At 69.0% G+C, this 44,407-nt stretch carries 49 protein-coding genes and 1 rRNA gene; 21 read left to right on the forward strand and 29 right to left on the reverse strand.

Going from position 1 to position 44,407, the window contains the following annotated elements:
* A 5S ribosomal RNA gene (gene rrf, locus ACFVM3_RS28550) occupies nt 1-91 on the forward strand; the annotation flags it as partial.
* 365 nt (nt 92-456) lie between these two features.
* Here the strand turns inward: rrf and ACFVM3_RS28555 are convergent.
* From ACFVM3_RS28555 to ACFVM3_RS28585, 7 genes are all read right to left on the reverse strand, one after another.
* Complete coding sequence (locus ACFVM3_RS28555; protein WP_378443067.1) at nt 457-1,194, reverse strand: NAD-dependent deacetylase; 738 nt, start codon at nt 1,192-1,194, stop codon at nt 457-459.
* 15 nt (nt 1,195-1,209) lie between these two features.
* A complete protein-coding gene (locus ACFVM3_RS28560) occupies nt 1,210-2,400 on the reverse strand; it encodes an Ig-like domain-containing protein (RefSeq protein ID WP_378443068.1) in 1,191 nt (396 codons plus the stop codon).
* A 105-nt stretch (nt 2,401-2,505) separates the two neighbouring features.
* Nucleotides 2,506-3,372 (reverse strand): patatin-like phospholipase family protein, encoded by an 867-nt coding sequence (locus tag ACFVM3_RS28565; RefSeq protein ID WP_378443069.1) that lies wholly within the window; start codon nt 3,370-3,372, stop codon nt 2,506-2,508.
* 10 nt (nt 3,373-3,382) lie between these two features.
* A complete protein-coding gene (locus ACFVM3_RS28570; RefSeq protein WP_378443070.1) occupies nt 3,383-4,045 on the reverse strand; it encodes a DedA family protein in 663 nt (220 codons plus the stop codon).
* Between the two features lie 61 nt (nt 4,046-4,106).
* Nucleotides 4,107-5,108, reverse strand: a complete 1,002-nt coding sequence (lipA, locus tag ACFVM3_RS28575; RefSeq protein ID WP_126737778.1) for a lipoyl synthase — start codon at nt 5,106-5,108, stop codon at nt 4,107-4,109.
* Nucleotides 5,109-5,145: 37 nt separating this feature from the next.
* On the reverse strand, nt 5,146-6,102 hold the full coding sequence (locus tag ACFVM3_RS28580) for an oxidoreductase (RefSeq protein ID WP_378443071.1): 957 nt from the start codon (nt 6,100-6,102) through the stop codon (nt 5,146-5,148).
* A gap of 42 nt (nt 6,103-6,144) precedes the next feature.
* Nucleotides 6,145-6,675, reverse strand: coding sequence for a hypothetical protein (locus ACFVM3_RS28585; RefSeq protein ID WP_257485308.1), 531 nt, complete (start codon nt 6,673-6,675; stop codon nt 6,145-6,147).
* A 132-nt stretch (nt 6,676-6,807) separates the two neighbouring features.
* Between ACFVM3_RS28585 and ACFVM3_RS28590 the strand changes: the two genes are divergently transcribed.
* On the forward strand, nt 6,808-7,425 hold the full coding sequence (locus ACFVM3_RS28590) for a TetR/AcrR family transcriptional regulator (protein WP_034324103.1): 618 nt from the start codon (nt 6,808-6,810) through the stop codon (nt 7,423-7,425).
* 25 nt (nt 7,426-7,450) lie between these two features.
* Complete coding sequence (locus ACFVM3_RS28595; protein ID WP_378443072.1) at nt 7,451-8,386, forward strand: LLM class F420-dependent oxidoreductase; 936 nt, start codon at nt 7,451-7,453, stop codon at nt 8,384-8,386.
* Nucleotides 8,387-8,437: 51 nt separating this feature from the next.
* Here ACFVM3_RS28595 and lipB read toward each other — a convergent pair whose 3' ends face one another.
* The 7 genes from lipB to lpdA form a co-directional block, all read right to left on the reverse strand.
* Complete coding sequence (lipB, locus tag ACFVM3_RS28600; protein ID WP_219150053.1) at nt 8,438-9,181, reverse strand: lipoyl(octanoyl) transferase LipB; 744 nt, start codon at nt 9,179-9,181, stop codon at nt 8,438-8,440.
* Between the two features lie 10 nt (nt 9,182-9,191).
* A complete protein-coding gene (locus ACFVM3_RS28605) occupies nt 9,192-9,806 on the reverse strand; it encodes a phosphatase PAP2 family protein (RefSeq protein ID WP_378443073.1) in 615 nt (204 codons plus the stop codon).
* On the reverse strand, nt 9,803-10,687 hold the full coding sequence (locus ACFVM3_RS28610) for a TIGR01777 family oxidoreductase (protein WP_378443074.1): 885 nt from the start codon (nt 10,685-10,687) through the stop codon (nt 9,803-9,805). Before ACFVM3_RS28610 ends, ACFVM3_RS28605 begins: the two co-directional genes overlap by 4 nt.
* 14 nt (nt 10,688-10,701) lie before the next feature.
* Complete coding sequence (locus tag ACFVM3_RS28615) at nt 10,702-11,199, reverse strand: ArsR/SmtB family transcription factor (RefSeq protein ID WP_378443075.1); 498 nt, start codon at nt 11,197-11,199, stop codon at nt 10,702-10,704.
* A gap of 22 nt (nt 11,200-11,221) precedes the next feature.
* Entirely contained in the window at nt 11,222-12,292 is a 1,071-nt protein-coding gene (locus tag ACFVM3_RS28620; protein WP_378443076.1) for a serine hydrolase, read from the reverse strand.
* Nucleotides 12,293-12,487: 195 nt separating this feature from the next.
* Nucleotides 12,488-14,257 carry a 2-oxoglutarate dehydrogenase, E2 component, dihydrolipoamide succinyltransferase gene (gene sucB, locus ACFVM3_RS28625; RefSeq protein WP_378443077.1) on the reverse strand — a complete coding sequence of 590 codons (1,770 nt, stop codon included), beginning with the start codon at nt 14,255-14,257 and terminating at the stop codon, nt 12,488-12,490.
* A gap of 56 nt (nt 14,258-14,313) precedes the next feature.
* Nucleotides 14,314-15,687 (reverse strand): dihydrolipoyl dehydrogenase, encoded by a 1,374-nt coding sequence (lpdA, locus tag ACFVM3_RS28630; RefSeq protein WP_378443078.1) that lies wholly within the window; start codon nt 15,685-15,687, stop codon nt 14,314-14,316.
* A gap of 214 nt (nt 15,688-15,901) precedes the next feature.
* Between lpdA and ACFVM3_RS28635 the strand changes: the two genes are divergently transcribed.
* The gene (locus tag ACFVM3_RS28635) at nt 15,902-16,246 is read left to right on the forward strand and encodes an oxidoreductase (RefSeq protein WP_378443079.1); all 345 of its coding nucleotides are present in this window, start codon (nt 15,902-15,904) and stop codon (nt 16,244-16,246) included.
* 7 nt (nt 16,247-16,253) lie between these two features.
* Here ACFVM3_RS28635 and ACFVM3_RS28640 read toward each other — a convergent pair whose 3' ends face one another.
* On the reverse strand, nt 16,254-17,237 hold the full coding sequence (locus tag ACFVM3_RS28640) for an SMI1/KNR4 family protein (RefSeq protein WP_378443080.1): 984 nt from the start codon (nt 17,235-17,237) through the stop codon (nt 16,254-16,256).
* Nucleotides 17,238-17,314: 77 nt separating this feature from the next.
* Nucleotides 17,315-18,817 carry a leucyl aminopeptidase gene (locus ACFVM3_RS28645; RefSeq protein ID WP_378443081.1) on the reverse strand — a complete coding sequence of 501 codons (1,503 nt, stop codon included), beginning with the start codon at nt 18,815-18,817 and terminating at the stop codon, nt 17,315-17,317.
* A gap of 111 nt (nt 18,818-18,928) precedes the next feature.
* Here ACFVM3_RS28645 and ACFVM3_RS28650 point away from each other — a divergent pair, with 111 nt between their 5' ends.
* Nucleotides 18,929-19,804: a hypothetical protein gene (locus tag ACFVM3_RS28650; RefSeq protein WP_378443082.1), complete on the forward strand. Its 876-nt coding sequence runs from the start codon at nt 18,929-18,931 to the stop codon at nt 19,802-19,804.
* Entirely contained in the window at nt 19,797-20,423 is a 627-nt protein-coding gene (locus ACFVM3_RS28655; RefSeq protein ID WP_378443083.1) for a DUF402 domain-containing protein, read from the forward strand. The genes ACFVM3_RS28650 and ACFVM3_RS28655 overlap by 8 nt, the downstream gene beginning before the upstream one ends.
* Here the strand turns inward: ACFVM3_RS28655 and ACFVM3_RS28660 are convergent.
* Complete coding sequence (locus tag ACFVM3_RS28660) at nt 20,420-20,737, reverse strand: hypothetical protein (protein WP_378443084.1); 318 nt, start codon at nt 20,735-20,737, stop codon at nt 20,420-20,422. The genes ACFVM3_RS28655 and ACFVM3_RS28660 overlap by 4 nt on opposite strands.
* Before the next feature lie 117 nt (nt 20,738-20,854).
* Here ACFVM3_RS28660 and ACFVM3_RS28665 point away from each other — a divergent pair, with 117 nt between their 5' ends.
* Nucleotides 20,855-21,958: a branched-chain amino acid aminotransferase gene (locus ACFVM3_RS28665; RefSeq protein ID WP_378443085.1), complete on the forward strand. Its 1,104-nt coding sequence runs from the start codon at nt 20,855-20,857 to the stop codon at nt 21,956-21,958.
* 172 nt (nt 21,959-22,130) lie between these two features.
* Here ACFVM3_RS28665 and cobT read toward each other — a convergent pair whose 3' ends face one another.
* Nucleotides 22,131-23,207: a nicotinate-nucleotide--dimethylbenzimidazole phosphoribosyltransferase gene (gene cobT / locus ACFVM3_RS28670; protein WP_378443086.1), complete on the reverse strand. Its 1,077-nt coding sequence runs from the start codon at nt 23,205-23,207 to the stop codon at nt 22,131-22,133.
* A 93-nt stretch (nt 23,208-23,300) separates the two neighbouring features.
* Here cobT and ACFVM3_RS28675 point away from each other — a divergent pair, with 93 nt between their 5' ends.
* The gene (locus ACFVM3_RS28675) at nt 23,301-23,969 is read left to right on the forward strand and encodes a 2-C-methyl-D-erythritol 4-phosphate cytidylyltransferase (RefSeq protein WP_378443106.1); all 669 of its coding nucleotides are present in this window, start codon (nt 23,301-23,303) and stop codon (nt 23,967-23,969) included.
* On the opposite strand, the gene ACFVM3_RS28680 is transcribed toward ACFVM3_RS28675, so the two are convergent.
* The gene (locus tag ACFVM3_RS28680; RefSeq protein ID WP_378443087.1) at nt 23,966-24,370 is read right to left on the reverse strand and encodes a hypothetical protein; all 405 of its coding nucleotides are present in this window, start codon (nt 24,368-24,370) and stop codon (nt 23,966-23,968) included. The genes ACFVM3_RS28675 and ACFVM3_RS28680 overlap by 4 nt on opposite strands.
* A 170-nt stretch (nt 24,371-24,540) precedes the next feature.
* On the opposite strand from ACFVM3_RS28680, the gene ACFVM3_RS28685 reads away from it, so the two are divergent.
* The 3 genes from ACFVM3_RS28685 to ACFVM3_RS28695 are packed head-to-tail and all read left to right on the forward strand — an operon-like array spanning nt 24,541 to nt 26,358.
* Complete coding sequence (locus ACFVM3_RS28685) at nt 24,541-25,290, forward strand: GntR family transcriptional regulator (protein ID WP_378443088.1); 750 nt, start codon at nt 24,541-24,543, stop codon at nt 25,288-25,290.
* On the forward strand, nt 25,287-26,138 hold the full coding sequence (locus ACFVM3_RS28690; protein WP_378443089.1) for a phosphoribosylaminoimidazolesuccinocarboxamide synthase: 852 nt from the start codon (nt 25,287-25,289) through the stop codon (nt 26,136-26,138). The genes ACFVM3_RS28685 and ACFVM3_RS28690 overlap by 4 nt, the downstream gene beginning before the upstream one ends.
* Nucleotides 26,131-26,358 (forward strand): hypothetical protein, encoded by a 228-nt coding sequence (locus ACFVM3_RS28695; protein WP_378443090.1) that lies wholly within the window; start codon nt 26,131-26,133, stop codon nt 26,356-26,358. Before ACFVM3_RS28690 ends, ACFVM3_RS28695 begins: the two co-directional genes overlap by 8 nt.
* Before the next feature lie 61 nt (nt 26,359-26,419).
* Here the strand turns inward: ACFVM3_RS28695 and ACFVM3_RS28700 are convergent, their stop codons facing one another.
* Entirely contained in the window at nt 26,420-27,409 is a 990-nt protein-coding gene (locus tag ACFVM3_RS28700) for an aldo/keto reductase family protein (protein WP_378443091.1), read from the reverse strand.
* 228 nt (nt 27,410-27,637) lie between these two features.
* Nucleotides 27,638-28,294: a DUF3043 domain-containing protein gene (locus ACFVM3_RS28705; protein ID WP_378443092.1), complete on the reverse strand. Its 657-nt coding sequence runs from the start codon at nt 28,292-28,294 to the stop codon at nt 27,638-27,640.
* Nucleotides 28,295-28,437: 143 nt separating this feature from the next.
* On the opposite strand from ACFVM3_RS28705, the gene ACFVM3_RS28710 reads away from it, so the two are divergent.
* Nucleotides 28,438-28,815, forward strand: a complete 378-nt coding sequence (locus tag ACFVM3_RS28710; protein ID WP_016336060.1) for an iron-sulfur cluster assembly accessory protein — start codon at nt 28,438-28,440, stop codon at nt 28,813-28,815.
* Between the two features lie 72 nt (nt 28,816-28,887).
* On the opposite strand, the gene ACFVM3_RS28715 is transcribed toward ACFVM3_RS28710, so the two are convergent.
* Nucleotides 28,888-29,076, reverse strand: a complete 189-nt coding sequence (locus ACFVM3_RS28715; RefSeq protein ID WP_378443093.1) for a hypothetical protein — start codon at nt 29,074-29,076, stop codon at nt 28,888-28,890.
* Nucleotides 29,077-29,217: 141 nt separating this feature from the next.
* Between ACFVM3_RS28715 and ACFVM3_RS28720 the strand changes: the two genes are divergently transcribed.
* On the forward strand, nt 29,218-30,207 hold the full coding sequence (locus tag ACFVM3_RS28720; protein WP_378443094.1) for a carbohydrate kinase family protein: 990 nt from the start codon (nt 29,218-29,220) through the stop codon (nt 30,205-30,207).
* A gap of 74 nt (nt 30,208-30,281) precedes the next feature.
* On the opposite strand, the gene ACFVM3_RS28725 is transcribed toward ACFVM3_RS28720, so the two are convergent.
* Together ACFVM3_RS28725 and asnB are read right to left on the reverse strand one after the other, a co-directional pair.
* Nucleotides 30,282-30,935 (reverse strand): alpha/beta fold hydrolase, encoded by a 654-nt coding sequence (locus tag ACFVM3_RS28725; RefSeq protein ID WP_378443095.1) that lies wholly within the window; start codon nt 30,933-30,935, stop codon nt 30,282-30,284.
* 54 nt (nt 30,936-30,989) lie between these two features.
* A complete protein-coding gene (gene asnB, locus ACFVM3_RS28730) occupies nt 30,990-32,924 on the reverse strand; it encodes an asparagine synthase (glutamine-hydrolyzing) (protein WP_378443096.1) in 1,935 nt (644 codons plus the stop codon).
* Between the two features lie 193 nt (nt 32,925-33,117).
* Here asnB and ACFVM3_RS28735 point away from each other — a divergent pair, with 193 nt between their 5' ends.
* On the forward strand, nt 33,118-34,056 hold the full coding sequence (locus ACFVM3_RS28735) for a cytochrome c oxidase subunit II (RefSeq protein ID WP_378443097.1): 939 nt from the start codon (nt 33,118-33,120) through the stop codon (nt 34,054-34,056).
* Nucleotides 34,057-34,096: 40 nt separating this feature from the next.
* Nucleotides 34,097-34,516: a cytochrome c oxidase subunit 4 gene (locus tag ACFVM3_RS28740; protein WP_126733782.1), complete on the forward strand. Its 420-nt coding sequence runs from the start codon at nt 34,097-34,099 to the stop codon at nt 34,514-34,516.
* 65 nt (nt 34,517-34,581) lie between these two features.
* On the opposite strand, the gene ACFVM3_RS28745 is transcribed toward ACFVM3_RS28740, so the two are convergent.
* Nucleotides 34,582-35,475, reverse strand: coding sequence for a DMT family transporter (locus ACFVM3_RS28745; RefSeq protein WP_378443098.1), 894 nt, complete (start codon nt 35,473-35,475; stop codon nt 34,582-34,584).
* 82 nt (nt 35,476-35,557) lie between these two features.
* On the opposite strand from ACFVM3_RS28745, the gene ACFVM3_RS28750 reads away from it, so the two are divergent.
* Nucleotides 35,558-36,520, forward strand: coding sequence for a GlxA family transcriptional regulator (locus tag ACFVM3_RS28750; protein ID WP_378443099.1), 963 nt, complete (start codon nt 35,558-35,560; stop codon nt 36,518-36,520).
* Here ACFVM3_RS28750 and ACFVM3_RS28755 read toward each other — a convergent pair.
* The gene (locus tag ACFVM3_RS28755) at nt 36,517-36,906 is read right to left on the reverse strand and encodes a cupin domain-containing protein (RefSeq protein WP_378443100.1); all 390 of its coding nucleotides are present in this window, start codon (nt 36,904-36,906) and stop codon (nt 36,517-36,519) included. The genes ACFVM3_RS28750 and ACFVM3_RS28755 overlap by 4 nt on opposite strands.
* 52 nt (nt 36,907-36,958) lie before the next feature.
* On the opposite strand from ACFVM3_RS28755, the gene ACFVM3_RS28760 reads away from it, so the two are divergent.
* Entirely contained in the window at nt 36,959-37,924 is a 966-nt protein-coding gene (locus tag ACFVM3_RS28760) for a helix-turn-helix domain-containing protein (RefSeq protein WP_378443101.1), read from the forward strand.
* A gap of 122 nt (nt 37,925-38,046) precedes the next feature.
* Here the strand turns inward: ACFVM3_RS28760 and trpD are convergent, their stop codons facing one another.
* The 3 genes from trpD to ACFVM3_RS28775 all read right to left on the reverse strand — a co-directional run bounded on the left by trpD (nt 38,047) and on the right by ACFVM3_RS28775 (nt 39,972).
* Complete coding sequence (trpD, locus tag ACFVM3_RS28765) at nt 38,047-39,078, reverse strand: anthranilate phosphoribosyltransferase (protein WP_378443102.1); 1,032 nt, start codon at nt 39,076-39,078, stop codon at nt 38,047-38,049.
* A gap of 4 nt (nt 39,079-39,082) precedes the next feature.
* Complete coding sequence (locus tag ACFVM3_RS28770; protein WP_016336048.1) at nt 39,083-39,493, reverse strand: hypothetical protein; 411 nt, start codon at nt 39,491-39,493, stop codon at nt 39,083-39,085.
* 62 nt (nt 39,494-39,555) lie between these two features.
* On the reverse strand, nt 39,556-39,972 hold the full coding sequence (locus ACFVM3_RS28775; protein WP_378443103.1) for a hypothetical protein: 417 nt from the start codon (nt 39,970-39,972) through the stop codon (nt 39,556-39,558).
* Nucleotides 39,973-40,067: 95 nt separating this feature from the next.
* Here ACFVM3_RS28775 and ACFVM3_RS28780 point away from each other — a divergent pair, with 95 nt between their 5' ends.
* From ACFVM3_RS28780 to ACFVM3_RS28795, 4 genes are read left to right on the forward strand one after another with little or no spacing between them, the layout of a single operon-like run.
* The gene (locus tag ACFVM3_RS28780; protein ID WP_091599208.1) at nt 40,068-40,691 is read left to right on the forward strand and encodes a heme-copper oxidase subunit III; all 624 of its coding nucleotides are present in this window, start codon (nt 40,068-40,070) and stop codon (nt 40,689-40,691) included.
* Nucleotides 40,692-40,746: 55 nt separating this feature from the next.
* A complete protein-coding gene (locus ACFVM3_RS28785; RefSeq protein ID WP_192741101.1) occupies nt 40,747-41,565 on the forward strand; it encodes a c-type cytochrome in 819 nt (272 codons plus the stop codon).
* Nucleotides 41,562-42,695, forward strand: coding sequence for a ubiquinol-cytochrome c reductase iron-sulfur subunit (locus ACFVM3_RS28790; protein ID WP_378443104.1), 1,134 nt, complete (start codon nt 41,562-41,564; stop codon nt 42,693-42,695). Before ACFVM3_RS28785 ends, ACFVM3_RS28790 begins: the two co-directional genes overlap by 4 nt.
* Nucleotides 42,692-44,359, forward strand: a complete 1,668-nt coding sequence (locus ACFVM3_RS28795) for a cytochrome bc complex cytochrome b subunit (RefSeq protein WP_378443105.1) — start codon at nt 42,692-42,694, stop codon at nt 44,357-44,359. The genes ACFVM3_RS28790 and ACFVM3_RS28795 overlap by 4 nt, the downstream gene beginning before the upstream one ends.
* The last annotated feature ends 48 nt before the right edge of the window (nt 44,360-44,407 follow it).

A 44,407-nucleotide genomic window follows, 5' to 3' on the forward strand; every position in this document is an offset into this window, starting at 1 on the left:
GCCCGGTCCCATTCCGAACCCGGAAGCTAAGCCTGACAGCGCCGATGGTACTGCAACCGAAGGGTTGTGGGAGAGTAGGACACCGCCGGACTAACATTAAAAAAGGACCCAGGTCGGTCGAGAACCCAGAGTTCTCCCGACCTGGGTCCTTTTTCTCATGTCCACACCCCGCCACACCCGTGACCGAACCCGCCACACCCGTGATCCGGGACGTCATTCACGTGCTTGAGCGCGTAACTCACGTGATCAGACACGTAACTCACGTGATCAGACGGACGACACACGTGATCAGACGGACGACACAGCGATCTGGGGGGGGCGTGGACCGTGTCGTCCCCCTGATCACGCGTGTCGTCCACCCAAGCACGCGAGTCGTCCATCTGGACACGCGAGTTACGCGCTCAAGCACGCGAGTTACAGGTTCCATCACGCGAATGACGCCCCTGAACACGCGAGTTACGGGGTAAGGGCGGGGAGGGTTTCGCTGAGGGGGCCGCGGACGACGGCGGAAGCCATGGAGTCGTAGGGCGTTTCGGAGCCGTTGCAGATCACCACGGCGGACCCGGATCGCGAAGCGACGCTCACCAGCGAGGCGGCCGGCTGTACTCGAAGCGAGGACCCGGCCACCAGCAGGAGGTCGCTGTCGGCGACGGAGGCCCGTGCGGCTCGGAGCAGGTTCTGGTCCAGGTGCTGGCCGAAGGAGACAGTGGCCGATTTGAGGATGCCGCCGCACACCAGACAGGGCGGATCGGTCTCGCCCGCGCGGACCCGCTCCAGCGTCGCGCGCATGTCCCGGTGGTCGTCACAGGACAGGCAGACGGACTCGAACATCGTCCCGTGGAGTTCCAGCACCCGCTCCGGCGGAGAGCCCGCCTTCTGGTGCAGCCGGTCGATGTTCTGGGTGATGATCCGCGTCGGCGAAAGGCGCTCGAGCGCGTAGTGCGCGGCATTCGGTGTCGCCTCCCAGCCGGGGTGCACCAGCCGCGCCTGCCAGGTCCGCTCACGGACCTCACGGCTGCCTTGGTACGCCTTGAGGTTCGACATCTTCTCCGCGGTCGGATCGCGGGTCCACAGGCCCTGCGGGCCGCGGAAGTCGGGGATCCCCGAGTCCGTGGAGATCCCGGCGCCGGTGAGTGCGACGACCCGGCCGGCGCCGGCCACGAGGAAGCGGGCGGTGCTCAGGGTGCTGGTCACCGGCCCATCATGCCTCTACTTGAGCGCGCTGCCCGCCTGCCAGTCCGCCCACGACTTCGACCAGTCGCCGTAGAGGTCCCACACCGGCAGCTGCGGGCCGCCGGAGTTGGTCACCTCGACGACGTCGCCGAGCCCCATGTTCTGGTAGAACCACTGGGCGTTGGCGGCGTTGAGGTTGATGCAGCCGTGCGACACGTTGGAGCTGCCCTGCGCGCCGACACTGTTCGGGTTCTCGTGGACGAACTCGCCGTCGTTGGAGATGCGCAGCGACCATTTCTCGTTCGCCTTGTAGTACCCCGGCTGTCCCTGGCAGACGCCGTAGGTGCACGAGTCCATCACGTAATTCTCGTGTTTGTCCGAAATGACGTGTGCGCCCAAATGTGTCGGCGTGGCGTCTTTGCCCATGGAAATGGGCATCGATTTCGCCAGCGTGCCGTTGTGGAAGATCTGCATCTGCTCGGTGTTGCCGTCGGCCTTCGCGACCCAGGAATCGTGCACTTTGTACGTTTCGGTGCGATCGGTCGCGCCGTACACGCCATTGCCGAAATCGACGCCGTAGATCATCGCCGACACCTTGAGCGTCGTCCCCGGCCGCCAGTACTCCTTGGGGCGGTAGTGGACGTTCTTGTCGTCGATCCAGTACCAGGAGCCCTCCTGCTTCGGCGTGGACTCCACGGACAGCTTTTTCTCCACCTCGGCCTTGTTCTTCACCGGCTGGCCGAAGGCGAACACGATCGGCTGCCCGACGCCGACGCCGGCGGACGCCACCGCCGCGGGGGCCGGGATGAGGTTCGGGTTCGCTTGCTGCTTCGGGCTCAGGGTGGAGACCCTGCTCTGCTGCTCGACAGGCTTCCCGTCGGTGCCCTGGGCATGCGCCACGATCTTGTAGGTGCTGCCGTAGCCGAGCGGTTCGGTGGTCTTCCAGCTGAGCCCGTCGCTCGCCAGCTCGCCCTTCACCTGGTTGCCCTTGTCGGCGTTGGTGACGGTGACGTCGAGCAGCTTGCCGTGCTCGACCTTGACCACCACCGGCGTCGCCGGATTGACGTTCGCCCCGCCTGCCGGATCGATGTCCACCGAAACCGGGCTCGTGTCCGACTCGGTGTCGGCGCTGGGGGAATTGGTGCCGCCCGAAGGCGAGCAGGACGAGAGCAGCACTGCCGCGGCCAGTATTCCGGCCGTCGAAAGTAATGTCTTCTTGGGAAACATGAGGTTCTCTCTTGAATGTAACCAGCTACGTCGCGCTATCAGCGGAAAGTTCTCTTTCAAAACTACGCGACGAAGAAGACGTGATCGATGCCGGATGGTTGCCTGTCAATCCACGACGAGACCAGGGGCACCATAAAGACCGGGGCCATCGACACTCAATTCGCCCAAATAGGTCTTCGCTGCCTCATAAGCCTCGGCGGTGAGTGTCTTGGTGTGGCTGAAGTCGAGGGGGCTCACCCGCACCGGTTTCGGCCCGGGCACGTAGACCACGGGCACTTCGGCCGCGGCGATCGGCGCCTCCAGGACCGCCTGGTTCCGCATGCTGATCATCGCGGTGAACATCAGCACCTCGGCGAAGGTCTGCGGGGTGCCGGGCATTTTGCCGGGGAAGGCGCAGTCGAGGACGACGAGCGATTTCGCGCCCATGGCGAGCGCCTGGCGCATCGGCACGTTGGCGACCAGCCCGCCGTCGTAGAGCATGCGCTCCCCGAACGGTACCGGCGGATAGATCCCCGGGATCGCGCAGCTGGCCAGCAGCGGCGCCAGAACAGGCCCTGAGCGGATGAGGAGCGGCTCGGCGGTGTCGACGTCCGTCGCGACGACTCCCAATGGCAGCGCGAGATCCTCGAACCGGGCGCCCTCGCCGATGTGCTCGTCGACGATCGCGGCGAGACCGGTGTTGGGGAACAGATTGGTCTTGCTGTGCCGCAGCGTCCGCACCTGGCTGAGCACGCCACCGGGGAACGCCTCGTGCCGCGTCATCCGCGACCAGATCCGGTCCAGCCGGTCACCCGATTCACCCCCGAGGGCGAGCACGGCGGCGTTCAGCGAACCCACCGAGGTGCCGACGACGAGGTCCGGGGTGATCCCGGCTTCGGTCAGGGCACGCAGCATCCCGACCTGCATGGCCCCGAGACTGCCGCCGCCACCGAGGACGAAACCGAGGGGCTGGGGCAGGTTCAGGGCGGCCATGCCCCGGAATCTAGTCGTCCGCGCCGACCTTCGCCGGGGTGGCTTCCTCGGCCGTGATGCCGAGCGCCCTCTTCTTCTTGTAGCGCAGCAGGAAGAACACCGCGACGCCGACCAGGACGCCGACGATCACCAGGCCGCCGGTGTTGAGCACGCCCTCGACCTTCTTGGCGGCCTCGCCGAGAGCGGCGCCGATGCCGATGTGGATGGCCGACCAGCAGGCCGCGCCCGCCGCGGCGGCGGGCAGGAACTTGCGGAAGGGCAGACCCGACGTGCCCGACGCCGCCGGGGTCAGCGTGCGGATCACCGGGAGGAACCGCGCGAAGAACACCGCCCACGCGCCTCGCCGTTCGAGCACCCCCGTCGCCTTGTCCCAGGCGTCGAGGCCGTACTTGCGGATCAGTTTCGTCTCGCGCAGACGCGGACCGAACCGTTTGCCGATCGCGTAGCCGAGCGAATCGCCGAGCGCGGCACAGACCGTCACGACGGCCCACAGAGTCAGGAAACGCGAGACCGACGTCGCCGTCGTGGCCGCGACCAGCAGCCCCGATTCACCGGGGGCGATGAAGCCGAGCCCGATGGTGCATTCGGCGAACACCAGTCCGCCGGTCGCCGCGACCAGTCCCGGTTCCGGGAGACTCTGCAGCCAGTTCAGAAGATCAGTTACCAACGCCACCAGGTCACTTTACTGATTCGTGACCTGGTGGGTGGCGATGTCGCGAAGAGGGTGACCGGAGTCACCTGGCCAGCAGGGAGCTGGCTTCCTGCGCGGCGGGCCCTTCGGCGGCGAGATGGGCCAAGTTCTCCGACAGCGGCTCACCGCGGTGGGCCTTCGTCTGGGCGAACAGGCGACCGGCGCGGTACGAGGAACGGACCAGCGGCCCGGCCATCACGCCGGCGAAGCCCATCGCCTCGGCGGCGTTCGAGTGCTCGACGAATTCTTCGGGCTTGACCCACCGGTCCACCGGGTGGTGGCGGGGCGAGGGGCGCAGGTACTGGGTGATCGTCAGGATCTCGCAGCCCGCGTCGACCAGGTCCTTCATCGCCGGAGCGACCTCTTCCGGGGTCTCGCCCATGCCCAGGATCAGGTTCGACTTCGTCACCAGACCGGCCTCGCGAGCGCGGGTGATGACTTCGAGCGACCGTGCGTACCGGAAACCAGGCCGGATCCGCTTGAAGATCCGCGGCACCGTCTCCACGTTGTGCGCGAGCACCTCGGGGCGGGAGCCGAAGACTTCGGCGAGCTGGTCGGGGTCGGCGTTGAAGTCGGGGATCAGCAGTTCGACACCGGTGCCCGGATTCAGCGCGTGGATCTGGCGCACGGTTTCGGCGTACAGCCACGCGCCACCGTCTTCCAAGTCGTCACGCGCGACGCCGGTGACCGTCGAGTAGCGCAGGCCCATGGCCTGAACGCTTTCGGCGACCTTGCGCGGCTCGGTGCGGTCCAGCGCGGCGGGCTTGCCGGTGTCGATCTGACAGAAGTCGCAACGCCGCGTGCATTGGTCCCCACCGATCAGGAACGTGGCCTCACGGTCTTCCCAGCATTCGTAGATGTTGGGACAGCCGGCTTCTTCGCAGACGGTGTGGAGGCCTTCGCGGCGCACCAGGCCTTTGAGTTCGGTGAACTCCGGACCCATCCGCGCGCGCGTCTTGATCCACGACGGCTTCTTTTCGATGGGAGTCTGGGAATTCCGGACCTCGAGCCGCAACAGCTTGCGGCCATCTGGGGCAGCACTCACACCGCCACCCTACGCCCGCCGGAGCAGTGGCCGCCGCTCACGCGGGGTCGGGGGTGACGCCCGTCAACTTGGTGGTCACGTCCCACAACGCGGCGCCGAGCGACTCGCTCTTCGCGGCGGCCAAAGGCCGCACCTTGACCGGCGCGCCGCGAAGCCCGCCGAGCCCGCGCGGGCCGATGTAATCGCCGCCTTCGACCTCGGGGGAAGTCGCCGCGAACAGCTGCGGGAGCGTGCCCTGGCGGGCGTTCTGCGCGATGAAGATCTCGCCGATCCGGTTGCCGCCGGCGACGAGCGCGCGCACCACGGGATTGCGATAGGAACGGGCCATGCCCGAACCGAGCCCGGTCCAGGTGTAGCCCGGATGCGCCGCCACGCTGATGACGTCGTCCCCCGCGGCGCGCAGCCTGCGGTCGAGTTCGAGCGCGAACACCTGATTGGAGAGTTTCGACTGGCCGTAGGCCGAGCCCGGGTTGTACATCCGGCGCTCGAAGTTCGGGTCCGCGATGTCGATGCGCGCGCCTGTGGCCGCGACACTCGACAGGGTGACGACACGCGCTCCGGAACCCTTGCGCAGGGACGGCATCAGCAGCCAGGTCAGCACCGCGTGCCCGAGATGGTTCGTGCCGAACTGGGTTTCGAAGCCGTCCTTGGTGTGGCCGCGCGGAGTCGCCATCACGCCCGCGTTGTTGACCAGGACGTCGAGCTTGCCGGCCGTGAGCTCCTGGACCTTCTTCGCGGCTTCGCGGACCGACTCGAGGTCGGCGAGATCCAGCCGGACCAGTTCGGGCGCTTCCCCGGTCGCGGCTGCGCGGACCTGTTCCAGCGCCTTGGCGCCGCGCTCCGGCGAACGGCAGCCGAGCAGCACGCGGGCCCCCTTGCCCGCGAGCACCTCGGACATGCGCAGCCCGAGCCCCGAGTTCGCCCCCGTGACGAACACGGTCCGGCCGGTCTGATCCGGGATGTCGGCCTCGGTCCAGCGCGCGTGAGCAGCCATGTCGGTACCTAACTACATCGTCGGCGGGGCCGCTACGCCGGATCAGGCGCTCGGCGCGAGCAAACGGAGCAGGTGACCCATGGGGCTGCGGCGGCGGGCGGGCTTCGCGTGCCGTCCGTGCCGGAGCAGGGCGGCGAACGCGCTGCCGACCTTGGTGATCTCGTCGGCGGGCTCGTCGCCGTCGGCCAGCCCTGCCGTCAGCGCGAGCATGCGCAGTTCGGCCTCGTGGCCCGGGATCAGCGCGGGGCACCGGTCGAGAGCCGCGTCGAGAACGGCGCGGAGGGTCTCGTGTTCGGCGGTGGCGCTGTTCCAGGCGCGGGTGACGGCTTCGACCCGGTCGAGCGCGAGGTCCTGGTCGGCGTAGTCCGGATCGGTCATCTCGGCGCGGAGACGACCGGCGAGTACCTGGTTCCACTTGTACCGGAGCGCGACCAGAAGCTCTTCCTCGGTCGCGAAGTACTTGGTGGCGCCAGGGATTTCTTCGAGTGAGATCGCGTCGGACGGGTGGTGACCCGCCTGGCGCAGTGCGGCTTCGAGGATGTCGCGCCGCTGGTAGAAGTCGTTCCAGCTCATGATGTGGGCTCCCCTCCGTGACCCGGTTCATACCGCAGGTTTGCGGCATACTCCCGGTACGGACCTGACAGCAGCCAACATACCATGGGTATGGAGTGGGACCGGCGGCGTAAAGTTGTGAAGGTGGCGACATTGAGGTCAAGGCGGCTGGACTATTCCGAGTCCACCCGGTCGGCGCTCGTCGAGAGTGCCGTGGAGCTGTTCACCAAACGCGGGTACGCCGGCACGTCTCTCGACGAGATCGCCAAACGGGCCAGGGTGACGAAGGGCGCGCTCTACCACCATTTCAGTGGTAAACAGGCGCTGTTCGAGGCTGCCTTCGACACGGTCGAGAGCCAGGTCTTCGACCGGCTCGAAAAGATCATGAACGGACCGGCCTCACCGTGGGAGCGGGCGCTTTCCGGGCTGCGCGGCTTCCTGCAGAGCTGCCTCGACCCGGCGTACCAGCGCATCGCGATCCACGAGGCGCCGGTGGTGATGGGCTGGGAGCGCTGGCGTGAGGCGGAGGAGCGGTGCAGCTTCGGCCTGGTCCGCACCGGGATCCAGTCGCTCATCGAGGTCGGCGAGGTCGACGACGTCCCGGTGGACGTCACCGCGCGGCTGCTGTTCGGCGCGTTGTCCAGTGCCGCCATCGAGATCGCGAGTTCGCCGGAGCCGAAGAAGGTCAGCGCCCAGGTCGAAGAGGTCCTGGTGCGGCTGCTCGTCGGATTCCGTCGTGTCCCGCCCGCCGAGCATGGGAAAGCGAGCTGACCGCGCCGTAGCTAGGGTGGCTTTCGTGGACCTCAGGATCTTTACCGAGCCCCAGCAAGGGGCCAGTTACGAAGACCTGCTCCGGGTGGCGAAGGCCACCGAGGACGCGGGCTACGACGCCTTCTTCCGCAGCGATCACTACCTGAAGATGGGTTCGGCGACCGGGCTGCCGGGGCCGACCGACGCGTGGATCACCCTCGCGGGTCTCGCCCGTGAGACCCGCCGCGTGCGGCTGGGCACCCTGGTCACCGCCGCCACCTTCCGGCATCCGTCGGTGCTCGCGATCTCGGTCGCGCAGGTGGACCAGATGTCGGGCGGCCGCGTCGAACTCGGCCTCGGTTCCGGCTGGTACGACGACGAGCACACCGCGTACGGCCTCGACCTGCCGCCGATCAAGGAGCGCTTCGACCGCTACGCCGAGCAGCTCGCGGTCGTCACCGGGCTGTGGGAAACGCCGGAGGGGGAGACGTTCTCCTTCGACGGCGAGCACTACAAGCTCGTCGACTCGCCGGGCCTGCCGAAGCCGGCGCAGCGGCCCCGGCCGCCGGTGATCATCGGCGGTGGCGGCAAGAAGCGCACTCCTGCGCTCGCCGCCCGCTACGCGGACGAGTTCAACCTGCCGTTCGTGGGACCGGACGTCGCCGCGGCGCAGTTCGGCCGCGTCGACGACGCCGCCCGCGAGATCGGCCGCGACCCCAAGGAGATCATCCGCTCGGCCGCGCTCGTCGTGGCCGTGGGCCGTGACGACGCCGAGGTCGCGAAGCGCGCTTCGGTGCTCGGGCGCGAGGTGTCCGAGCTGCGGGAGAACGGGCTCGCGGGGACGCCGTCGGAGGTCGTCGAGAAGGTCGGGCAGTGGCGGGAGAAGACCGGGATCACCCGGCTCTACCTGCAGCTGCTGGACCTCTCGGATCTGGACCAGATCGAGCTGATCGCTTCCGAGGTCGCTCCTCAGCTGGACTGAGCCTCGTGAGTGGTAAGGACGGTTCTAACCGTCCTTACCACTCACGAGTCGCTAGTTCTGGAGGGCGAAGGTGACGCCGGGGGCGGCGGGGGCCTCGGGTCGCGGCAGCCAGCGTTCGTCGCTCACCGGCAGGTCGCCTTCCAGCGCCGCGAGCACGGCTTCGCGGGCCATCGGCAGCACCGACGCCACGGTGACCTCGCGGTCGAGTTCGTAGGAAAGCGACGTCACGCCCGCGTCCCGGATGCCGCACGGGACGATCTTGTCGAAGGCGCCGAGGTCGGCGTTGCAGTTCAGCTCGAAACCGTGCATGGTCACGCCGCGCTGGACGCGGATGCCGATCGCGGCGATCTTCCGCTCCGGGCCGCGGTCGTCGGCGGGGATCCAGACGCCGCTGCGGCCCTCGACCCGGCCGGTGTGCACGCCGAGCTGGTCGCAGACGGTGATCAGGGCCTCTTCGAGACGCCGCACGTAGTGCACGACGTCGATCGGGTCGGCGAGTTTGACGATCGGGTAGCCGACCAGCTGACCCGGCCCGTGCCAGGTGATCTTGCCGCCGCGGTCGACGTCGATCACCGGGGTGCCGTCGGTCGGCCGGTCCTCGGCTTCGGTGCGCTTGCCCGCGGTGTACACCGACGGGTGCTCCAGCAGCAGCATGGTGTCCGGGCCGTCACCGTCGGCACGGGCCGTCACGTGCTTTCGCTGGAGTTCCCAGGCTTCGGTGTAGTCGATCGTCCCGATCTCGCGGACGTCGACGGGCTCGGTGGCGGCGCGGCATGACGTGGTCGAAGAGCTCACGTCAGCGACACTACGCCGGGTCTTTCGGCAGGGGGAGCAGGCCCAGCCCGGCCGCCGCGATCAGGCCGACACCGCCCACGGCGAGTACGGATCCCGCGGTGTCGGTCAGCCAATGCACGCCGAGCACGATGCGGCAGAGGGCACCGGCCACCGTCGCCGCGGCGACGATCGTGATCGCCAGGCGCGTGAGGTGCGGACGGGTCCACGCGCACAGCAGTACCGCGACGAACCCGGTGCACGCGACGGCGACCACATGTCCGCTCGGATAGCTCAGATCGGGGAATTCGCGCGGCCGCTCCCGGTAGAAGGCCGGTTTCGCGATCAGGCTGGTCATCCGGCACAGCAGCAGGACGACGGCGAGTTTGACGCACAACACGGTCAGGTCCCGGCGGCGCCAGGCGAGCACCACCAGCACCGCGCCCAGCACGAACGGCAGGACCGGGCCGAGGACGTTCGTGACCAGGCCGGCCACCTGACCGGCGGGCCGGGTGTGCTGCCCGCGGAAGGCGTCGGCGAGCGCGACGTCCACCGGCGGCGGCCGCTCGTCGACGGACAGCCCGAGGAGGAGGAAACCGAGCAGCAGGACGAACCCGGCGAGGGTGTACAGACCGCGCCGCACGGTCATGTCGCGGCGGCCAGCGCGTCCTCGAGGGTCGGATGGCGGAACGCGTATCCCGCCTCCTCCAGCGCACGCGGCATGGCACGTTGCCCGAACAGCGCCATCTCCTCGGCCGCCTGCCCGAGCGCGATCTTCATGGCGAAACCGGGCACCTGCCAGATCGCCGGCCGGTGCACGGCGCGGCCCAGCGCCTTCGTGAAGGCGGCGTTCGTGGCGGGCTGTGGTCCGGAGAGGTTGACGGCGCCGGACAGCGTTTCGTTCTCCAGCGCGAAAACGATCGCGCCGACCTCGTCGTCGAGCGAGATCCACGGCATGTATTGCTTGCCGTCGCCGAGTTTTCCGCCGAGCGCCAGGCGGAACAGCGGTCGCAGGACCTCCAGGAGCCCGCCTTCGCGCGCGAGTACCAGTCCGGTGCGGATGCGCACGACCCTGGCGCCGGCGGTGGCCGCGGTCTCGGTCGCGCCTTCCCACGCGGTGCAGAGCCCGGCGAGGAAACCGCGTCCCGCCGGGCTCGTTTCGTCCACAAGAGACGGACCGGTGTCGCCGTAGTAGCCGACGGCGGAGGCGTTGACCAGCACGGGGACTCCGTGTTCGGCGACGGCTTCCGCGAGGACCTCGGTCGGTTCGACCCGGCTGTCGAGGAGCACCTGTTTGCGGGCCGCGCTCCAGCGCCCTGGCAGCAACGGGGCTCCCGCGAGGTTCACGACCGCGTCGACCCCGTCGAGCGCGCCGTCCGCGATCTCGCCGGCGGGGGGATCCCAGCGGCGTTCGTCGGCCGCCCGCTCCTCCCGGCGGACGAGACGGACCACTTCGTGCCCGGAACGGCGTAACCGTGTCGTGAGGGAGGTGCCGATCAGTCCGCTCGCGCCCGCGATCAGAACTCGCATGATCCGATCGTGTCCTATCCGCGATCCGGACGCACGCCCAGGTTCTTCAGTTGCCCGGCGACGTCGGACGCGGCGGTGAGCAGCACCAGCACTGGGATCGTCGCGGTGGGCCGGAGCCGGTAGCTGCCGCGTTTGTCCTGCTCGACGATCCCGGCGCCGGTCAGCGCCTTGAGGTGGTGGTACAGCTGACCCGGCGAGCCGAGTTCGGCGGCCTCTTGCAGGGCGGGCGCGGTCTGCGCGCCCTTCTCGGCCAGCGTCCGCACGAGTGCCACGCGCGCGGTGCTGGACAGGGCCGCGAGCACCTCGACCCGTGGCCCGTCCTCGAACGCCAGCATCGGGCCGGGCGTGACGTTGATCGCCCAGCTCAGTTCGAAGGGCTCGGTCAGCTCGCCGTGGTAGCCGACCAGGCCGCCGGGGCCCGCCGCCGGTTCGGTCTGCCGGCTGTGCCCTCCTTCGAGCGCGGCGACCCGTGCTTCGAGGGCGGCGATCCGCTCGGCCAACTCGGCGTTCATACCGGTTATCTATACCGCCGCCTCAGTGAAGCGCTCGTTCCAGGGCGCCGAACCGGGCAGGGTCGGACAGCGCCGCGAGCACGAGGTCGATGAGCGGCAGGGCGTTCTGCATGTCCTGGTCGCTCACACCGGTGAGCAGGACCGCCGCCGTGCCCGAACGCCCGCCGGGCCAGCGGACGGAAAGCCCGATGGTCAGTGACCGCGGCAGGCTTCCGCCCTTGAAGAGCACTTCACTCGCTCCTGGCGGTACACGGTCCGCGAGCGGCTTCGCGAGGATCTCGCGCGCGGGTGTGTAGAGGCCCTTCGCGATACTGCGGTGAAGCGCGAACAGATCCGACGCCGAGCCCTGGCCGTGCCCCTTGACCCACGGCCATTGGGCGTCGGAGGTGCCCGGCATACTCGGCCAGCGCTTGAAGGCTTCCGCGCGGAACTCCGGATCGCGGACGAACCGGCGAGCGACCGCGTCGCCCATCGCCCGCCGGACGGCGACGGGGCTGCCGGGTGGGGGCGCGTACTCCGGCATCATCAGCATCAGGACCTCGCCACCGAGCGATCGGGTGTCCGGCCGGAACCAGCCGCCCCGCGCCGCCGCCCGCTGGAGGGCGGGGTCACCGAGGCGGACGCGGAGATAGTCCGTGGCGGCGTTGTCGCTGAAGAGGATCATCGCTTCGGCGAGCTTGGCCAAGGGGACCCGCTGCTCGGGATCCTTGGCGATTCCGTACTCGTCGCAAGGGACGCCCAGCCAGTTGAGCGCCTGGAAATGCGCGCGGCCGTCGGCGACGAAGGGATGGTGGGCGTCCCAGTCGCCCACCCGGATCTGTTCCTTCGGATCGAGCCGGCTTTCGGCGTACGCGCTGAGATGTACGACCTTGATCGACGAGGCCAGGACGCGCCGGACGTCGGGGTTGCGCGCGGCGCGGCGGCCCGCGCCGTCGTCGATCAGGACGGAGACGTCGCCGCGGTGGGCGGCGATCCAGTCGAGCCAGCCCTGTTCGGTCTTCGTGTCCGGCCGGGCCGCGGTCGCGGTTCCCGGTAGCAGCAACGCGGCCGACCCCGCGGCGGCACCGGCCAGCAGATGGCGTCTGGTCAGCATGGGCGACATCCTCCCTCTTGTTTTCCGTAATTCCGGAATACTAGAGTCCGGGGCGCCTGTCAAACCCCGCATTTAGTCCTCTGGACGCGGTAGTTCGTGATGCCAACTACCGCATCGAGAGGACTAACTGCGGAGAAAGAAGAAGGCCCCCGCCCCGCCGAAGCGGGACGAGGGCCTTGATCGACTACCCGAGGATCAGAGACCGAGCTCGTCCTCGAAGTTGCCCTCTTCCAGACGCTGCTTGATCGTCGTGACGAAGCGGCCCGCGTCGGCCCCGTCCACCAGGCGGTGGTCGTAGGTCAGCGGCAGGAACGCCATCGACCGGACGGCGATCGTGTCGTTGCCGTCGGCGTCCGCGATCACGACCGGGCGCTTCACGACCGCGCCGGTCCCGAGCATGCCGGACTGCGGCTGCACGATGATCGGCGTGTCGAACAGGGCGCCGTTGGAGCCGATGTTCGTGATCGTGAAGGTGCCACCCGACAGCTCGTCCGGCTTGATCTGGCCCGAACGCGCGCGGCCCGCCAGGTCTGCGATGCGGTGCGCGAGACCGGCGAGGCTGAGCTCACCCGCGTCGTGGATGACCACCGACAGCAGACCCTTTTCGGTGTCCACCGCGATCCCCAGGTGCACCGCACCGTGGTAGGTGATCTCCTTCGTGTCCTCGTTGTAGGACGCGTTGACGTTCGGGTGCTGCTTGAGCGCCTCGACGGTGGCCTTCGCGAAGAACGGCAGGAACGTCAGGTTGACGCCCTCGCGCTCCTTGAAGGCCGCCTTCGCCCGCTGGCGGAGCTTGGCGATCTTCGTGACGTCCACCTCGTGGACCTGCGTGAGCTGCGCGGAAACCTGCAGCGACTCGCGGGTCTTCGTGGCGGTGATCTGACGGATCCGGCTGGCCTTCTGCACGGTGCCGCGCAGAGCAGCGAGCTCCGGCGAAACCGCGGCCTTGCGCGGAGCCGACGGGGCGGCGGCGGGGGCCGGAGCGGCGGCAGCGGGCTGCGCGGCGGGAGCCGGGGCGGCCTTCTGCTTGGCCTCGGCGGCCGCGAGCACGTCCTGCTTGCGGATGCGGCCACCGACACCGCTGCCGGTCAGCGACGACAGGTCGATGCCGTGCTCCGAGGCGAGCTTGCGGACCAGCGGCGTCACGTACGGCGCGTTGTCCGAGCCGTTGTCGGTGCTCGCCGCCGGCTTCGGGGCCTCGGCCTTGGGAGCCGGGGCGGCCTGAGGAGCCGGGGCGGGCTTCGGCGCGGGAGCCGCTTCGGCCTTGGGCTCGGGCTTCGGTTCCGGCTTGGGTTCCGGCTTCGGCTCGGGCTTGGGTTCCGGCTTGGGCTCGGCCTTCGGGGCCGGGGCGGAACCGGCGGCACCGATCACCGCGAGCACCCCGCCGACCTCGACGGTCTCGTCCTCACCGGCACGGATCTCCAGCACGGTGCCGGCGACCGGGGACGGGACCTCGGTGTCGACCTTGTCCGTGGAGATCTCGAGCAGCGGCTCGTCGACCTCGACGCTCTCGCCGACCTGCTTGAGCCACCGGGTGACGGTGCCTTCGGTGACGCTCTCGCCCAGCTCGGGCAGCTTCACCTCGGTGCCTTCGCCGCCCGAAGCCGGCGCGGTGTCCGGCTGGGACGGCGCGGAGGCCTCCTCCTTCGCGGGCTCCGGCTCCGGCTCGGGCTGCGCCTCTTCGGCGGCCGGCTCGGCGGAACCGGAGGACTCCGGCACCCCGCCGGTCCCGTCGTCGATGACGGCGAGCTCTCCGCCGACCTCGACGGTCTCGTCCTCCTGAGCGCTGATCTTCACGACCTTGCCGGCGACCGGGGACGGGACCTCGGTGTCGACCTTGTCCGTGGAGATCTCGAGCAACGGCTCGTCGACCTCGACGGTGTCGCCCTCCTGCTTCAACCACCGGGTGACGGTGCCCTCGGTGACGCTCTCACCGAGCTCCGGCAACGTGACGGAGTAGGCCATCGTTCGCTGACTCCCTTGATATGTCTTGCTTGGTCTGGTTCTTCGACGGTGAGACGTCAGCTGTGGACGTGCAGCGGCTTGCCCGCGAGGGCGAGGAACGCTTCACCGAGGGCCTCGGTCTGGGTGGGGTGCGCGTGGATGAGGGGAGCCACGTCCTCGGGGAACGCCTCCCAGCTGTAGATCAGCTGCGCTTCGCCGATCAGCTCGCCGACGCGGTCGCCCACCATGTGCACGCCCACGACCGGCCCGTCCGGAGCCTTGATCAGCTTGACCCCACCGGAGGTCTTGAGGATCTGGCTCTTTCCGTTGCCGCCGAGGTCGTAGGTGAAGGTGGTGACGTCGGAGCCGTACTTCTCCTTCGCCTGCGACTCGGTGAGGCCGACCGAAGCGACCTCGGGGTGCGAGTAGGTGACGCGCGGGATGCCGCTCTCGTCGATCACGCGCGGCTCCTGGCCGGCGATCTCCTCCGCGACGAAGATGCCCTGCTGGAACCCGCGGTGCGCGAGCTGCAGGCCGGGGACGATGTCACCGACGGCGTAGACGTTCGGCAGGTTGGTGCGCAGGCGGTCGTCGGTGAGGACGAAGCCGCGCTCCATCTTGACGCCGGCCTCCTCGTAGCCGTGCCCGGCCGAGTTCGGGCCACGGCCCACGGCGACCAGCAGCAGGTCGGCTTCGAGCGTCTCGCCGGACTCCAGCGACACGCTGACGCCGTTGTCGTCCTGCTTGGCGCCGGTGAACCGGACGCCGGTCTTGAAGGCGATCTTGCGACGGCGGAAAGCGCGCTCGAGCTGTTTGGACGCGTACTCGTCCTCGTTCGGGACCAGGCGGGGCAGCGCCTCCACGATGGTGACGTCGACGCCGAAGGACGCCCAGACGGACGCGAATTCGACACCGATGACACCACCGCCGAGGACGATGACCTTCTTCGGGATGTAGTCCAGCGAAAGCGCCTGCTCGCTCGCGATGATGCGGCCGCCCAGCTCCAGGCCGGGCAGCGTCTTCGAGTACGAGCCGGTGGCGAGGATGACGTTCTTGCCGGTGTGGCGGGTGCCGTCGACCTCGACGGTCGTGCCGCCGACGAACGTCCCGGTGCCCTCGACGAGGTTCACCTTGTGCGCCTTGGCCAGGCCCTGGAGGCCCTTGTACAGGCGCGAGATGATCCCGTCCTTGTACTTGTTGACGCCGGCGATGTCGATGCCTTCCAGCACGGCCTTCACACCGAAGGTCTCGGCGTCGCGGGTCTCGTCGGCGACCTCCGCCGCGTGCAGGAGGGCCTTGGTCGGGATGCAGCCTCGGTGGAGGCACGTCCCGCCAAGCTTGTCCTTTTCGATCAGGGTGACGGAAAGGCCCAGCTCGGCCGCGCGGAACGCGGCGGCGTAGCCGCCCGATCCGCCACCCAGGATCACAAGGTCGGCGGAGGTGTCGGTCACTTCAGTAACTCCTCGGCAAGCGGTAGGGGTGGTGCTCTGGCGCCGCTTCGCGCGGTATACGCGCGCGCGGACACTTGCCATCTTGTCACTACGTGTGGAGAGGCTGCGACCTAGGCCGCGTCCTGTGACCCACGGGACACGACCCGCCAGGGTCACCACGGTGAGCACACACCCGGGTCGGGATAATGGACACTGGACGCGACTGGGAAGTGAGGTGGTCGGAGTGGGTCTGTTCGACTCGCTGCGCCGGCGCTCTAAAGGCGGGCAAAAGCCCGGCACGCTGCGGAAAGCCTCTTCGAACGACTTCAAGCATCTCGAAGAGTGGGCCTCTTCACGGACCGGCGTCGAGGCTTATGTCGAGCCGAAGACCAACGTCACGGAGACCACCGTCGTCCTCATCGCCCACGATGGCGAGTGGACCCGGCGCCGGATCGAGAGCCTCGACGCGGCGCGGCAGTTCGGTCACAAACGGTCGATCCCGGTGTACGAGGTGGCGCGGGTCGGCTACCCGAAGCGGATGCGGGAGTACACCGAGCGGAAGAAACGCGGCGAGGTCTGACGCGGGATCACGCGGACTGCGCCAGAAGGAGTAGGTGCCGCTCCAGCAGCGCCCGGAACGTCGGATGCACCGTCGTGCCCAGCGCCGGGTCGATTTCGACCGTCCGCCACTCTTCGCCGGCGGCCGTCAGCAGTACGACGGCAGGCTCCGCGATCACGACGACACCGCCTTCCGCGCGGAGTTCCGCCGTGCCGAGCAGCCGCGGGAAGACGACGTCGGCGGGCAGGCCGTCGCAGGTCTGGAGGAACTCGCGGTAGTCGCCGGGCAGCCGGAGCCCCAGCCGCGCCTCGGCGGCGCCGATGGTGCGAAGGGACGCGGCCGGGGGAGCGGTGCCGCCACCGCGCAGCCGAAGGATGCCCGCGATCATTTCGCGCCAGGAGCCGGTTTCCGGCGGGTAGCGTTCGTACAGCGCCGCGACCAGCGCCCCGGCACAGACTTCCGGCCACTCGCCGAGCCCGAGCAGGTCGGCTCCCGCGACCAGACGTGGTGCGAGCCGCCGTGTCGCGGCCGCCATGGCGACGTCCGGTCGGGCCTGGCGCGACGCGATCTCCGCCCAGGCGTCCAGATCGCCTCGCGCGACGGCCTCGCGTAACCGGTCCGGGCGCGACGGCCCGAGATGCGCGACGGCCTCGCCGATCGGGGAGCCGCCGAGCAGACCGTCGAGATCGGGCGCCCGCCGGGCGAGGTACTCGCCGTGCGCGCGTTCTTCGGCGTCGAGATCGAGCGGAGTCAGCGCCGCGGCCCAGTCCGGCCGTGTCCCTCGGGCCTCGAAGAGCATCGCCCACGCGCGGGCCTGCACCGCGCCGGACACGAGGGCGGTGACGGGCCGTTCGGTGAGCGCGTGCCAATGCGTGATCAGCCGGTCGGCCTCGGCCATCGCCCCGGAGGCGGCGAACAACAGGGCCGCGTGCGCGATCCGATCGTCGAGCGCCGCGTCGTCACCGCTCAGCACGTCCTTGATCGCGCCTTCGAGATACGCGTCCCTGTCCACGGAAACGACCTTGCCACACCGTGAAGGCCCGTTCCCTCTGCTGAGCCGAGGGAACGGGCCTTCACGCGCGAAAAAGGTCAGCCGTTCGCGGCGATGTCCGCGAGGACCGCGGCGATGGTGCGGACCGGGACGCCGGTGCCGCCCTTGCCGGTGTAACCCCACGGCCCGGAGGTGTTGAACGACGGGCCCGCGATGTCGATATGCGCCCAGGGCAGGCCCTCGGTGAGGAACTCGCGCAGGAAGATGCCCGCGGCGAGCATGCCGCCCCAGCGGTGCCCGGTGACGTTGGCCAGGTCGGCGAGGCGCGAGTCGAGGTCGGCGCGCAGCTCCTCCGGCAGCGGCATGGCCCAGCCGCCCTCACCGGTGGCCTGCGCGATCGAGGCGACGCGGTCGCGGAACTCGTCCGAGCCCATGACACCCGCGGTGCGGTTGCCCAGCGCGACGACCTGCGCGCCGGTCAGGGTCGAGGTCTCGATCAGGTAGTCGGGGTTCTCCTCGCCCGCGCGCACGATGGCGTCGGCCAGCACGAGGCGGCCTTCGGCGTCGGTGTTGAGCACCTCGACGGTCTTGCCGCCGTACATGCTGAGCACGTCGCCCGGCCGGTACGAGGTGGCCGAGGGCAGGTTCTCCGCCAGCGGGATGTGCGCGACGACCTCGAGCGGGTACTTCAGCTTCGCGGCCAGCACCACGGAGGCGAGCACGGCGGCCGCGCCGGACATGTCCGAGGTCATGTGGTCCATGTTCGCGGCGGGCTTGATCGAGATGCCGCCCGAGTCGAAGGTGATGCCCTTGCCGACCAGCGCGACCTTCTTCGAGGCCTTCGCGGGCTTGTAGGCGATGCGCAGCAGGCGCGGCTGGCGCGACGAACCGCCGCCGACGCCGAGGATGCCGCCGAAGCCCTTGCGTTTGAGGGCCTTCTCGTCGAGGACCTCGAAGTCGAGGTTGTTCGCCTCGGCCAGCGTCTTCGCGCGGTCGGCGAAGGAGGCCGGGAACAGGTCGTTCGGCGGGGTGTTGATCAGGTCGCGGGCGACGATGACCGATTCGGCGATCAGGCCGGCGGCCTTCAGCGTCGCCTTGTGATCCTTGGCGGTGCCCTCTTCGGGGCTCACGAAGTCGACCTTGGCGACCGGGGCGTCACCCTTCTCGGAGCGGTACTCGGTGAAGGAGTACGCGCCGAGCACGGTGCCCTCGACGGCGGCCTGGAGGTCGATCGCCGACAGCGTGACGAACGCGCGGTCGGTCCCGCTCAGCGCCCGCGCGGCGGCACCGGCGCCCCGGCGGACCTGCTCGGCGGTGACGCCGTCCGCGCCCGCCTTGCCGAGGCCGACGGCCAGCACGACACCGGCGGACAGCTTGCCCAGCGTCGGTACCTTGACGATCTCGTCGGCCTTGCCGGACGCGCCGAGGGTGCCGAGGACGTCGGCGAGCTTGCCGTCGAAGGCGGTATCGGCGACGGAGGAGCCGGCGGCGAGCGCCAGGCCGTCCTCGCCCTGCAGGGTTCCGATGACGACGACGTCGGCGCGCGTCTTGGCAAGCGCCGCTTCGGCGTTCTCGGTCAGGGCAAGCTTCGGCACGGTCACTTCTGGCTCCTCGCGCGTTCGCGGTGGTACCGGGCGGCCGCCCGGTTGGATCGTGAGCCATGCTAATGACAGCGGGACCTGGGGTAACAGCGGGGCCGATCGGGTCACTCGGTGCGGAGGAAGGGAGACGGCGTGCGGCTGGCGGGCGGTCTGCTCATCGCGCTGGCGGCGGGCGCCTCCGGAGCGGATTACTGGGTACTCCTCGCGGTCGTGCTCGCGACCGTGCTCGCCGTCGCGGCGGAGGCGCTGCTGCCGCCGGCGGGCGACACCCGGCCCGACCGGATCGCGGGCTCCGTTTCGCGGCTGGGCCTGGTCCTGGTCTTCGCGGCGACGTTCGGCGAGTACCTCTTCCCTGCCGCGCCGGGAGCCGCCGCCGCGGTGTTCACCGTCGTGGTGACCGTCGCCGATCTGGCCGGCGTCCGCCTCGGCGACTACGCCGCCCGCTGGATCACCGGCCTGCTGCTGGCCGCGGCCGCGTCCCTGATCGCGATCTGCGTCGGGATCCCGCCGCTGGCGCAGTTCATCGCGCCGGACCCGCCGTCCGTGCCAGGCCTCGGCTTCGCCGTGCTGGTGCTGCTGCCGTTCCTGCTGCCCCGCCGTCCCGGCGCGGGCCGCGCCGCCGCGGTGGGCGCCGTCACCGTCGCGATCACCGCCGTCGCCCTCTATCAGCTCGGCCCGATCCGGCTGGGACTTTCGGCGACGTCGTTCCGTGAGCTGCTCGCCGCGGCCGACGCGGTTTCGCTGCTGCCGGTGCTGACCGTCGTGGCCGCCGTGGCGACCGTTCCCGTCGCGGTGGACGCCTTCACCGACGGCCGCGAGCGGCTTTCCCCGGAACGTCCGAAGGCGACACTCGCTTGTGGACTGATCGTGGCCGTCGCCGCGGCCTTCGCTGGGCCGGTCGTGGCCCTCGGGCTCGCGGGAGTGGGAACGCTCGCCGAACTGGTTCTGCGGGTCCGCGCCCGTCGGTACCGTTCAAGGCGTGCGTGATCCTCACTGGACCCCGGGCGACACGGTCGTCGAACGCTTCCTGCGACCGGACGGCTCGATCGGCCAGCATCACCCGCTTCGCGTCATCTCCGACGACGGCACCGTGCTGCTCGGCTGGCTGCCCGCGGACACCCCGATCGTCGGCAGCAGGCTCGCCGACGGGCGGCTCTTCCGGGAGGCGCCGCTGGAGGAGCGGTTCCGGGTGCCGAGGGTGCGCGTGGCCGACCTGTGGCGCGACACCTCGACGCTGCGCCGCATCTCCGACGACGAATGGTCGTCGGTCTGGTGGTTCTTCGACGCCGGCGGCCGTTTCCTGAACTGGTACGTCAACCTCGAGGTCCCGCTGGGACGCACGGCGTCGGGACCCGACCGCATCGACGGCATCCTCGACGTCGCGGTCGAACCCGGCGGACGCTGGCAGTGGAAGGACGAGGACGAAGCGGAGGAGGCCGTCCTCGCCGGCCGCATCACCGCCGGGCAGCTGGAGCGGCTGCGCGCCGAGGGTGAGCGGATCGGGGCGCTCGCGGACGCCGGGCGGTTCCCCTTCGACGGGACGTGGACCGACTTCCGGCCCGACCCGGACTGGCCGGCGCCCGGCCTTCCCGAGGGGCTGCTCTAGCTCACCTGCAGCAGCAGGAGCAGCATCAGCACGACGTTGATCACCGCGAGGATGACCACCGACTTCGTGCCCAGCTCGCGCGGGAACACCTTGCCGTGGATGCTCTTCCACCAGAAGATGCCGAAACCGCCTGCGACAAGGCCGAGGAAGGCGCCGAAGCCGCTGTCGAGCAGGGCCCAGCCGTCCATCATCAGCACGCCGGTGCCGAAGGTGAGCAGCACGGCCGTCGCGAAGGTCTTGACGTCGGCCCCCGCGCCGGGGGCGGGCTTGGCCGGGTGGCCCGGTTGGGCGGGCTGCATCTGGTTGTACGTCACGCCGCCATCCTAGGGGCGAAGGCCCTCCCGTGTTCGTCCCGACGGACAGATCGCGGGAGGTAAAGATATGCGGACGTCCGACTAACGTGGGTCCGACCAAGCGTTATCGTCTTAGTCATGACGACCTCGACGCAGTTCACCCACCTCCCGCACCCGAGCCCCGCGAGCCCGGAACGCGTCGCGGACGTATTGGCCGCACCCGGCTTCGGCCTGCACTTCACCGACCACATGGTGACCGTGAAATGGAGTGCCGAGCAGGGCTGGCACGACGCCACCGTCGGGCCGTACGCGCCACTCACCCTCGACCCGGCGACCTCCGTGCTGCACTACGGCCAGGCGATCTTCGAGGGGCTCAAAGCGTACCGCCAGCCGGACGGCACGATCGCGGCGTTCCGTCCCGACGCCAACGCGATCCGGTTCCGAAACTCGGCCGAGCGCCTCGCCATGCCGCAGCTGCCGGTGGAGACGTTCCTCGACTCGATCCGCGAGCTCATCGCGGTCGACGCCCGCTGGGTCCCGACGAAGCCGGGCGAGTCGCTGTACCTGCGGCCGTTCATGATCTCCACCGAAGCCGGGCTCGGCGTCAACCGGCCCGCGAACGAGTACCTCTACGCGCTGATCGGCTCGCCCGCCGGCTCGTACTTCGCCGGTGGCGTGAAGCCGGTGAGCGTCTGGCTCTCGACCGAGTACGTGCGCGCCGTCCCCGGCGGCACCGGCGAGGCGAAGTGCGCGGGCAACTACGCGGCCTCCTTCGTCGCGCAGGCGCAGGCCGTGGAGAAGGGCTGCGACCAGGTCGTGTGGCTCGACGCGGTCGAGAGGCGCTGGGTCGAGGAAATGGGCGGGATGAACCTGTTCTTCGTCTTCGGCTCCGGTGACGAGGCCCGTGTCGTGACCCCGGAACTGACCGGCTCGCTGCTGCCGGGCGTGACCCGCAAGTCGCTGCTGGAACTGGCGAAGTCGTTCGGGCACCAGGTCGAGGAGCGGCGCGTCTCCACCGACGAGTGGGAGAAGGCGGCGGCTTCCGGCGAGCTGACCGAGGTGTTCGCCTGCGGGACCGCGGCGGTCATCACGCCGGTCGGGCACGTGAAGCACGCGGGCGGCGAGTTTTCCGTCGCGGGCGGGCAGCCCGGCGAGCTGACGATGAAGCTGCGCGGCGCGCTGACCGGGATCCAGGAGGGCACGCGGCCCGCTCCGGAAGGCTGGATGTACCCGCTGGGCTGAGCCCGAAGTCCGTGAAGGCCTCCTTCCCTACCTTGAGCGTAGGGAAGGAGGCCTTCGCTACGTCGGTGGCGGGCGGTACCCGGGGATGCAATGAAAGGCTCTTTCCTTGCAAAATTTGCAAGGAAAGAGCCTTTCATTGCATCCCTGAGGCGGAACGAGCGGCCGGCGGGCGTCAGGAAGCGGGGGCCTCGATCAGCGGCCCGCTCACCCCGGCCTGCTCGTGCGTGGCCATCTCCGCGAGCACCCGCGTCGCCATGAACACCAGCGGCAGCGCCGCGACCGCGCCCGTCCCCTCGCCGAGGCGCACGTCCAGATCAAGGATCGGGTCCAGGTCGAGGTGTTCCAGCGCCAGCGCGTGCGCGGGTTCGCCGCCCCGCTGGCCCGCGGCCCACCACTGCCGCGCGCCGGGGACGAGTTCCTCGGCGACCAGCGCGGCCGCGGAGGCGACCAGGCCGTCCAGGATCACCGGCGTCTTCCGGAGCGAGGCCTGCGCGAGGAAACCCGCCATCGCGGCGATGTCGGCGCCCGCGGCGGTGCGCAGCAGGGCGACCGGGTCGGCCAGCACGGTCCGCGCGCGCCGCAGCGCGTCACGGACCGCCGCGGCCTTGCGCATCCAGGCGTTGTCGTCGATGCCCGAGCCTCGGCCGACGACGGCCACCGGCTCGCTGCCGGTCAGCGCCGCGACCAGCACCGATGCAGGCGTGCTGTTGCCGATCCCGAGGTCGCCCGCGATGAGCAGGTCGGCCCCGCCGTCGACCTCGGCGTCGGCGATCGCCCGGCCCGCGCGGACGGCGGCACGCGCCTCCTCGTCGGTCAGCGCGTCCTCGACGTCGATCGAACCGGAGCCCCGCCGCACCTTGAACTCGCCGATCGACCGCGTCGCGGGGGCGTCGCTGTCGACGGCCATGTCGACGACCCGGACGCTCGCGCCCGCCGAAGCCGCCAGGACGTTGATGGCCGCGCCGCCGGTCAGCATGCTGCCGACGAGTTGCGCGGTGACCTCAGCCGGGTAGGCCGAGACGCCCTTCGCGGCGATGCCGTGGTCTCCGGCGAACACCACGACCCTGGGCCGCGTGAACGGCCGCGGCGGCGACTGGCCCTGGCAGGCCGCGACCCAAACGCCCAGTTCTTCCAGCCTGCCCAGCGAACCGGCAGGCTTGATCAGTTTCGAGTGCAGGGCGATCGCCGCCGAGCGCGCGTGTTCATCAGGCTGCTCGACTTCGGCGAACTCGAGGATTTCGTCGTCCAACGCCCTGCCCCTTCGGATCGCTTCGGTGGCCGGGCCCAACCTACCCACTCGCCTGTGCCAGAGTTGCCTGTGGCTCAGACGAAGGCCGCCGGGGTGGTGCTCGCGAGCGGAGCGGGCACCCGGGTCGGCGCCGAACTCAACAAGGTGTACCTGCCGGTGGCCGGCAAGCGGGTCGTCGCGTGGTCGCTCGACGCGTTCGCCCGCGTGCCCGGAATCGACGTGCTCGTGCTGGTCATCCGGCCGCAGGACACCGAACTCGCGCATGAGGTGCTCGCCGCGCATCCGGGCGAGGTCGAACTCGTCCACGGCGGCGCGACGCGCCAGGGTTCGGAGCTGAACGCCTTGCGCCACTTGGCTTCCCGTATCGAGAGCGGTGAGATCGACGCGGTATTGCTGCACGACGCGGCCCGCCCGCTCGTCACCCCGGAACTGATCGCGGACGTCCTCGCCGACACCCGGCGGTACGGGGGAGCGGTGCCAGGGGTCGCGGCCGACGACATCGTGCGCGTCGACGGCGACACCGTTTCCGACGCGCTGCCCGGAGCGATCAGGGTGCAGACACCGCAGGGTTTCCGCGCCTGCCAGTTGCTCGAAGCCTACGAAACGGCCGAGCGGGAGGGTTTCGTCGGCACGGACACGTCTTCGTGCATGGAAAGGTTCTCCGCGCTGCCGGTGCGGTGGGTTCCGGGCAGCGCGGAGAACCTCAAGATCACCTACCCGCACGACCTCGTTGTCGCCGAGCAGGTGATCGGCCGAGGTTAGGGATCTCCCTGGTCGGCCTTGGCCGGTATGGCGGGCAGGATGGTGACCGGCTGACGCGCCTCCATCGGGATCACGCAGTCCGGATGTGGTTGCAGCAACTGGATCGGCGCGGCGGCGTCGCCGGGCGCCGGGATGGTGAGCACGGCGCGCAGGGTCCAGTCGGCCGTGGAGTGGTACTGCCACGAGACGAGCGCCGGACGGAAGACGTCCGTCTCGGCGACCGTGGTGACGCGGAAGGCGCTCGCCCGTTCTTCCCCGCGGAGGATGAGGACGTCGGCGCAGGTGTCCCATTGGAACACCGCGGCACAGACCTCCGGTTCCTCCCGTGGGCCGAAGATGTAGACGACCCACCGGCGTCTTCGAAGCTCTTCGAGCAGTTCGTCGATGCTCAGGTGGTTCATCGAGCCCCCTAACGGGTTTCGGGAACTTCTCGGAGAGTAACAGGTGTACTAGAGCACCGTCCAGAATGTGTACTAGTACGTAATAATGGGGTGTGAGCAGGATCCTTGGTGCTCGCCCATTGGTGTGCTAGAACGCTTGTGCGCACCGCGCGACCTTGTGAGGAGTCACCTTGCCCGCCGTCGATCGACCCGAACCGCCGTATCTCCAGATCGCGGGAAGTATTCGCGACGACATCGTTTCGGGCAGGCTCAAGGAAGGCGACGCGGTCCCGTCCGCGCGGGAGATCGCCAGGAACTGGAACGTCGCGATGGCGACGGCGATGAAGGTCCTCTCGACGCTCCGCGCCGAAGGTCTGGTCCGCGCGGTACGCGGGATCGGCACAGTGGTGCAGACCAGAGCGCTGCACCGCTCCGCGCACGATCGGACGATCTCGATCGCGCGAACCGGCAAGGTCTATCCACCGGGCCACTACGCGAAAATCCGCGAAGCAGGCCTCCTGCCCGCACCGGACCGGGTGGCGGGCGCGCTCGGAATCGATGAAGGTACTCCGGTGATCCGTCGGCGACGGACCACGTATGCGGGCGAAGGCCGGCCGGTGTCGACGTCGGTCTCGTGGTTCGACGGCGCCGTCGCGGCGAAGGCTCCTTTGCTCTTCGAGCCGGTGCGGATCGTCGAAGGCACGGTCAAATACGTGGCGGACCGGACAGGTCGTGTTCTGGCGTCGACCCATTCTCAGCACGCCGCGGGGCTGGCGGGTGCCGAGGAGGCGGCGGAACTCGGCGTGGCCGAAGGTTCGGCGATTCTGTTGAGTCGCAACAGGTTTCTGTCCGCCGAGGGCGACGTACTCGAGTACGGCGAATCGGCGGCGTTGCCGGACCACTGGATTTTTTACGAATACAACATCGAGGACGGGGCATGAAGCACATTCACGCGGGTAAGGTCCGGGACCTTTACGAAATCGACGGCGACATTCTGCTCGTCGCCTCGGATCGCGTTTCGGTCTACGACGTCTCGCTGCCGACCCCGATCCCGGACAAGGGCGCGCTGCTGAACCAGCTTTCCGCCTGGTGGTTCGAAAAGATGGCCGACGTGGTGCCGAACCACGTCATCTCCACGACCGACGTCCCCGCCGAATTCGCCGGTCGCGCCATGCGGTGCAAGCCGTTGAAGATGATCCAGGTCGAGTGCATCGCGCGCGGCTACCTCACCGGTCTCGGAATGCGTGAATACCGGCGCGACGGCAAGGTTTCCGGCGTCGAACTGCCCGCCGGTCTCGTCGAGGCGGACAAGCTGCCCGAGCCGATCTTCACGCCGACCACGAAGATCTCCGACACCGGCCACGACGAGTTCATGACCTTCGCGGACGTCGTGAACGAGATCGGCAAGGAGACCGCGGACCGCCTCCGCGATCTGACGCTCGAGGTCTATACCAAGGGCGCGGAGCACGCGGCGAAGAACGGCATCATCATCGCCGACACCAAGATCGAATTCGGGTTCGACGCCGACGGTGTGCTGACGCTCGGGGACGAGGTGCTCACGTCGGACTCGTCGCGTTTCTGGCCCGCCGACGAATACGAGCCGGGCCGCACGCAGCACGCGTTCGACAAGCAGTTCGTCCGCGACTGGTCCACGACCACCGGCTGGGACAAGACGCCGCCCGGGCCCGCCATCCCGGACGAGATCGTCGAGGCGACCCGCAAGCGCTACACCGAGGTCTACGAGCGGATCACCGGGAAGACCTGGGCTCCCGGTGGTGATCATGCCTGAGCAGCAGGTCTACGACCCGTACCGGTTGATCGACGACGTCGAGGGCCTGCTGATCCAGCGGGGCCACCGGCCGGAGCGGCTCGACGGCCGGACCGGCGACCGGGTCGCCGGCGCGAGCAGGTTGCTGCGGGGTCTGGGCATCGATCCCCTGCGCGCCCCCGGTGACGCCCTCGACCTCGACGGTCAGGTCGCGTACCACGCCCGCGTGCACGGGGACTGACGGCATTCAGTCGACTAAGTGCGGGAAAAGCGTCCGCGCTTAGTCGACTGAATGCGGGGGATCAGGGCGAGCGGGTCAGCGTCGGGTCGGTCTCGGTGACGCCGTCGAGGGCCTCGTCGATCGCGGCGAGCAGATCCGCGTCCAGCTTCACACCGGCCGCCTTCACGTTCTCGTGCACCTGCTCCGGCCGCGAGGCACCGATGATCGCCGAAGCGACGTTCGGGTTCTGCAGCACCCACGCCACGGACAGCTGGGCCATCGTCAGGCCCGCCTTGTCCGCGATCGGCTGAAGCCGCTGGACGCGCTCGAGGACGTCGTCGTTGAGGAAGCGGGCGACCATGTTCGCGCCGCCCTTCTCGTCGGTCGCGCGGGAACCTTCGGGCAGCGGCTGACCGGGCTTGTACTTGCCGGTGAGCACGCCCTGCGCGATCGGCGACCAGACGATCTGGCTGAGCCCTTCGCGTTCGGAGGCCGGGATGACCTGCGCCTCGATGACCCGCCACAGCGCGTTGTACTGCGGCTGGTTCGAGATGAGGGGCACGTTCAGTTCGCGTGCGATCGCCGCGCCCTGGGTGATCTGCTCGGCGGTCCACTCGGAGACGCCGACGTAGAGCACCTTGCCCTGGCGGACGAGGTCGGCGAAGGCGAGGAACGTCTCTTCGAGCGGGACGGTCCGGTCGAACCGGTGCGCCTGGTAGAGGTCGACGTAGTCGGTGCCGAGCCGCTTCAGCGAAGCGTTCGCCGACTCCATGATGTGCTTGCGGCCCAGGCCCTGGTCGTTCGGGCCCTTGGGGCCGGTCGGCCAGTAGGCCTTGGTGAAGATCTCCAGGCTCTCGCGGCGCAGGCCCTTCAGGCCGCGGCCGAGCACCGATTCGGCGGCCGTGTTGGCGTAGACATCAGCGGTGTCGAAGGTGGTGATGCCGACGTCGAGCGCCGCCTTGATGCAGGCCTGGGCCTGGTCCTCTTCCACCTGGGACCCGTGGGTGAGCCAGTTGCCGTACGAGATCTCACTGACATTGAGGCCGCTGCGGCCCAGTCGTCGAAACTCCATGGGCGCGACTCTACCCCAGGCCGTTAGCCACGCTAACGACCCGGGTTTCGCCTGATCAGTGCCGGTCAGTGAACCCGCGACCGCGATCGACGTCGGCAAGGCGCCGTTGGGGCGAGCACGTCACGTCGTGTGGCCGGGGCGCCCTGCCACCGCGATAGCGGGGCCTCCGGCCGGGCGGGTTCACGCTGCTGGCGCAGCCGGCGGATACAACCCAGCTCCGCCGCTCACTCAGACCTTGTCGCCGGGCTTCACACGCGGCTTGGGAACCCGCAGCTTGCGGATCTGGCTCGCGCGGATGAAGGAGTACCAGCCGACGGAGGTGCCCTTGATCGTCTCGTTCGGGAACTTCAGGCGGACCATCTTCGCGATCCGGCGCCCGCTGAGAAAACCTTCGACGATCATGCCGAGCAGCATCACGGTGCACAGGAGCGTCGCGTACCGCTGGACCTCGGGGTACGGCAGGATCAGCGCGACGAACACCAGGATCGCCAGCGGCATGAACAGGCCGAGCAGGTTGCGCCGCGAGTCGACCAGGTCACGGATGTACGCCTTGACCGGGCCGCGGTCACGAGGGAGCAGGTACTTGTCCTCGCCCGCCATCATCCGCTCACGGCGTTCCTTGGCGGCGTTGCGCTGCTTGAGCTTGTACTCCGGATCGGCCTTCGCGGACTTCCGGAGCTCCTTGTTGCGCTTCATCGCCTCCCGCATGGTGGTCGGCGGGGGCGCCACCGGGCCGCGGCGCTTGGCCTCGGCCTCACGCCGCTTGGGCGTGGCCTTGCCCTTTCCGGGCGTGTACGACTTGGCCTGGACCTCGACGGCGTCGTCGCCGGGGGTCTCGGTGTCCGTCGTGGCGGAGTCTGTGGTGCTACGGCGCAGGAACCTCACCCCACCAGGGTAGTCGCGGGCGTCACGGTGCCACGCACCAGGCCGAGCGATATGTCACCATGGTGGGGAACAGATCGGGACTCCGACGTGTTGGACCATGTGCAAGACGAGTACCCGCAGCGAGTTCGACCAGAGGGAGAACCATGACGACCGCTGAGCAGGCAGCCGCAGCTCAGGCCGAAACCGCCGAGGAGACCCACGGCGTCACGTTGACCGACGCCGCCGCCAGCAAGGCGAAGGCCCTGCTCGAGCAGGAGGGCCGCGACGACATGCACCTGCGCATCGCCGTCCAGCCCGGTGGGTGCGCGGGCCTGCGCTACCAGCTGTTCTTCGACGAGCGCACGCTCGACGGTGACCTGTTCCGTGACTTCGACGGCCTTCGCGTCGCCGTCGACCGGATGAGCGCGCCGTACGTGTCGAGCGCCGTGATCGACTTCGTCGACTCGATCGAGAAGCAGGGCTTCACGATCGACAACCCCAACGCGACCGGTAGCTGCGCCTGCGGCGACAGCTTCCACTGATCCGCGTCGAGGCATGAAGAAGGGCCGCGAACCTCACCCAGGTCGCGGCCCTTCTTCATGCCCGGAACGGGATCAGACGTAGGCGTCCAGATCGGCGACCTGGGCGTGGCACCGCTCGTCCACGGTCCAGGGCGGAGCGATCTGCCGGGGCAGTGGCAGGTTCTCGGCCTGGAGGGACGACGGGATGCCGGCACAGTCGGCGATGAGTTCGCCGATCGATTCCGGTTCGCGGTGATACGTGGAAGTGGTCACGAACGACAAGCTAATGACTCGTGTTCGAGTAGGACACCACTACCAACCGGTAGTGTTGATGGCCGTGCCCGAAGCAACCCGTATGGGGCATGACCTGCGGGTAACTTAGCCGTCCTCGCTTCGGCGGGGCCGACCGACCAAGGAGAACCGGTGGCAGACAACGCCAGGATCGCGGTATCCGGCAGTATCGCAACCGACCACCTCATGCACTTCCCAGGCAGGTTCGCCGAGCAGCTCATCGCCGAGCAGCTGCACCGGGTGTCCCTGAGCTTCCTGGCCGATGACCTCGTCGTCCGGCGTGGCGGGATCGGCGCGAACATCGCCTTCGGGCTCGGGGTGCTCGGCAAGTGCCCGATCCTGGTCGGCGCGGTGGGCTCGGACTTCGCGGACTACCGGTCCTGGCTCGAGCGGCACGGCGTCGACACCGCCGGGGTGCTGGTCTCCGAGGTCGCGCACACCGCCCGCTTCGTCTGCACCACCGACGAGGACCTCTGCCAGATCGCCACCTTCTATGCCGGCGCGATGGCGGAATCCCGCAACATCGAGCTGGAGCCGGTCGCCACGCACGCCGGTGAGCTGTCGCTCGTGCTGATCAGCCCGGACGACCCCGAAGGCATGGTCCGGCACGCCGAGGAGTGCCGCCAGCGCGGCTACACCTTCGCCGTCGACCCCTCGCAGCAGCTGGCCCGGATGGACGGCGAGCAGGTGCGTGCCTTCGTCGAGGGCGCGAAGTACCTGTTCAGCAACGACTACGAATGGGAACTGCTGCTGCAGAAGACCGGCTGGTCCGAGGCCGACGTCCTCGACCGCGTCGGCATGCGGATCACCACGCTCGGGGAGAAGGGCGTCGAGATCGTCGGCAAGGACGGCCTCGCGCTGCAGATCGGCGCCGTCCCGGAACGCGGCAAGGTCGACCCGACCGGCGTCGGCGACGGCTTCCGCGCCGGGTTCATCGCCGGTGTCGACGGCGGTCTCGGGCTGGAACGTTCGGCCCAGCTCGGTTCGCTGATCGCCGTGCTGGTGCTGGAGACCGTGGGCACGCAGGAATGGTCCTTCGACCGCGCCGACGTGCTCGGCCGCCTCAAGGAGGCCTTCGGCCCGGAGTCCGCCGAGGAGATCGCGGCGATCCTGCCCGCTTGAGCTGAAGGGGACTTTCCCCTCATGTGATGCAGCGAAGGGGCCCTTCACCGCGTGAGACGCGGGGAAGGGGCCCTTCAGCCACGTCCGGTCAGGATCCCGCAGATCTCGGCCGGGCGGGAGATATGGGGGCAGTGCCCGGCGTCGATCTCGATCGGGGTGACGCCGAGCCGTTCCCGCGCGGCCCGGCGCAGCCACTCCGGCCGGAGCGTGCGGTCCCGGGTGGGGACGATCACGGTCGACGGGGTCTCCGGCGCGGCCCCGGCTGGATGCGTCGCGAGTACCGCGGGGGCGAATAGCCGCAAGCTGTCCAGCGCCTGCCGTTCGGTCTCGGGATCGCAGTCGTGGAAGAGGAATTCCGCCGCTTTCGCCGGATCCGCCGTCGGGTCCACGCCGACCCAGTCGGGTTCGAGCACGGCCGGTGCCTCGTCGCGAAGGCTTCGCCCGCCGTCGAAGTCGGGGATGTAGGCGGCGACCCACACCATGGCCCGCGCGTCGAGCGCCTCGGCGATCGCGGGAAGCAGCACCCCGGAGCCGGAATGGGCCACGACGACCGGCCGCCCGCCGTCGTACTGGTCCCGCGCGTGCTGCGCGTAGCCCTCGATCGGCAGTTCCACCGGGGTCAGCAGATCCACGGCGATCGCGCGGTGCCCGGCGGCGGTGAGCAGCTTGGCCACTCGGTCCCAGCCCGCCGGGCTCTGCGTCGTGCCGTGCACGAGGACGAAGTCCATCCCTCCATGCTGGCCTTCACCAGGTGACCGGTGAAGGCCAGTACGGAGTCGTGACTAGAGCTTCACCGGGTAGACGGGTTCCGGCACCTCGGGCTTGATGCGGTTCTCGACGAAGATGCCGTGCCACAGCATGAACACCAGCAGCGCCCACAACTGACGGCTGCGGTCGAGCTGCCCGGCCTTGTGCTCTTCGAGCAGCGCCAGGACGGCCTTCTTGTCGAGCAGCGCGTCGGTCTGCGAGTCCGAGATGATGCCCTTGGCCCAGTCGTACATCTCGTTGCGCAGCCACAGCCGGATCGGCACCGGGAAGCCCAGCTTGCGCCGGTTCAGCACGTGCCCCGGGATGATCTTCGCCAGCGCCTGGCGCAGCGCGTACTTCGTGGTGCCGTGCGCGAGCTTCTGGTCGAGCGGGATGGTCGAAGCGACCTTGAACACCTCGGCGTCGAGGAACGGCACGCGCAGTTCCAGCGAGTTCGCCATGGTCACCTTGTCGGCCTTGACCAGGATGTCGCCGCGCAACCAGGTGTAGAGGTCGACGTGCTGCATCCGCGCGACCGGGTCCCAGTTCTCGGAGATCTTGTACCAAGGCGCGGTGACGTCCTTGAAGCCGATCCCGTCCTCGTACGTGCGCAGCACCTTGCGGAGCTGGTCGTCGCGGAAGTTGCGCGCGTTGCCGTAGTAGCGGTCCTCCAACGGCAGCGCCCCGCGCCGCAGCAGGTCCTTGCCGCGGGTGCCTTCCGGGATCTTCGTGGAGACCTTGCCGATGATCTTCCGCATCCCGCCGGGGATCTTCTCGAACGGCGCGAGGGAGATCGGCTCGTTGTAGATCGTGTAGCCGCAGAAGAGCTCGTCGGCGCCTTCGCCGGACAGCACCGCCTTGACGTGCTTGCGCGCTTCGCGGGCGATGAACCACAGCGGCACGAGCGCCGGGTCGGCCACTGGGTCGTCGAGGTACCAGACGATGAGCGGCAGCGCCTCCATCATCTCGTCCGCCGACACCGTGCGGACCACGTGCTTCACGCCGATCGCGGCGGCCGATTCGGCGGCGACGTCGACCTCGGAGTAGCCCTCGCGCTCGAAACCGGTGGTGAACGCGATCAGGTTCGGGTTGTGCTCCTTGGCCAGCGTCGCGGTCGCGGTGGAGTCGATGCCGCCGGAGAGGAACGCGCCGACCGTGACGTCCGGGTCGGAGATCATGTGCTTGCCGACCGAGTCGCGCATCACATCGGCGATGCGCTCGTACAGCTCGTCGGCCTCGGCCTGGTTGTTGACCGGCTTGGCGTTGAACTGCGGGTGGAAGTAGCGCGTGAACTCGACGTCACCGCCGGGGACGACCCGGAACGACGTGCCGGACTCGACCCGGCGGACGCCGGTGTGCATCGACTCGGGCTCCGGCACGTACTGCAGCACCAGGTAGTGCTGCAGGGCCGTCTTGTCCAGCTTGTCCTCGACACCGAGCACGCTCGAAAGCTCCAGCAGGCTCTTCTTCTCGCTGGAGAAGGCGACCTTGCCGGGGCCGGCGGAGTAGAACAGCGGTTTGATGCCGAACGGGTCGCGCGCGCCGAAGACGACCTTCTCCTGGGAGTCCCAGATCATGAAGGCGAACATCCCGCGCAGCTTCTTCACCGCGTCGTCGCCGAGGTAGTGGTACGCCGCGACGATCGCCTCGCCGTCACCCTCTGTGGCGAATTTCGCACCGTGCTCGGCGGCCAGCTCGTCGCGCAGCTCTTTGTAGTTGTAGATCTCGCCGTTGAAGTTCAGCGTGTAGCGCTCGGGGGCCTCGGGCGGACCCCAGATCAGCGGCTGGTGGGCGTGGTCGACGTCGATGAAGGCCAGCCGGTTGAACCCGTAGACGACCTCGGCGTCGGCCCAGGTGTCGTGCTCGTCGGGGCCCCGGTGCCGCTGGCAGCGCATGGCCGCGTCGACGGCGTCACGGGCGCTCGCCGCGTCGGCTTCGGTCGAACAGATCAGTCCAAGCAGGCCGCACACGTCTAGTTCACACACCTCTTGTTGGCCGAGCGGGGGAGAAGGGCCCAGTATGCCGGTGGGTGTGTACGCCGGGATGTGGTGGGGGATACGCGTGTTGGGGTTACCCCTTAGTCAGCGCGGCGCCGCAACTCGGCTAGGCTCCGGCTGTCACGAAGATCGGTCGAGGAGGCTCTGGGTGAAAGGGCAAGGCGCAGTGGGAAATCCAGAGCGCACCCCAGTTAAGCGGGCTGGTCGCGTCGCAGCGCTCGCCGCGCTGGTGATGCTGACGGCGACGGGCTGTTCCGGGGAAGAGATCCTCCGCTTCGGCTGGCCGGTCGGGGTGACCCCGCAGGCGCGCGACATGCAGACGCTGTGGACGTGGACCGTCATCGCCGCGCTGGTCGTCGGTGTCATCGTCTGGGCGCTGATCTTCTGGACCGCGATCTTCCACCGCAAGAAGAAGACCGCCGACGGCGTGGAGGAGGAACTGCCCCGTCAGTTCCAGTACAACATCCCGCTGGAGCTCTTCACGGTCGTCGTCCCGACGATCATGGTCTGCGTGCTGTTCTTCTTCACCGCGACCACCGAGAACCGCGTGCTCGCCGAGACGGACAACCCGGACGTCACGGTCGACATCGTCGCGTTCCAGTGGAACTGGGAGTTCAAGTACAAGAGCGACTCCAAGAACCACGAGGACCCCGAGATCACCACGGTCGGCAGCTCGACCGAGATCCCGCTGCTGGTCCTGCCGACGAACAAGACGATCCAGTACAACCTGCGGTCGGCCGACGTCATCCACTCGTTCTGGGTGCCGGAGTTCAACTTCAAGCGGGACGTCATGCCGGACCCGGAGAAGAACAACCAGGACTTCACCTTCCAGAACCTGATCGACAAGGAAGGTTCGTTCGTCGGCCGCTGCGCCGAACTGTGCGGCACCTACCACTCGGGGATGAACTTCGAGGTCAGGGCGATCTCGCCGGACAAGTACGCGCAGTACATCCAGCTCCGCGGCACGGTGAACCCGAAGAGCGGCAAGCCGAACACGGCGTCCGAGGCGCTGACGGCGATGAACTGCGGCGAGCTGTGCGCGCCCTACGCCGTCACCACCACCCCGTTCAACACCGACCGCACCGCGCGGGTCGCGTCCAACTGACCCGGCTGTTCGAGCCCGAAACAGGAGTGAGGCAACGTCCATGAAGGTCGAAGGACGGATTTTCTTCCTCGTCGCGGTCTTCTCCGTCGTCGTGGCGGGTATCTACGCGTACATGACCGGAACGATGACACGGGACGGCGTCGAGCCGGTCGGTGTGGTGGCCCTGATCCTCACCGGTGGCCTGGCCTTCCTGGCCGGGAGCTACCTGCAGTTCGTGGCGCGGCGTATCGAGCCGCGCCCGGAGGACCGGGAAGACGCCGAGATCAGCGACGGTGCCGGTGAGCTGGGCTTCTTCAGCCCTGGCAGCTACTGGCCGGTCGGGCTCGCGGCGGCCGCCGCGCTGACCGGTGTCGCGCTCGCGTTCTTCCACGTCTGGCTGCTGATCATCGCGCTGGGCCTGGTCATCGTCGCCATCGGCGGGCTGGTGTTCGAGTACCACACGGGCCCGAACCACGAGTGACGTCTTGACGCCGAAACGGCGCCCCGCTCCCTGTGGAGCCGGGCGCCGTTTTCGCGTTCAGAGGACTAAACGCGGGCGGGTAGCGGCGCTTCTTTCGCTTCGGGCTTGGGTGCTCGCTTCGGCGCGAGCGCCGCGGCCAGGACGGCCAGCATCCCGACGATCTCCGGCCACGTCGGCCGGTGCCCGTAGGCGAGGACGTCCACCACCACCGCGACCACCGGATAGACGTAGGACAGCAGTGCCACCGTCGTGGTCGGCAGCTTGCCGATGCTCGCGTACATCAGGACGTACATCAGGGCGGTGTGCACGGTCCCCAGCAGGACCAGCCACAGCAGCCCCGAGGTGTCCGTGGGCAGCGGTGTGACGAGCAGGGCGGGTGCGAGCACGATCGTGCCGGTCACCAGCTGGACGGCCGCCAGGACGTGCGGGCGAACGTGCTTGAGCTGCTTCGCGACGAAGGAAGCGCCTGCGTACAGCGCGGCCGCGCCGAGGGCGAGCGCGATCCCCTCCAGCCGCACGGGTTTCCCGTCGGCGCCGTGCGCGGACAGCGAGATGAGCGTCACCCCGCCGAACGCGATCAGCGCCCGGATCAGCTGGCTCTTCGCCATCTTCTCGCCGAGGAACGCCGCCGCGAGACCGACCAGCATCAGCGGCTGGGTGTGGTAGACGACGGTGCTGACCCCGATCGACGACAGCGAGTACGAGGCGAACAGCAGCACCCAGTTCCCGACCAGGAACAGCCCGCCGAGGACGGCGAGCAGCAGGTCGCGGCGGCTGAGCGTCCATGGGCGGAGCCAGCCACGTGCGGCGCTCCACACCAGGAGCAGCAGGCCGCCGACAAGGCTCCTCGCGAACGCCACGGCGGGCGCGTCGGCGCCGCTTTCGAGAACGACGGCACCGATCGTGCCGGAGAGTGCCATCGCGGCGGTCCACTGCAACACGGGGTTGTTCTTGTTCATGGCGACCACTTTCGCCCTCGCGCCCGCGTTCGACCAGTGTCAGAGATGACATCGACCGCAAAACTTATGACACACTGGGCGCATGGATGTGAGGAAGGTCGCGGTGGTGCTCGCCGACCAGGTCTCGCCGTTCGAACTCGGCGTCGCGTGCGAGGTCTTCGGCACGGATCGCAGCGCTGACGGCATCGAAGGCTGGGATTTCGCGGTGTGCTCGCCCGGCGGCGAGAACGTCCTGAGCTGGTCCGGCTTCGGGCTCGATGGCCTGGAGAGCCTGGACTTCGCGGCGTCGGCGGACCTGCTGATCGTCCCGACCTGCGCGCCGCGCAGCGCGAGCCCTCCGGAGCCGGTGCTCGAAGTCCTGCGTGACGCGGCGAGCCGGGGCGCCTGGGTCGCGGGCTTCTGCGCGGGCGTCTTTTCGCTCGGGTACGCGGGGCTGCTCGACGGGCGCAACTGCACGGTGCACTGGGTCTACGAGCAGGAGTTCCGGTCGCGCTTCCCGACGGCGAAGGTCGATCCGAAGGCGTTGTACGTCGACGACGGCGGTGTCCTCACCAGCGCGGGAACCGTCGCCGCCGTCGACCTGTGCCTGCATCTGGTGCGCGAACTGCGTGGCGTCGCCGCGGCCACCACGCTGGCCAGGCGGATGGTCGCGGCGCCGCACCGGGTCGGCGGGCAGGCGCAGTTCGTGCAGGCGCCGGTGCCCGAGACCGCCGCGCCGGACGACACCGTGCTCGCCGAAGCGCTCGAATGGATCGAGCGGCGCTTGGACCGGCCGTTCACCGTCGCGGAACTCGCCAGGCGCAGCGGATTGGGGGAGCGCACGTTCCTGCGCCGGTTCTCGGCGGCCACCGGGACGACGCCGCACCGGTGGCTCACCGAACGCCGTCTCGACCGCGCGCAGTCACTGCTCGAAGAAGGCCGTCTGTCCATTGAGGACATAGCGGCCGCCTGCGGCTACGCCTCCGCCGCGGCGCTGCGGCATCAGTTCGGCAAGCTGCGCGGGACCAGCCCGAGTGCTTACCGCAGGACGTTTTCCGCCGGCTAGATCTCCTGCCCCACGGTGACATGGACGTGGTCGGGGACCTCGTCGTGCTTGTCGCCGACGGTGAGCGTTCCGGTCGGTTCGAACAGCAACAGCGACGCACCGTCCACTGAGGACGGTTTGTGATACGTCCCGCGCGGGACGACGAAAATCGAGCCGCGTGGGAGCGTGACGACCCGTTCGCCGGTGTCCTCGCGCAGCGCGATGTCCAAGGTGCCGTCGAGGACGAGGAAGAACTCGTCGGTGTTCTCGTGAACGTGCCAGACGTGCTCGCCCGCGACCTTGGCGAGGCGGACGTCGTAGTCGTTGACGTGCGCGACGATCCGCGGGCTCCAGATCTCGTCGAAGCCTGCCAGCGCGGTTCCCAGATCGATCGGTTGCTTGCTCATGATCCGATCCTGGTCGCTGGACCGTCGGAGGAGTGAGTGCTAGGAATCGCATATGTCGCATGATTCCTCGCACGAGGTCGCCGTCCTGGTCGACGAAGGATCCAATCCCTTCGAAATGGGCGTCGCGACGGAGCTCTTCGGCCTGCGGCGGCCGGAGCTGGGCAGACCTTGGTACGGCTTCACGCTGTGCGCCGCCGAGCCGTCGGTGCGCATGCACCTGGGCATGTTCACGCTCACCGGGGTCGCGGGGCTCGAAGCCGTCGAGGCCGCGGACACGGTGATCGTGCCCAACCGGCCCGATCCGGAGGTCCCGGCCAAGGAGGCGGTGCTGGCGGCCATCCGTGCCGCGGCCGCGCGGGGTGCCCGGCTGGTGAGCTTCTGCACCGGCGCCTTCACCCTCGCGCAGGCGGGTGTCCTGGACGGACGGCGCGCGACGACCCACTGGAGGTGGGCGGGACTCTTCCGCGAGCTGTATCCCGAAGTGCGGCTGGAGCCGGACGTCCTCTTCGTCGACGACGGCGACGTCCTGACCGCGGCGGGCAGTGCGGCCGCGCTCGATCTGGGGCTGCACCTGGTCAGCCGCGACCACGGTGCCGAGATCGCCAACGCGGTGAGTAGACGGCTGGTGTTCGCTGGGCACCGCGACGGCGGCCAGCGGCAGTTCGTCGAGCGGCCGCTGCCGCCGGTGCCGGACACCTCGCTGGCGCCGGTGCTCGCCTGGGCGCGTGAACGGCTGGACCGCCCGCTCACCGTCGCCGACCTCGCCGCGCGGGCTGCGGCCAGCCAGGCGACGCTGCACCGGCGGTTCCGTGCCGAACTGGGGACGACGCCGCTGGCGTGGCTCACCACGGAACGGATCGCGCTGGCGTGCCGGCTGATCGAGCGCGGGGAGCAGCGGCTGGACCTGGTGGCGCGGGCGTCGGGGTTCGGTACCGCCGCGAACCTGCGTACGCAGCTTCGGCGGGCTACGGGACTGACGCCTTCGGCTTACCGGGCGCGGTTCAGTACCGCTTCGTAGCGGTTCGCCCGTGCCCTTCATGCCACGCGCAGGGAGGGGCGCTCGGACGTCATGAAAGGGTCGTTCAGGACAAAAGATGTCCTGAACGACGACCCTGTCATGACACTGCGGGACGTGAGGGGTCAGGCGAAGGCGATCCACCGGTTCAGCAGGTCGGCCGCCGCGCCCGAGTCGATGGCCGACGCCGCCCGCGCGAACCCGGCGGCCAGGTCGTCTTCCAGTGACCCCGAGAATCCGGTGAAAGCCGCCAGCGCGGCCGCCGAGTTGAGCAGCACCGCGTCCCGGACCGGCCCGGTCTTCCCGGCCATCACCTGCCGGAACACCTCGGCGTTGTGCGCCGCGCCGCCGCCGCGCAGATCCTCCGCGGTCACCCTGGGGATGTTCAGCGACGCGGGATCGAAGCTCCGCTCGGTGATCTCCCCGCCGGAGACCACCCACACCGAACTCGTGGTCGTGGTCGTGATCTCGTCCAGCCCGTCGTCGCCGCGCACCAGCAGCACGGTCATGCCGCGCCGCGCGAACACCTCGGCGAGCACGCGGGTCTTGTCCTCGTACGCGCAGCCGATCAGCGAACTGCGTGGTTGCGCGGGGTTGGTCAGCGGGCCGAGCAGGTTGAACGTCGTCGGCACGCCGAGTTCGCCGCGGGTCGGGCCGGCGTGGCGCAGGGCGGGGTGGAACTTCGGCGCGAAGCAGAAACCGATGCCCAGTTCGTTCACGCTCCGCTGGACCGTCTCGGGCGGCAGGTCGATGGTGACGCCCAGCTCCTCCAGCACATCGGCCGCGCCGGACTTCGACGACGCGCTCCGGTTGCCGTGCTTGGCCACCGGGGCGCCCGCCGCGGCCGTCACCACCGTGGCCATGGTGGAGATGTTGACCGAATTGGAGCGGTCGCCGCCGGTGCCGACGATGTCCACCGACGGCCTGTCGATCGTCACCCGCCTGGCGTGCGCCAGCATGGCGTCGGCCATGCCGGAGATCTCCGCCGGTGTCTCACCCTTCGCGCGCAGCGCGACGGCGAACCCGGCGATCTGGGAGGGTGTCGCCGCCCCGCTCATGATCTGGTCCATCGCCCACGCGGTGTCCTCCTCGGACAGGTCCGCGCGAGCGATGAGCTGATTGAGCAGGGAAGGCCAGGTCTTGGCGGCCGCGCTCATCGGCTCAGCCGTGCACGGCCGGCACCCGCCGGGCGCGCAGCACGTCAGCGACGGTCTCGGCGGCGGTCAGCGGGTCGAGCGGGTGGACCAGCACCGCGTCGGCCTGCGACCAGGTCGCGAGCCAGCGGTCGTCCTTGCGCCGGACCGAGACCACGATCGGCGGGCAGTCCTCGATCTCGTTCTTCAGCTGACGGGTCAGCCCGATGCCCCCGGTCGGCTGGGCCTCGCCGTCGAGGATGGCCAGGTCCACGTTGCCCGCGTCCATCTCGACGAGGACCTCGGAGATGCCGGACGCCTCGGTGTAGTCCACCCGGCCGAGGTCGGCGGCGGGCCTGCGGCCGACGGCGTTGATGATCGCCTCGCGCACCTCCGCCTTGTGGCTGAACACCAGGATCCGCATCGCCTGCTCGCCCATGAGCGCGCCTCCGCCTCGTCTAAGTCATGTCGACCCCGCGATGTTATCCGCCATGACCGACATCACGTGGACGCACCCGACGGCTGGAGCGCGTCCCAGCCCAGCGAATCCCCGCCGAGCCGCTGCGCGAGGCCCGCCATCCGCGACCGTTCCTGCGCGCAGTGCAGCGCGTCGAGGGTCTGGACCCGCACCGCGTGCGCGACCGCGAGATCCCCGTCGGGACCCTGTTCTCGCAGCTCCCAGCCGTCCTGGGCGAGGATCGTGGCCGCCTCGGCCACCTTTTCGGGCGGCAGCTTCAAGTGATGGCGCAGGATCGCGGGTGCTTCGGCGACCCAAGAGGGTGATCTCGCCAACGCCGAGGAATCGGCCTCGGCGGGGTCGAAGGCCTCCACGACGACCTCCACGCCGGGCGTGTCGACGGTCAGGCCTGGCACGGAAGGCTTCCTGACCAGGTCACGGAGCCGATCTAGTAAACCCATGAGTAGCCCGGTTCCCACTTTCGTTCAGATGTGACCCGACACGCACGCGACTTGCCGTGGACCCACCCGGCGGGCGCCATGCGTGAGAGGACATAATGCGACGCGTGACAACGGCAGCTCCCACCATCAGCCAGCGGGTCCACTCGCTGAACCGGCCGAACATGGTCAGTGTCGGCACCATTGTGTGGCTGTCCAGCGAACTGATGTTCTTCGCCGGACTGTTCGCCATGTTCTTCACCGTGAAGGCGCAGAACGCGTCCGGCCAATGGCCGCCGCCGCTGCACGGTGAGCCCTTCCACCTGAACATCGCGCTGGCGATCCCGTTCACCGTGATCCTCGTGGCGTCGTCGTTCACCTGCCAGTTCGGCGTGTTCGCCGCCGAAAAGGGTGACGTGTTCGGCCTCCGCCGCTGGTACATCATCACGTTGATCATGGGCGCGATCTTCGTGGGTGGCCAGGCTTACGAGTACCTGAACCTGATCCACGAGGGTCTGACGATCCCGTCCGGCGCGTACGGCACGGTCTTCTACCTCGCGACCGGGTTCCACGGCCTGCACGTCATCGGCGGGCTCATCGCGTTCGTGTACTTGCTCATCCGCACCAAGCTGAGCAAGTTCACCCCGGCTCAGGCCACCTCGGCGATCGTCGTGTCGTACTACTGGCACTTCGTCGACATCGTGTGGGTGGGCCTGTTCGCGGTGATCTACATCCTTCCGTGAACGAAGCCGCCACCACGACCTATCGGCCTGAACTGACAGCAAGGGTTGCCGCAAGATGACCTCCAGCAAGAACAACACGGAGCGCCGCTTCCGCAAGCGGTCGAAGGCTCGCAGGCGGTTCGCCGGCGCGCTGGCGCTCGGGATCGCGCTGCTGAGCGTGGGCGGGTTGTACGCCGTTTTCGCCCCGGAGCCGCAGACCGCGCAGGCGCAGGGCGAATCCGCCCTCCTGCGTGAGGGCGAGAAGCTCTACAACAACACCTGTATCGAATGTCACGGGCCGAAGCTCGAAGGTGTCACCGACCGTGGCCCGAGCCTCATCGGCATCGGCGACGCGGCCGTGTACTTCCAGACCTCCACCGGCCGCATGCCCGCCGTGCGGCAGGAAGCCCAGGCGCAGCGTAAGCCGCCGAAGCTGACCGAGGCCGAGATCAACGCGCTGGGTGCCTACATCCAGGCCAACGGCGGTGGCGCGCAGCGTCCCGCCGAGAAGGGTGACGCGCTGCGCGGCGAGGACGTCGCGCGCGGCAGCGAGCTCTTCCGCCTCAACTGCGCCTCCTGCCACGGCTTCACCGGCCGCGGTGGCGCGCTGTCCTCGGGCAAGTTCGCCCCGAACCTGGACCCGGCCACGGAAGAGCAGATCTACACCGCGATGCTCACCGGGCCGCAGAACATGCCCAAGTTCTCCGACCGGCAGCTGTCGCCGGAGGAGAAGAAGGACATCATCGCGTTCGTGAAGTCCGTGAGCAACGGGAACAACTCACCCGGCGGTAACTCGCTCGGCGGTCTTGGCCCGGCCTCGGAGGGCGCGATCGCGTGGATCGTCGGGATCGCCGCGCTGATCGGCGTGACGTTGTGGATTGGATCGAAGGCATGAGCGCCGAAGGGCCGAAGCCGCCGACAGAGGCGGAGTTGGCGGACATGGATCGCGACCAGCTGGTCAAGCTGGGTACCGCGCTCGACGGGGTCGAGATCGTCGAATACCCGACGCCCTGGCCGGTCGAGGGGACGAAGGCGGAGAAGCGCGCCGAGCGCTCCGTCGCCCTCTGGTTCGTGCTGGCCGCGCTGTCCGGCCTCGCGTTCGTGGTCCTCCTCGCGTGGCCGCACTGGTTCGAGTACAAGGAGCCGGGCACGCACGGCTACACCATGTACACGCTGTACACGCCGCTGCTCGGTGTCACGCTCGGCGTGGCCGTGCTCGCCATCGGCGTCGGCGCCGTCCTCTACACCAAGAAGTTCATCCCGGCCGAGGTCGCGGTCCAGGAGCGCGGGGACGGCGGGTCGAAAGAGGTCGACAAGGCCACCATCCTCGCCCAGCTGGCCGACTCGGGCAGCCGCAGCACCATCGCGCGCCGCTCGATGATCAAGCGGTCCGCGGGCGCCGGTGCCGGTGTGCTCGGCCTCGCCGTCGCGGCGCTGCCGGTCGCGTCCTTCATCAAGGACCCGTGGAAGGACACCGAGAACCGCGACTCGCTGTGGCACTCGGGCTGGAAGAAGAACTTCCCGGAAGAGAAGGTCTACCTGCGCCGCAACACCGGTCGCCCCCACGAGATCTCCCTGGTCAAGGCCGAGGACCTCGACGCGGGCGCGATGGAGACGGTGTTCCCGTACCGCGAGTCCGAGAAGGACGACGAGCACGCGCTGTCGGCCGCCTTCAAACGCGTCGACAACCCGGTCATGCTGATCCGTCTCCGCCCGACCGACGCCGCCAAGGTCGTCAAGCGTCAGGGCCAGGAGGACTACAACTTCGGCGACTACTACGCGTACACGAAGATCTGCAGCCACGTCGGCTGCCCGACCTCCCTGTACGAGCAGCGGACCAACCGCATCCTCTGCCCCTGTCACCAGTCCCAGTTCGACGCGCTCCACTACGCCAAGCCGATTTTCGGGCCGGCGACCCGTCCCTTGGCCCAGCTTCCGATTACAGTGGACTCTGAGGGCTACCTGATCGCGCGCGGAGACTTCAACGAGGCCGTCGGACCGGCCTTTTGGGAGCGTAAGTCATGAGTTCACTCACCACCCCGACGAAGGGGACGAACCCGGTCGAGAAGGCCGCGGGCGCTGGTGCGAAGTGGGCCGACGACCGGTATCACCTGGCCAAGGGCATGCGGCACCAGCTCAACAAGGTGTTCCCGACGCACTGGTCGTTCCTGCTCGGCGAGATCGCGCTCTACAGCTTCATCATCCTGTTGCTGTCGGGTGTCTATCTCACGCTGTTCTTCGACCCCTCCATGGAGGAGGTCGTCTACAACGGCAGCTACACCGGCCTGCAGGGCGTCGAGATGTCGCGGGCCTTCGCGACCACGCTGGACATCTCGTTCGACGTCCGCGGCGGTCTGTTCGTCCGCCAGCTGCACCACTGGGCCGCGCTGATCTTCGTGGCCTCGATGATGGTGCACATGTTCCGGATCTTCTTCACCGGCGCGTTCCGGCGCCCGCGTGAGGCGAACTGGGTCATCGGTGCGCTGCTGCTGGTCCTGGGCATGTTCGAGGGCTTCTTCGGCTACTCGCTCCCGGACGACCTGCTCTCCGGTACCGGTATCCGCGCGACCCTGTCGGGCATCGTGCTCTCGGTGCCGGTCATGGGCACCTGGATCCACTGGGCGCTGTTCGGCGGGGAGTTCCCCGGCAACGAGATCATCCCGCGCCTGTACACGATCCACATCCTGCTGCTGCCGGGCATCATGCTCGGCCTGGTGGCCGCGCACCTCGCGCTCGTCTGGTACCAGAAGCACACGCAGTTCCCCGGCGTGCGCCGCAAGGAGACCAACGTCGTCGGCGTCCGCATCATGCCGGTCTTCGCGCTCAAGGGCGGTGCGTTCTTCGCGCTGGTCACCGGCGTCATCGCGCTGATGTCGGGCCTCTTCCAGATCAACCCGATCTGGAACATCGGCCCGTACAACGCGGCGCAGGTGTCGGCGGGTTCACAGCCGGACTGGTACATGGCCTGGGCCGACGGCATGCTGCGGATCTGGCCCGCGTGGGAGCTCTACCTCGGGAACTACACGGTCCCGGCGGTGTTCTTCCCCGGCGCGATCGGGATGCCGCTGCTGATCGGGTTGCTGGTGATGTACCCCTGGATCGAGCGAAAGCTGTCCAAGGACACCGCGCACCACAACCTGTTGCAGCGTCCGCGTGACGTCCCGGTGCGGACCTCGCTGGGCATCATGGCCCTGACGTTCTTCGCGGTCATCATGCTCTCGGGCTTCAACGACATCATCGCGTTCGCCTTCGACATCTCGCTGAACGCGACGACGTGGGCGGGCCGGATCGGTGTCCTGCTGCTGCCGCCGATCGCGTACTACATCACCTACCGGATCTGCCTCGGCCTCCAGCGGGCCGACCGCGAGGTGCTGGAGCACGGTGTCGAAACCGGCATCATTAAGCGCCTGCCGCACGGTGAGTTCATCGAGATCCACCAGCCGCTCGGCCCGGTCGACGACCACGGCCACGCGATCCCGCTCGAGTACCAGGGCGCGTCGGTGCCGAAGAAGATGAACAAGCTCGGCTCGGCCGGGCACGCCGTCGCCGGTTCGACCTGGTCCCCGGACCCGGTCGAGGAGACGATCGCGCTGGAGCGCGCCCGGTCCAACGGGCACGGCAACGGCAAGGTCGACGACATCGGTGGCGAGCCTTCGCAGGAGCGCAAGGAGATCACCTCCGGGCACTAGCTCGTCAGAAGTACATGAAGGCCCCCTTCCTTGCGCCTGGCGCAAGGA

Source organism: Amycolatopsis sp. NPDC057786, from assembly GCF_042797905.1.
Taxonomy (GTDB): Bacteria; Actinomycetota; Actinomycetes; order Mycobacteriales; family Pseudonocardiaceae; genus Amycolatopsis.

Coding starts and splice junctions, on each gene's coding strand:
- ACFVM3_RS28560 (WP_378443068.1), bottom strand. CDS start 2,400: ATGTTTCCCAAGAAGACATTACTTTCGACGGCCGGAATACTGGCCGCG.
- ACFVM3_RS28565 (WP_378443069.1), bottom strand. CDS start 3,372: ATGGCCGCCCTGAACCTGCCCCAGCCCCTCGGTTTCGTCCTCGGTGGC.
- ACFVM3_RS28580 (WP_378443071.1), bottom strand. CDS start 6,102: ATGGCTGCTCACGCGCGCTGGACCGAGGCCGACATCCCGGATCAGACC.
- ACFVM3_RS28585 (WP_257485308.1), bottom strand. CDS start 6,675: ATGAGCTGGAACGACTTCTACCAGCGGCGCGACATCCTCGAAGCCGCA.
- ACFVM3_RS28605 (WP_378443073.1), bottom strand. CDS start 9,806: ATGACCGTGCGGCGCGGTCTGTACACCCTCGCCGGGTTCGTCCTGCTG.
- ACFVM3_RS28610 (WP_378443074.1), bottom strand. CDS start 10,687: ATGCGAGTTCTGATCGCGGGCGCGAGCGGACTGATCGGCACCTCCCTC.
- ACFVM3_RS28615 (WP_378443075.1), bottom strand. CDS start 11,199: ATGAACGCCGAGTTGGCCGAGCGGATCGCCGCCCTCGAAGCACGGGTC.
- ACFVM3_RS28620 (WP_378443076.1), bottom strand. CDS start 12,292: ATGCTGACCAGACGCCATCTGCTGGCCGGTGCCGCCGCGGGGTCGGCC.
- sucB (WP_378443077.1), bottom strand. CDS start 14,257: ATGGCCTACTCCGTCACGTTGCCGGAGCTCGGTGAGAGCGTCACCGAG.
- ACFVM3_RS28665 (WP_378443085.1), top strand. CDS start 20,855: ATGACGACCTCGACGCAGTTCACCCACCTCCCGCACCCGAGCCCCGCG.
- ACFVM3_RS28680 (WP_378443087.1), bottom strand. CDS start 24,370: ATGAACCACCTGAGCATCGACGAACTGCTCGAAGAGCTTCGAAGACGC.
- ACFVM3_RS28690 (WP_378443089.1), top strand. CDS start 25,287: ATGAAGCACATTCACGCGGGTAAGGTCCGGGACCTTTACGAAATCGAC.
- ACFVM3_RS28695 (WP_378443090.1), top strand. CDS start 26,131: ATGCCTGAGCAGCAGGTCTACGACCCGTACCGGTTGATCGACGACGTC.
- ACFVM3_RS28700 (WP_378443091.1), bottom strand. CDS start 27,409: ATGGAGTTTCGACGACTGGGCCGCAGCGGCCTCAATGTCAGTGAGATC.
- ACFVM3_RS28710 (WP_016336060.1), top strand. CDS start 28,438: ATGACGACCGCTGAGCAGGCAGCCGCAGCTCAGGCCGAAACCGCCGAG.
- ACFVM3_RS28725 (WP_378443095.1), bottom strand. CDS start 30,935: ATGGACTTCGTCCTCGTGCACGGCACGACGCAGAGCCCGGCGGGCTGG.
- ACFVM3_RS28740 (WP_126733782.1), top strand. CDS start 34,097: ATGAAGGTCGAAGGACGGATTTTCTTCCTCGTCGCGGTCTTCTCCGTC.
- ACFVM3_RS28745 (WP_378443098.1), bottom strand. CDS start 35,475: ATGAACAAGAACAACCCCGTGTTGCAGTGGACCGCCGCGATGGCACTC.
- ACFVM3_RS28750 (WP_378443099.1), top strand. CDS start 35,558: ATGGATGTGAGGAAGGTCGCGGTGGTGCTCGCCGACCAGGTCTCGCCG.
- ACFVM3_RS28755 (WP_378443100.1), bottom strand. CDS start 36,906: ATGAGCAAGCAACCGATCGATCTGGGAACCGCGCTGGCAGGCTTCGAC.
- ACFVM3_RS28760 (WP_378443101.1), top strand. CDS start 36,959: ATGTCGCATGATTCCTCGCACGAGGTCGCCGTCCTGGTCGACGAAGGA.
- trpD (WP_378443102.1), bottom strand. CDS start 39,078: ATGAGCGCGGCCGCCAAGACCTGGCCTTCCCTGCTCAATCAGCTCATC.
- ACFVM3_RS28770 (WP_016336048.1), bottom strand. CDS start 39,493: ATGGGCGAGCAGGCGATGCGGATCCTGGTGTTCAGCCACAAGGCGGAG.
- ACFVM3_RS28775 (WP_378443103.1), bottom strand. CDS start 39,972: ATGGGTTTACTAGATCGGCTCCGTGACCTGGTCAGGAAGCCTTCCGTG.
- ACFVM3_RS28780 (WP_091599208.1), top strand. CDS start 40,068: ATGCGACGCGTGACAACGGCAGCTCCCACCATCAGCCAGCGGGTCCAC.
- ACFVM3_RS28785 (WP_192741101.1), top strand. CDS start 40,747: ATGACCTCCAGCAAGAACAACACGGAGCGCCGCTTCCGCAAGCGGTCG.
- ACFVM3_RS28790 (WP_378443104.1), top strand. CDS start 41,562: ATGAGCGCCGAAGGGCCGAAGCCGCCGACAGAGGCGGAGTTGGCGGAC.
- ACFVM3_RS28795 (WP_378443105.1), top strand. CDS start 42,692: ATGAGTTCACTCACCACCCCGACGAAGGGGACGAACCCGGTCGAGAAG.